52 protein-coding genes and 1 riboswitch (1 of these 53 only partly in view) are annotated in these 54,762 nt (G+C 68.9%); of the genes, 21 read left to right on the top strand and 31 right to left on the bottom strand.

Going from position 1 to position 54,762, the window contains the following annotated elements:
- Positions 1–371 carry the 3' portion of an EamA family transporter gene (locus AC1Q5A_RS10785; protein WP_492700713.1) on the top strand. It extends 61 nt beyond the left edge of the window, so only the last 371 of its 432 coding nucleotides appear in the window; its start codon lies beyond the left edge, outside the window; its stop codon occupies positions 369–371.
- A gap of 6 nt (positions 372–377) precedes the next feature.
- Here AC1Q5A_RS10785 and AC1Q5A_RS10780 read toward each other — a convergent pair whose 3' ends face one another.
- The 12 genes from AC1Q5A_RS10780 to cutA form a co-directional block, all read right to left on the bottom strand.
- The gene (locus AC1Q5A_RS10780; protein WP_492700712.1) at positions 378–1,088 is read right to left on the bottom strand and encodes a glutathione S-transferase; all 711 of its coding nucleotides are present in this window, start codon (positions 1,086–1,088) and stop codon (positions 378–380) included.
- A gap of 83 nt (positions 1,089–1,171) precedes the next feature.
- Positions 1,172–2,782 (bottom strand): bifunctional phosphoribosylaminoimidazolecarboxamide formyltransferase/IMP cyclohydrolase, encoded by a 1,611-nt coding sequence (purH, locus tag AC1Q5A_RS10775; RefSeq protein ID WP_492700711.1) that lies wholly within the window; start codon positions 2,780–2,782, stop codon positions 1,172–1,174.
- A 69-nt stretch (positions 2,783–2,851) separates the two neighbouring features.
- Positions 2,852–3,175: a helix-turn-helix domain-containing protein gene (locus tag AC1Q5A_RS10770; RefSeq protein WP_492700710.1), complete on the bottom strand. Its 324-nt coding sequence runs from the start codon at positions 3,173–3,175 to the stop codon at positions 2,852–2,854.
- 143 nt (positions 3,176–3,318) lie between these two features.
- On the bottom strand, positions 3,319–4,176 hold the full coding sequence (locus AC1Q5A_RS10765; RefSeq protein WP_492700709.1) for a zinc-ribbon and DUF3426 domain-containing protein: 858 nt from the start codon (positions 4,174–4,176) through the stop codon (positions 3,319–3,321).
- Positions 4,177–4,238: 62 nt separating this feature from the next.
- Complete coding sequence (gene prmA, locus AC1Q5A_RS10760; RefSeq protein ID WP_492700708.1) at positions 4,239–5,234, bottom strand: 50S ribosomal protein L11 methyltransferase; 996 nt, start codon at positions 5,232–5,234, stop codon at positions 4,239–4,241.
- A 158-nt stretch (positions 5,235–5,392) separates the two neighbouring features.
- Positions 5,393–6,763, bottom strand: a complete 1,371-nt coding sequence (accC, locus tag AC1Q5A_RS10755) for an acetyl-CoA carboxylase biotin carboxylase subunit (protein ID WP_492700707.1) — start codon at positions 6,761–6,763, stop codon at positions 5,393–5,395.
- 10 nt (positions 6,764–6,773) lie between these two features.
- Positions 6,774–7,244 (bottom strand): acetyl-CoA carboxylase biotin carboxyl carrier protein, encoded by a 471-nt coding sequence (gene accB / locus AC1Q5A_RS10750; protein WP_492700706.1) that lies wholly within the window; start codon positions 7,242–7,244, stop codon positions 6,774–6,776.
- 76 nt (positions 7,245–7,320) lie between these two features.
- On the bottom strand, positions 7,321–7,773 hold the full coding sequence (gene aroQ / locus AC1Q5A_RS10745; RefSeq protein ID WP_492700705.1) for a type II 3-dehydroquinate dehydratase: 453 nt from the start codon (positions 7,771–7,773) through the stop codon (positions 7,321–7,323).
- 132 nt (positions 7,774–7,905) lie between these two features.
- On the bottom strand, positions 7,906–8,445 hold the full coding sequence (locus tag AC1Q5A_RS10740) for a TlpA family protein disulfide reductase (RefSeq protein WP_492700704.1): 540 nt from the start codon (positions 8,443–8,445) through the stop codon (positions 7,906–7,908).
- A complete protein-coding gene (locus AC1Q5A_RS10735; protein ID WP_492700703.1) occupies positions 8,445–10,628 on the bottom strand; it encodes a protein-disulfide reductase DsbD family protein in 2,184 nt (727 codons plus the stop codon). Before AC1Q5A_RS10735 ends, AC1Q5A_RS10740 begins: the two co-directional genes overlap by 1 nt.
- A gap of 72 nt (positions 10,629–10,700) precedes the next feature.
- Complete coding sequence (locus AC1Q5A_RS10730; protein ID WP_492700702.1) at positions 10,701–11,597, bottom strand: DMT family transporter; 897 nt, start codon at positions 11,595–11,597, stop codon at positions 10,701–10,703.
- 59 nt (positions 11,598–11,656) lie between these two features.
- Entirely contained in the window at positions 11,657–12,007 is a 351-nt protein-coding gene (gene cutA, locus AC1Q5A_RS10725) for a divalent-cation tolerance protein CutA (RefSeq protein WP_492700701.1), read from the bottom strand.
- A gap of 219 nt (positions 12,008–12,226) precedes the next feature.
- On the opposite strand from cutA, the gene AC1Q5A_RS10720 reads away from it, so the two are divergent.
- Positions 12,227–12,520 (top strand): co-chaperone GroES, encoded by a 294-nt coding sequence (locus AC1Q5A_RS10720; protein ID WP_007514157.1) that lies wholly within the window; start codon positions 12,227–12,229, stop codon positions 12,518–12,520.
- Positions 12,521–12,639: 119 nt separating this feature from the next.
- Positions 12,640–14,292 carry a chaperonin GroEL gene (groL, locus tag AC1Q5A_RS10715; protein WP_492700700.1) on the top strand — a complete coding sequence of 551 codons (1,653 nt, stop codon included), beginning with the start codon at positions 12,640–12,642 and terminating at the stop codon, positions 14,290–14,292.
- Between the two features lie 98 nt (positions 14,293–14,390).
- Here groL and AC1Q5A_RS10710 read toward each other — a convergent pair whose 3' ends face one another.
- Both AC1Q5A_RS10710 and AC1Q5A_RS10705 read right to left on the bottom strand, forming a co-directional pair.
- Positions 14,391–14,930 (bottom strand): hypothetical protein, encoded by a 540-nt coding sequence (locus AC1Q5A_RS10710; protein ID WP_492700699.1) that lies wholly within the window; start codon positions 14,928–14,930, stop codon positions 14,391–14,393.
- 116 nt (positions 14,931–15,046) lie between these two features.
- A complete protein-coding gene (locus AC1Q5A_RS10705) occupies positions 15,047–16,996 on the bottom strand; it encodes an LTA synthase family protein (RefSeq protein ID WP_492700698.1) in 1,950 nt (649 codons plus the stop codon).
- Positions 16,997–17,177: 181 nt separating this feature from the next.
- Between AC1Q5A_RS10705 and glnE the strand changes: the two genes are divergently transcribed.
- Positions 17,178–20,051 (top strand): bifunctional [glutamate--ammonia ligase]-adenylyl-L-tyrosine phosphorylase/[glutamate--ammonia-ligase] adenylyltransferase, encoded by a 2,874-nt coding sequence (gene glnE / locus AC1Q5A_RS10700; protein ID WP_492700697.1) that lies wholly within the window; start codon positions 17,178–17,180, stop codon positions 20,049–20,051.
- 345 nt (positions 20,052–20,396) lie between these two features.
- Here the strand turns inward: glnE and AC1Q5A_RS10695 are convergent, their stop codons facing one another.
- A complete protein-coding gene (locus tag AC1Q5A_RS10695; protein WP_492700696.1) occupies positions 20,397–21,377 on the bottom strand; it encodes a mitochondrial fission ELM1 family protein in 981 nt (326 codons plus the stop codon).
- Positions 21,378–21,505: 128 nt separating this feature from the next.
- Between AC1Q5A_RS10695 and AC1Q5A_RS10690 the strand changes: the two genes are divergently transcribed.
- On the top strand, positions 21,506–22,099 hold the full coding sequence (locus AC1Q5A_RS10690; RefSeq protein WP_492700695.1) for a malonic semialdehyde reductase: 594 nt from the start codon (positions 21,506–21,508) through the stop codon (positions 22,097–22,099).
- Between the two features lie 38 nt (positions 22,100–22,137).
- Entirely contained in the window at positions 22,138–22,731 is a 594-nt protein-coding gene (locus AC1Q5A_RS10685; RefSeq protein WP_492700694.1) for a YceI family protein, read from the top strand.
- 86 nt (positions 22,732–22,817) lie between these two features.
- Here AC1Q5A_RS10685 and AC1Q5A_RS10680 read toward each other — a convergent pair whose 3' ends face one another.
- On the bottom strand, positions 22,818–23,000 hold the full coding sequence (locus tag AC1Q5A_RS10680; RefSeq protein WP_492700693.1) for a hypothetical protein: 183 nt from the start codon (positions 22,998–23,000) through the stop codon (positions 22,818–22,820).
- 203 nt (positions 23,001–23,203) lie between these two features.
- On the opposite strand from AC1Q5A_RS10680, the gene AC1Q5A_RS10675 reads away from it, so the two are divergent.
- The 4 genes from AC1Q5A_RS10675 (at position 23,204) to AC1Q5A_RS10660 (ending at position 26,688) form a co-directional block, all read left to right on the top strand.
- Complete coding sequence (locus AC1Q5A_RS10675) at positions 23,204–23,413, top strand: zinc-finger domain-containing protein (RefSeq protein ID WP_492700692.1); 210 nt, start codon at positions 23,204–23,206, stop codon at positions 23,411–23,413.
- A 79-nt stretch (positions 23,414–23,492) separates the two neighbouring features.
- Complete coding sequence (locus AC1Q5A_RS10670) at positions 23,493–24,620, top strand: glycosyltransferase (RefSeq protein ID WP_492700691.1); 1,128 nt, start codon at positions 23,493–23,495, stop codon at positions 24,618–24,620.
- 60 nt (positions 24,621–24,680) lie between these two features.
- Positions 24,681–25,943: an O-antigen ligase family protein gene (locus AC1Q5A_RS10665; RefSeq protein WP_492700690.1), complete on the top strand. Its 1,263-nt coding sequence runs from the start codon at positions 24,681–24,683 to the stop codon at positions 25,941–25,943.
- Positions 25,933–26,688 carry a glycosyltransferase family 2 protein gene (locus AC1Q5A_RS10660; RefSeq protein ID WP_492700689.1) on the top strand — a complete coding sequence of 252 codons (756 nt, stop codon included), beginning with the start codon at positions 25,933–25,935 and terminating at the stop codon, positions 26,686–26,688. Before AC1Q5A_RS10665 ends, AC1Q5A_RS10660 begins: the two co-directional genes overlap by 11 nt.
- 13 nt (positions 26,689–26,701) lie before the next feature.
- Here the strand turns inward: AC1Q5A_RS10660 and AC1Q5A_RS10655 are convergent, their stop codons facing one another.
- From AC1Q5A_RS10655 to lpxL, 3 genes are all read right to left on the bottom strand, one after another.
- Positions 26,702–27,781, bottom strand: coding sequence for a glycosyltransferase family 4 protein (locus AC1Q5A_RS10655; protein ID WP_492700688.1), 1,080 nt, complete (start codon positions 27,779–27,781; stop codon positions 26,702–26,704).
- Complete coding sequence (locus AC1Q5A_RS10650) at positions 27,778–28,524, bottom strand: polysaccharide deacetylase family protein (RefSeq protein ID WP_492700687.1); 747 nt, start codon at positions 28,522–28,524, stop codon at positions 27,778–27,780. Before AC1Q5A_RS10650 ends, AC1Q5A_RS10655 begins: the two co-directional genes overlap by 4 nt.
- A gap of 203 nt (positions 28,525–28,727) precedes the next feature.
- Positions 28,728–29,645: an LpxL/LpxP family Kdo(2)-lipid IV(A) lauroyl/palmitoleoyl acyltransferase gene (gene lpxL / locus AC1Q5A_RS10645; RefSeq protein WP_492700686.1), complete on the bottom strand. Its 918-nt coding sequence runs from the start codon at positions 29,643–29,645 to the stop codon at positions 28,728–28,730.
- Positions 29,646–29,787: 142 nt separating this feature from the next.
- Here lpxL and waaA point away from each other — a divergent pair, with 142 nt between their 5' ends.
- Positions 29,788–31,053, top strand: coding sequence for a lipid IV(A) 3-deoxy-D-manno-octulosonic acid transferase (gene waaA, locus AC1Q5A_RS10640; protein WP_492700860.1), 1,266 nt, complete (start codon positions 29,788–29,790; stop codon positions 31,051–31,053).
- A gap of 58 nt (positions 31,054–31,111) precedes the next feature.
- On the opposite strand, the gene AC1Q5A_RS10635 is transcribed toward waaA, so the two are convergent.
- Both AC1Q5A_RS10635 and AC1Q5A_RS10630 read right to left on the bottom strand, forming a co-directional pair.
- Entirely contained in the window at positions 31,112–32,413 is a 1,302-nt protein-coding gene (locus tag AC1Q5A_RS10635) for a TolC family outer membrane protein (RefSeq protein ID WP_492700685.1), read from the bottom strand.
- Between the two features lie 31 nt (positions 32,414–32,444).
- Positions 32,445–33,104, bottom strand: a complete 660-nt coding sequence (locus tag AC1Q5A_RS10630; RefSeq protein WP_492700684.1) for a protein-L-isoaspartate O-methyltransferase family protein — start codon at positions 33,102–33,104, stop codon at positions 32,445–32,447.
- A gap of 264 nt (positions 33,105–33,368) precedes the next feature.
- Here AC1Q5A_RS10630 and AC1Q5A_RS10625 point away from each other — a divergent pair, with 264 nt between their 5' ends.
- From AC1Q5A_RS10625 to AC1Q5A_RS10615, 3 genes are all read left to right on the top strand, one after another.
- On the top strand, positions 33,369–34,019 hold the full coding sequence (locus tag AC1Q5A_RS10625; protein WP_492700683.1) for a TetR/AcrR family transcriptional regulator: 651 nt from the start codon (positions 33,369–33,371) through the stop codon (positions 34,017–34,019).
- Positions 34,020–34,098: 79 nt separating this feature from the next.
- Positions 34,099–34,193, top strand: a riboswitch (TPP riboswitch).
- Positions 34,194–34,325: 132 nt separating this feature from the next.
- The gene (thiC, locus tag AC1Q5A_RS10620) at positions 34,326–36,203 is read left to right on the top strand and encodes a phosphomethylpyrimidine synthase ThiC (protein ID WP_492700682.1); all 1,878 of its coding nucleotides are present in this window, start codon (positions 34,326–34,328) and stop codon (positions 36,201–36,203) included.
- 109 nt (positions 36,204–36,312) lie between these two features.
- Positions 36,313–36,909 (top strand): ferritin-like domain-containing protein, encoded by a 597-nt coding sequence (locus AC1Q5A_RS10615; RefSeq protein ID WP_492700681.1) that lies wholly within the window; start codon positions 36,313–36,315, stop codon positions 36,907–36,909.
- 37 nt (positions 36,910–36,946) lie between these two features.
- Here the strand turns inward: AC1Q5A_RS10615 and AC1Q5A_RS10610 are convergent, their stop codons facing one another.
- The 7 genes from AC1Q5A_RS10610 to AC1Q5A_RS10580 all read right to left on the bottom strand — a co-directional run bounded on the left by AC1Q5A_RS10610 (position 36,947) and on the right by AC1Q5A_RS10580 (position 46,064).
- Complete coding sequence (locus tag AC1Q5A_RS10610) at positions 36,947–37,963, bottom strand: zinc-binding alcohol dehydrogenase family protein (RefSeq protein ID WP_492700680.1); 1,017 nt, start codon at positions 37,961–37,963, stop codon at positions 36,947–36,949.
- Positions 37,964–38,260: 297 nt separating this feature from the next.
- Entirely contained in the window at positions 38,261–38,800 is a 540-nt protein-coding gene (ppa, locus tag AC1Q5A_RS10605; RefSeq protein ID WP_008438143.1) for an inorganic diphosphatase, read from the bottom strand.
- Between the two features lie 95 nt (positions 38,801–38,895).
- Positions 38,896–39,750, bottom strand: coding sequence for a 2OG-Fe(II) oxygenase (locus tag AC1Q5A_RS10600; RefSeq protein ID WP_492700679.1), 855 nt, complete (start codon positions 39,748–39,750; stop codon positions 38,896–38,898).
- Positions 39,751–39,760: 10 nt separating this feature from the next.
- Positions 39,761–41,899 carry a prolyl oligopeptidase family serine peptidase gene (locus AC1Q5A_RS10595; RefSeq protein ID WP_492700678.1) on the bottom strand — a complete coding sequence of 713 codons (2,139 nt, stop codon included), beginning with the start codon at positions 41,897–41,899 and terminating at the stop codon, positions 39,761–39,763.
- 166 nt (positions 41,900–42,065) lie between these two features.
- Positions 42,066–44,093: a sodium-translocating pyrophosphatase gene (locus AC1Q5A_RS10590; protein ID WP_492700677.1), complete on the bottom strand. Its 2,028-nt coding sequence runs from the start codon at positions 44,091–44,093 to the stop codon at positions 42,066–42,068.
- Positions 44,094–44,230: 137 nt separating this feature from the next.
- Positions 44,231–44,632, bottom strand: a complete 402-nt coding sequence (locus AC1Q5A_RS10585) for an RcnB family protein (protein ID WP_492700676.1) — start codon at positions 44,630–44,632, stop codon at positions 44,231–44,233.
- A 154-nt stretch (positions 44,633–44,786) separates the two neighbouring features.
- Entirely contained in the window at positions 44,787–46,064 is a 1,278-nt protein-coding gene (locus AC1Q5A_RS10580) for a 6-phosphofructokinase (protein WP_492700675.1), read from the bottom strand.
- A gap of 190 nt (positions 46,065–46,254) precedes the next feature.
- Here AC1Q5A_RS10580 and AC1Q5A_RS10575 point away from each other — a divergent pair, with 190 nt between their 5' ends.
- The 6 genes from AC1Q5A_RS10575 (at position 46,255) to AC1Q5A_RS10550 (ending at position 51,593) form a co-directional block, all read left to right on the top strand.
- Positions 46,255–46,839, top strand: a complete 585-nt coding sequence (locus AC1Q5A_RS10575) for an adenylate kinase (RefSeq protein ID WP_492700674.1) — start codon at positions 46,255–46,257, stop codon at positions 46,837–46,839.
- Positions 46,840–46,875: 36 nt separating this feature from the next.
- Positions 46,876–48,315 (top strand): UDP-N-acetylmuramate:L-alanyl-gamma-D-glutamyl-meso-diaminopimelate ligase, encoded by a 1,440-nt coding sequence (gene mpl / locus AC1Q5A_RS10570; protein ID WP_492700673.1) that lies wholly within the window; start codon positions 46,876–46,878, stop codon positions 48,313–48,315.
- A 47-nt stretch (positions 48,316–48,362) separates the two neighbouring features.
- On the top strand, positions 48,363–48,971 hold the full coding sequence (locus AC1Q5A_RS10565) for an LON peptidase substrate-binding domain-containing protein (protein WP_492700672.1): 609 nt from the start codon (positions 48,363–48,365) through the stop codon (positions 48,969–48,971).
- A gap of 47 nt (positions 48,972–49,018) precedes the next feature.
- Positions 49,019–49,837 (top strand): SDR family oxidoreductase, encoded by an 819-nt coding sequence (locus AC1Q5A_RS10560; protein WP_492700671.1) that lies wholly within the window; start codon positions 49,019–49,021, stop codon positions 49,835–49,837.
- A gap of 76 nt (positions 49,838–49,913) precedes the next feature.
- The gene (locus AC1Q5A_RS10555) at positions 49,914–51,149 is read left to right on the top strand and encodes an acetylornithine transaminase (RefSeq protein ID WP_492700670.1); all 1,236 of its coding nucleotides are present in this window, start codon (positions 49,914–49,916) and stop codon (positions 51,147–51,149) included.
- A gap of 24 nt (positions 51,150–51,173) precedes the next feature.
- On the top strand, positions 51,174–51,593 hold the full coding sequence (locus tag AC1Q5A_RS10550) for a VOC family protein (RefSeq protein WP_492700669.1): 420 nt from the start codon (positions 51,174–51,176) through the stop codon (positions 51,591–51,593).
- Between the two features lies 1 nt (position 51,594).
- On the opposite strand, the gene hemL is transcribed toward AC1Q5A_RS10550, so the two are convergent.
- The gene (gene hemL, locus AC1Q5A_RS10545; protein WP_492700668.1) at positions 51,595–52,875 is read right to left on the bottom strand and encodes a glutamate-1-semialdehyde 2,1-aminomutase; all 1,281 of its coding nucleotides are present in this window, start codon (positions 52,873–52,875) and stop codon (positions 51,595–51,597) included.
- On the bottom strand, positions 52,872–53,510 hold the full coding sequence (gene thiE, locus AC1Q5A_RS10540) for a thiamine phosphate synthase (RefSeq protein ID WP_492700859.1): 639 nt from the start codon (positions 53,508–53,510) through the stop codon (positions 52,872–52,874). The genes hemL and thiE overlap by 4 nt, the downstream gene beginning before the upstream one ends.
- Before the next feature lie 115 nt (positions 53,511–53,625).
- Between thiE and AC1Q5A_RS10535 the strand changes: the two genes are divergently transcribed.
- Positions 53,626–53,823, top strand: a complete 198-nt coding sequence (locus AC1Q5A_RS10535; RefSeq protein WP_114343884.1) for a rubredoxin — start codon at positions 53,626–53,628, stop codon at positions 53,821–53,823.
- Between the two features lie 220 nt (positions 53,824–54,043).
- On the opposite strand, the gene AC1Q5A_RS10530 is transcribed toward AC1Q5A_RS10535, so the two are convergent.
- Positions 54,044–54,496, bottom strand: coding sequence for a DUF192 domain-containing protein (locus AC1Q5A_RS10530; RefSeq protein ID WP_492700667.1), 453 nt, complete (start codon positions 54,494–54,496; stop codon positions 54,044–54,046).
- Positions 54,497–54,762: the final 266 nt, after the last annotated feature.

Genomic DNA, 54,762 nt, shown 5'->3' with positions numbered 1-54,762 from the left:
CCGCGTTGTTCGGCAAGCTCGGCGTGGCCGGCATCAATTCCAACCTCGCCACCTTCATCCGCACCGTGGTGATCCTGTTCGTCACCGCCGGCATTCTCAGCCTGCGCCAGGAATGGGCCAGGCCAAGCGGGCTGCCGCTGCGCAGCTGGGTGTTCCTGGCGCTGTCGGGCGTCGCCACCGGGCTGTCGTGGCTGTGCTACTACCGCGCGCTGCAACTGGGCCCGGTCAGCAAGGTGGCGCCGATCGACAAGCTCAGCGTGGCGATCGCGATCGTGCTGGCGCTGGTTTTCCTGGGCGAGAAGCCGAGCCTGTCGCTGCTGGTCGGCGGCGGCCTGATCGTGGCCGGCGCGATGGTGATCGCGCTGGCCTGAGCGGGTCTACGCGGGATCGTCCAGCTCCGGGTAGTGGCGGAAGATACCGCTCTCGTTGAACGGCAGCCGCCGCGGCGATGCCAGGTAGGCGGCGAGGCGTGGCCGCTGCGCCACACGCAGCTTCAGCGCCTGCAGCTGCGGCAGGCTGCTGCCGAGGCGGCGCATCGCCCGCGGAAACGCGTACTCCAGCCCGCTCGTCAGCTGGAACAGCGAGAGGTCGACATACGAATGTTCGTGCAGCGCGTGGTGGCCGCCACCGCGCTCCAGCACCTGTTCGAAGTAGTCCAGATACTTGGGCAACCGCGTCTCGCGCAGGTCGGCGGCGCGGCGACGCGCCTCGCCGAGCTGGTCCTCGTAGTACAGGCTGGCGGCGATCGGGTGATGGGAGTCGTGCACCTCGGCGACCAGGTCGGCGATGGTCAGCTGCAGCTGGTGCGCATACAGCCGCCGACCCTCGCCCTCCGGCACCAGCCCGAGCAGCGGGGCCAGGTATTGCAGTATGTTCGCGGTCTGCGCGATCAGCAGCCGGCCGGCCTTGAGGAACGGCGGCGCGAACGGCAGCGCGCCCTCGTGCACGCCGTCGAGGTAGCGCACGATGGCGTCGTCGCCCTGTTCGCGGGCCACGTCGACGTAGCTGGCGCCGGCATCCTCCAGCGCCAGCCGCACGAATTCGCCGCGTCCCTGGATGCCGGTCCAGTAGTAGAGCTCGTAGTGCATGGCCATTTTCCCGGACTCGCTGCCGATCCTGGCAGGCGCGACTTCTACGGGACGTGAGTGCGCCGCTGCCGGCGCAGTCCGGTTCAGTGGCGGAAGTGGCGCATCCCGGTGAACACCATCGCCATGTCGTGCTCGTCGGCTGCGGCGATCACCTCGGCGTCGCGCATCGAGCCGCCGGGCTGGATCACCGCGCTGATGCCGGCTGCGGCAGCAGCGTCGATACCGTCGCGGAACGGGAAGAACGCGTCGCTCGCCATCACCGAACCGCGCACCTCCAGCTTCTCGTCGGCCGCCTTGATGCCGGCGATCCTCGCGCTGTACACGCGGCTCATCTGGCCGGCGCCGATGCCGATGGTCTGACGGTCGCGGGCGTAGACGATGGCGTTGGACTTGACGAACTTGGCCACCTTCCAGGCGAAGATCAGGTCGTGGATCTGCGCCTCGGTGGGCGCGCGGCGGGTGACCACCTTCAGGTCGGCGGCGGTGATCATGCCGGTGTCGGCGCTCTGGATCAGCAACCCCGAGCCCACGCGCTTGGAGCTGTTGCCGGGGTGGGCGCCGAGCAGGTTGCCGTCACCCGGCAGCGGAATCTCCAGCACGCGCACGTTGCCCTTCTTCCGGAAGGCGGCCAGCGCCTCGTCCGCATAAGCCGGCGCCAGCACCACCTCGACGAACTGGCGTTCGACGATCGCGCGCGCGGTGGCGCCGTCGACTTCGCGATTGAACGCGATGATGCCGCCGAACGCCGAGGTAGGGTCGGTCTGGAAGGCGAGGTCGTACGCCTTGCCGATGCCGTCCAGGCTCACCGCCACGCCGCACGGGTTGGCGTGCTTGACGATCACGCAGGCCGGCTTGACGAAGCCGCGCACGCATTCCCACGCCGCGTCGGCGTCGGCGATGTTGTTGAACGACAGTTCCTTGCCCTGCAACTGGCGGAAGGTGGCCAGCGTGCCCGGCGCCGGATACAGGTCGCGATAGAACGCGGCCTGCTGGTGCGGGTTCTCGCCGTAGCGCAGGTCCATCAGCTTCACGAAGCGGCCGTTGACCTGGCCTGGGAACGCGGCATGGCCGGCGATCGCGTCCTGCGTGTCGTTGAGTTCCAGTCCGGACAGGTAGTCGCTGATCGCGCCGTCGTAGCTGGACACGTTGTTGAACGCGGCCACCGCGAGCTTGAAGCGGGTGGCGCGGGCAAGGCCGCCCTGGCTTTCGATCTCGACGAGTGCGCCTTCGTACTGCTCCGGCGAGGTCAGCACGCCTACGTCGTTCCAGTTCTTCGCCGCCGAGCGCAGCATCGCCGGGCCACCGATGTCGATGTTCTCGATCGCCTGTTCCAGCGTGCAGCCGGGCTTGGCTACGGTGGCTTCGAACGGGTACAGGTTCAGCACCAGCAGGTCGATCGGCGCGATGCCCAGCTCGGCCATCACCCTGTCGTCGGTGCCGCGGCGGCCGAGCAGGCCCCCATGCACCTTCGGGTGCAGCGTCTTCACGCGGCCGTCCATGATCTCGGGGAAGCCGGTGAGGTCGCTGACCTCGGTGACCGCGATGCCCGCTTCGCGCAGCGCCTTCGCGCTGCCGCCGGTGGAGAGCAGCTCGATGCCTTTCGCGGCGAGACGCCGGCCCAGGTCGATCAGGCCGGTCTTGTCGGAAACACTGAGCAGGGCGCGACGGACCGGGACGAGCTGGGGGGCGGACATGGGCGGGGTTCCTTGGCGGGAAAGCCGCTCATTATAGCCGTCCCGCGCAGGGGCGGCCGGATGGGGGGATTACAGCAGGCCGTGCGCGGCCAGCTTCTTGCGCAAGGTGGCGCGGTTGATGCCCAGCGCGGTGGCGGCGCGGCTCTGGTTGCCGTCGTGAAAGGCCAGCACCTCGCGCAACAGCGGCAGTTCGACCTCGCGCAGGACCAGCGCATGCAGGCCCTCGGTGCATTCGGTGTCGCCGATGTCGGCGAGGTAGCGGCGTACCGTGCGGGTGACGCATTCGCTCAATGCGCTCTGCCCCTGGGAGCTGACGCCTGGCGAACCTGCGTTCTGCGACGAGGTCTGTTTCGCGGCCTCGACGGCAGGCAGTCTTACGGCATTCACGGACATCTTCCCTCAGGTGCGAGGCGGCGGCTGCATGGGCCGCTGCGTTATGGTCATGGCTGTCGCGGCAGATCGCGGGGTGTCGAGTACCGGCTTGGCGATCTGCGCAGAGGGTCGAGTCTACCCGCGTGTGCCGATAATTTTAAGTGCTATTCGAAACCAAGTTCGAACCCCACCGCCTTGTCGCCGGGGTCCTCCACTTCCAGCAGCAGCACCGCGGCTGCACCCGGCGCCAGCCCACGCTGCAGGGTGGCCTCGTCGTCGAGATACTCGTGCGGCTGCAGCCGGCGCATCGCGATGCGCTGCCCCCGCGCGTCGGACAGGGTGATCGTCAGCACCGGATAGGGTTGGGCGAATGCGGCGTCGTTGCGCACGCTGGCGCTGATCATCAACGCGCCGGCAACGCTGGGATGGGCCTGCACGTTGCTGGCCAGCAGATGCAGCTGCTGCGGCGCGGCGACCAGCGGCAGGCGGCAGGCGAGCAGGGCGCAGCTGCTGCGCAGCCAGTCGCCGGTAAGCGGATTGCGGATCAGCTCATCGCGCTTGGCCCAGGCCAGCTGGGCGCCGAGCAGGAGCGCCAGCGTCAGGCACGCCAGCACCCACGGCCAGCGCCGTTCGGTGGACAGCCTCCCAGGCCGATGCCGCGCGCGCCGGCCCGATCGTCCGGACGGGCGGGCTTGCGGCTCGCGCGCAAAGCGCGGTGCGAACACCAGCTGCGAAAAATCCTCGATCGCCGCTGCGCCTCCCCTAGCCGCATGGTCGCCGGCCACCACCACCGGCGGTTCCGGGCGCGGCCGGTAGACCACCAGGTCGAGGCACGGCGGCTCGAACGCGGATTCGTTGACCGGCAGCTCGACGAAGGGCTCCGGCGGCAACTGCCCGGTGAGCGTGGCAAGGCTGTCGAAGCTGGCATGGCAGTGTCCGCACACGGCGTGGCCGTGCGCCTTCGCGAGTGTCTGCGCATCCAGCGAAAACACGGACAGGCATTCGGGACATTGGGTGTACATGCGAGCCGCTTCGATCGAACCGCGGCAAGCTTAGCAGGGAGTCGCCGGCGGCCGTCGCCCGCTCAGCGGCGGCGGCCGCTGATGCGCACCCAGTCCTCGCGGGTATCCACGCGCAGTTCATCGAACCATTCGGCGTAACGCTGCAGCAACTCGTCCTGCTGGCCGGCTAGGATGCCGGAGATCGCGAACGGTGCACCGGGTTTCGCCGCGGCGGCGAAGGTAGGCGCCAGTTCGCCGAGTGGGCCGGCGAGGATGTTTGCGATGAAGACATCAGCGGGCGATGTGCATGGATGCACAAGTGCCGCGGGCGCAGGCGACGGCATGGATGCCGGAGGTAGAGCAATGCAGGGAGCAATTGCCGAATGCGCAGGAGCGGCCTCCGCCTCGACGTCCTCCGGCAGAAACAGCGCGAGCCGGTCGGCTACACCGTTGCGTTCAGCGTTGTCGCGCGAGGCGGTGAGCGCCTGCGGATCGTTGTCGACGCCGACCGCGGCGGCCGCGCCGAGTTTCAGCGCGGCGATGGCCAGAATGCCGGAGCCGCAGCCGTAGTCGGTGATCGTCTTGCCGACCAGGTCGAGGCCGTCCAGCCACTCCAGGCACAACGCGGTGGTGGGATGGGTGCCGCTGCCGAAGGCCAGGCCGGGGTCCAGCCTTACGACGACCAGTCCATCGCCCGGCGGCGGCTCGATGTTCCACGGATAGATCCACAGCCGCCGGCCGAACGGCATCGGCTTGAACTGGTCCATCCAGGCGCGCTCCCACTCTTGGTCGGCGACCTCGGTGAAATTCAGCTGGTCGGGTTCGAGCCAAGGCAGCAGTTCGCCCAGCGCGGCGGCGAGGCCACGCCGGTCGGCGTGCTGGTCGAACAGGGCGTCGAGCGTGATCGTGGGCCACAGCGGCAGCTCGCCCACGCCCGGCTCGAAGATCGCCTGTTCGTCCGGCGTCTCGGCATCGGCGTCGCGCAGCGTGATCGACAAGGCGCCGAGGTCGTCCAGCGCCTCTTCCGCGCGGGGCTGCTGTTCGGTGCGGACGACCAGGGAGAGTTCGAGGAAAGGCATCAGGCGGGGAGTGAGAGGAGAGGAATGGAAGAAGAGCCGATGGCTGGAAAAGTTGTCGGAGAGAGGATCTTTCGGTGTGGCGGCGTGGGCGAGGCCGATTCAGGGGGCGCGCTGCGTGCGTGCCCCCTCTCGTTCCTCACCCATCTCCACATCACCGCTTACTCTTCGCCGGCCGCCTTGTGTTCCTTCTGCTCGGCCATCCGCTTCTCGAGGTAGTGGATGTTCTGGCCGCCATGGTGGAAGCCGGCGTCGGCCATGATCCGCTGCTGCAGCGGGATATTGCACTTGACACCCTCGATCACCGTCTCGGCCAGCGCCAAGCGCATGCGCGCGATCGCCGTCTCGCGGTCGGGGCCGTGCACGATGAGTTTGCCGATCATCGAGTCGTAGTTCGGCGGGATGCGGTAGCCATCGTACAGGTGGGTGTCCACGCGCACGCCGGGGCCGCCGGGCGCCTCGAAACGCTTCACCGTGCCGGGGCTGGGCATGAACGTGTCCGGATCCTCGGCGTTGATGCGGCACTCGATCGCGTGGCCGGTGATCTTGACGTCCTCCTGGCGGATCGACAGCTTCTCGCCGCCGGCGATCAGCAACTGCTCGCGCACCAGGTCGATGCCCGTGATGAATTCGGTCACCGGGTGCTCGACCTGGATGCGCGTGTTCATCTCGATGAAGTAGAAGCGGCCGTTCTCGAACAGGAACTCGAACGTACCGGCGCCGCGGTAGCCGATGCGCAGGCAGGCATCGACGCAGACCTTGCCGATCGCCGCGCGCTGCTCCGGCGTGATGCCCGGGGCCGGGGCTTCTTCCACGACTTTCTGGTGGCGGCGCTGCATCGAGCAGTCGCGCTCGCCCAGGTGGATCGCGTTGCCCTGGCCGTCGGCGAGCACCTGGATCTCCACGTGGCGCGGATTCTCCAGGAATTTCTCCATGTACACCTGTTCGTTGCCGAACGCGGCCTTGGCTTCGGCCTTGGTCATGGTGATCGCGTTGCCCAGGTGCGCCTCGGTGCGCACCACGCGCATGCCGCGGCCGCCACCGCCGCCGGCGGCCTTGATGATCACCGGGTAGCCGATCTCGCGGGCGATCTTGACGTTGGTGTCCACGTCCTCGCCGAGCGGGCCGCCGGAGCCGGGCACGCACGGCACGCCGGCCGACTTCATCGCGCGGATCGCCTCGACCTTGTCGCCCATCAGGCGGATCACTTCGGCGGTCGGGCCGATGAAGACGAAGCCGGACTGCTCCACCTGCTCGGCGAAGTCCGCGCGCTCGGACAGGAAGCCGTAGCCGGGGTGGATCGCCTGGGCGTCGGTGATCTCCGCCGCGGCGATGATGCGCGGGATGTTGAGGTAGCTGTCGACCGACGGCCCTGGGCCGATGCAGATCGACTCGTCGGCGAGGCCGACGTGCTTCAGGTTGCGGTCCACGGTGGAGTGCACCGCCACGGTCTTGATGCCCAGACTGTGGCAGGCGCGCAGCACGCGCAGGGCGATTTCGCCGCGGTTGGCGATGACGACCTTCTCGAGCATCCGGGCGGCCTCAGGCAATCACGAACATGGGTTCGTCGAATTCCACCGGCTGGCCGTTCTCGATCAGGATCGCCTGCACGGTGCCGGCCACGTCGGCCTCGATCTGGTTGAACATCTTCATCGCCTCGATGATGCCCAGCGTCTCGCCGGCCTTGACCTGCTGGCCGACCTTGACGAAGGCCGGCGTGCCCGGCGTGGCCGAGGCGTAGAACGTGCCGACCATCGGTGCCTTCACCACGTGGCCGGCGGGCAGCGCGTTCGCGATCGCAGCCTCGGCGGATGGCGCCGCGGGAGTCGCGGCGACCGGGGCGGGCGCGGCGGCCATCACGACCGGCGCAGCCGGTACGGCGGCCGGGGCGGGTGCGGCGCTCTTCGGCACGCGCGACAGGCGGACGACTTCCTCGCCCTCCTTGATTTCCAGTTCGGCGAGGTTGGATTCCTCGAGCAGGTCGATCAGTTTCTTGATTTTGCGCAAATCCATCGGATCAGCCTTTGGTCAGTCATGCCACCGGGGTGGCTGGATAGTGGATGGGGCGGGCCATACGACGGCACTCCGGTCAGGGCGCGGCCGGCGCCTGCAATCGCTGCAGCGCCGCGTCCAGCGCCAGCCGGTAGCTGTCGCCGCCGAAGCCGCAGATCACGCCGAGCGCGAGGTCGGACAGGTACGAGTGGTGGCGGAACGACTCGCGGGCGAACACGTTCGACAGGTGCACCTCGATGAACGGGATCGCCACTGCGGCGAACGCGTCGCGCAGCGCGATGCTGGTATGGGTGAACGCACCGGCATTGCACAGGATCATCGCGGTGCGGTCGTCGCGGCTCTGGTGGACGCGCCCGACCAGCTCGTGCTCGGCGTTGGACTGGAACCAGGCCAGCTCGTGCCCGGCCGCGTGCGCGCGCTCGGCCAGTTGCCGGTTGATGTCGGCCAGCGTCTCGCGGCCATAGATGTGCGGCTCGCGTGCACCCAGCAGGTTGAGGTTGGGTCCGTGCAGGACCAGGATTTTCGCCACGAAACCGCCCCGCCAGCGTCCGGAGGCCCCGGAACCCGGCGCAGTGTGCGCGCAGTCGGGAATCTTGTCCAGTTCGCTGCAGATCGGCGATGTTTGACGGAGAAGCGTCGGGTTTCCGTGCGTGACCGTATGTCAGCGTCTGGCTTTCGCCGGTGCCAGCCAGCGCGCCAGCTGCGCGGCGGAGAGCGGGCCGGCATGTGTGGCCAGGATGCGCCCATCGGCGCCGATCAGCACGCTATAAGGCAATACCTGGCGCGTATTGCCTAGTTTAAGCGAGCTGCTTGGTGGCCCCATCTCCCCGATCAGGATTGGATAATCCACCGGATGTGCGGCCAAAAAGGCGCGAACGTGTGCGGGCTCATCCATCGCAATTCCTACCACGATCGCTCCCTGTTCGCCGAACTTGGCCTGGGCCTCGGCCAGCGCCGGCATCTCCCGCAGGCACGGCTCGCACCAGCTGGCCCAGAAATTCAGCAGCACGCGGCGCCCGTGGTAATCGTCCAATCGATGGGGTTTGCCCTCGAGGTCGGGCAGCACGAGTGGCGGCGGCAGCTGGCTGAGCAGCCTTGGCGGCGGCGTCTCGACGGCCCGCTGGCGGTGTTGCAGGTAGCCCCCCAGCGTGGCGGCCAGCACGGCCAGGCCGAGGATCAGCCAGTTGCTGCGGCTGAGCATCAGCGTGCCGCTTCGGTCAGCGCCTGCTCGACCATCGAGCGGGTCAGTACCGTGGACAACTGTTTGCCGGGACCGCTGTTTTTCGGGAACACCACATACAGCGGCACGCCGGGCGAGTGGTACTGCTGCAGGAACGCGCTGATGGTCGGGTTGACGTCGGTCCAGTCGCCCTTCATGTAGACCGCGCCGGTACGCTGGAGCAGGTCGCGGAACGCTTGCGTGCCCAGCACGGCGTGTTCGTTCGCCTTGCAGGTGACGCACCAGTCGGCGGTCATGTCGACGAACACCGGCGTACCGGCCGCGCGCAACGCAGCCAGTTTCTGCGGGCTGTAGGCGACCACGCCTTCCTCGGCCACCGCCGCAGCCGACGGCGGCGGCACCTGGGCCAGCAGGTACAGCGGTACCAGGGTGGCGAGCGCCAGCACCGCCACCATCAACTTGCCGCGCGCCCCGCGCGAGCGGCTGCGTTCGAACCACCACAGCGTCATCGCCAGCAGCACCATCGCCACCAGCACCAGGCCGACCGCGTCGGCGCCGCGCTGGTTGGCCAGCACCCACACCAGCCAGGCGGCGGTGAGGTACATCGGGAAGGCCAGCACCTGCTTCAGCGTTTCCATCCAGCGCCCCGGCTTCGGCAGCAGGCGCGCCAGCGCCGGCACGAAGCCGACCGCCAGGAACGGCAGCGCGAGGCCGAGGCCCAGCGCCAGGAACACCAGCAGCGCGGACAGCATCGGCGCAGCGAACGCGTACGCCAGCGCGCTGCCCATGAACGGCGCGGTGCACGGACTGGCCACCACCACCGCCAGCACGCCGGTGAAGAAGTCGCCGGCCGGGCCGGAGCGGGTGGCCAGGTTCGCCCCGGTATTGCCCAGCGACGCGCCGAACTGCACCACGCCTGACATCGACAGGCCCACCGCCAGCATCACGCAGGCCAGTGCGCCGACCAGCAGCGGCTGCTGCAGCTGCGAGCCCCAGCCCATCGCGTGGCCGGCCGCGCGCAGGGTGAGGATGCCCAGCCCCAGCGCGGCAAAGCTGCACAGCACGCCGGCGGTGTAGAACAGCGCATGCCGGCGCGCGGTGGCGCGGTTCTCGCCGCTTTCCAGCACGCTGACCGCCTTGATCGACAGCACCGGCAGCACGCACGGCATCAGGTTCAGTACCAGTCCGCCGCCCAGCGCCAGCAGCAGCGCTGCGAGCAGGCTGACCTGCAGTGGGCCGCCGGCGAGATCGGCCGGGGGCAGCTCCGGCGCCGGTGTGCCGGACGTTGCCGCACCGCTGTTCAGGTCGATCTCCAGCGTGCGCGTCATCAGCGGATAGCACAGGCCGCCGTCCTGGCAGCCCTGGAAACTTGCCTGCAGCGCGAGTCGCGTGCGGCCGGCCAGGTCGCCGTCCACCGTCACCGGCAGCTCGACCTGGTCGAAGTACACGATGACCTCGCCGTAGTGTTCGTCGTGATGTGCGGTGCCGGCCGGCCACGCGGGATGCAGCGTTAGGCCGGCGGCATCGGCGAGCTTCAGCGTGGTCTGGTCGCGGTACAGGTAATAGCCCTTCGGCATCGTCCAGCGCAGCAACAGTTGTCCGGGGCCCTGCGCCAGCGCCTCGAAACGGAACGCCTGCTCGGCCGGCAGCGGCGCGCTGGTCGTGGCGCCGCCTGCGTTGCTGCCGAGCCGGTTCAGCGCCGCGCCCAGCGCGTTGCCGGCCGCCGGCGTCGCCGTGACATCGGTAGTGGCCGGCAGCGGCAGGTCCAGCTTCTCGGTATGCGGCGGATAGCAGATCTTCGGCTCGACCTCGTGGCAGCCCTGGTATTGCACGCTCAGGGTGAGTCGCGGGGTGCCGGCGGCGACCGTGTAAGGGATGCTGGCGTCGACGCCGTGGTGGTAGGTCTCCACGTCGCCGAGGTATTCGTCGTGGTGCTTCTCGCCGTCGGGCAGCTGCGCTTCGCCGAGGGTGACGCCGTCGCCGCCCTTGAACTTCATGCGGCCGCGGTAGAGGTAGTAGTCCGGCGCGATCGTCCAGTGCAGCTTCAGCACGCCGGGCGTGGCGGCGTCGGCGCTCAGCTTGTACGCCTCGGTCACCGGCAGCAGGTTGTCCGTGTCCTGCGCCGGCGCAGCGCTCGGCAGGCCGAGCAGCAGGAAAGCCAGGACGGGCAGGCAGGCGGCCAGGCGGCCGGTGATCAGGCGCATCGCGATTCCAGTGGCACAACGGCAGGGAAGCCATTATGGACCATGCTGGTCGTGCCCCCGTTCATTGCGGCCTCATGTCTCCTCGACCGCCAGCGAGGGCGCCGTTCGGCGCGTGCGCACCAGCCCGGTGGTGAGCGCCGTACCCAGCAGGATCACCGCGCAGCCGCCGAGCATGCGGGCGCTCACCGGCTCATCGAGCAGCAGCGCGCCCCACAGCACGCCGAACGCCGGGATCAGGTAGGGGATCACCATGATGCGCGTCGCGCCAACCCGCGCCAGCACCCAGAAGAACATCACGTACGCAAGCGCCGTGCACAGTACGGCCAGCCCTGCGGCCGCCAACCATGCCTGCAGCGCCGGCGCCTGCGCCGGCCACGCCAGCAGCGTCGTCGGCAGCAGCAGGAGCGCGGCGACCATGTGGCTGCCGACCGTCACCGCCAGCGGCGTCACGCCGGCCAGGCGCAGGTGGGTGTAATGCACCGCGTAGCCGTACAGTACGGTGGCGGCGACGCAGGCGAGCAGCGCCAGGCCGGCGCCCGGTCCCAGCGCGAGGCTGCCCTCGGCCAGCCAGACCACGCCGGCGAAACCGATCGCCAGCCCGGCGCCGCGCCACGCATCCAGCCGCTGGCCCAGCCACAGCCAGCCGATCAGCGCGGCGAACATCGGCGTCATGCCGTCGATGATCGAGGCCAGGCCCGCCGGCAGGCTGCGCGTGGCGAAGGTGAACAGCACGAACGGCAGCGCCGAGTTGGTCAGCCCGACCACGGCGATCGGCCACCAGTGCGCGCGCCATTCGGCCCGGCGCCGGCGCGAGGCCAGCAGCGGCAGGAAGCACAGCGCGGCACCGATCGCCCGCAGGCCGGCCAGCGGCAGCGCACCGAAGGCGCCCGCGCCCATCCGCATGAACAGGAACGAGCCGCCCCACAGGGCGCCCAGCGACAGCAGCACGGCGTAGTCGATCTTCTTCATCTCGGGGACGGCAGGAATGGGGGAAGCCAAGTCTGCCGGGGTGCCCCTGACAAGAGTTGTCAGCAGTCTGGCGGCACCTCGCCGGTCGCGGCGCGCACCCAGTCCAGGTAGGCTGCGTGGCCGCACTTTACCGGCACCGCGATCAGCTCGGGCAGCTCGTAGGGGTGCAAGGTGAGCAGGCGGGCTTTCAACGCGTCGAGGCGGGCGGCGGTGGTCTTGATCAGCAGCAGTTCCTCGCTGTCGTGGGTCACGGTGCCCTGCCAGCGATAGGTGGATTGGACGGCCGGCAGGCGGTTGACGCAGGCGGCCAGCCGCTCGCCGACCAGCGCCTCGGCGATGGCACCGGCGCTGGCGGCATCGGGGCAGCTGCAATAGCAGAGCAGTACGGTGGCGGGGTCGGTCAGGGTCATGGCCGAAGCGTACCGCGGGTCGCGGAACGATTTCGCCGGCGGCCCTTGAAAGCGGTACCCGTCCGCCCAATTAGCTGTGGCATCCCCCGGTTCAAAGTTCTTGCAGCGGGGTCGTATACCCGTAAAATTGGCACTCACCAACTTTGAGTGCTAACAGGGCCGCCGTTCCGGGCCTTGAAAGCCTTGTCCATCAACCACTCAAGTCAGCTGGAGTCATCCATGAGCACACTGCGTCCCCTGCACGATCGCGTCATCGTCAAGCGTCTCGAAGAAGAGCGCGTCTCCGCCGGCGGCATCGTCATCCCCGACAGCGCCACCGAGAAGCCGACCCGCGGCAAGGTCGTCGCCGCCGGCACCGGCCTGATCATGAGCGACGGCAAGGTGCGCCCGATGTCGCTGAAGGCCGGCGACGTGGTGCTGTTCGGCAAGTACGCCGGCCAGGAAATCAAGATCGACGGCGAAGAGCTGGTCTTCCTGAAGGAAGACGACATCGTGGCGGTGATCGAGGGCTGATCCACGGTTGATTGGCCGAGCGCGAAACAAGCGCGCACGCCAGTCGCCTTCGGCTCCTTCCCGCACCACGTCCGCAAGATTGCCCGTACCTATTTCAAAATTTTTCAAGGAAAAATTTTATGTCCGCTAAAGAAGTCCGTTTCGGCGAAGACGCCCGCTCGCGCATCCTCAAGGGCGTGAACACGCTCGCCAATGCCGTCAAGGTCACGCTCGGCCCGAAGGGCCGCAACGTCGTGCTCGAGAAGAGCTTCGGCGCCCCCACGATCACCAAGGACGGCGTGTCCGTCGCCAAAGAGATCGAGCTGGCCGACAAGTACGAGAACCTCGGCGCGCAGATCGTCAAGGAAGCCGCCTCCAAGACCTCCGACGTCGCCGGTGACGGCACCACCACCGCCACCGTGCTGGCGCAGGCGTTCATCCAGGAAGGCCTCAAGGCCGTCGCCGCAGGCATCAACCCGATGGATCTGAAGCGCGGCATCGACAAGGCCGTCGTGGCCGCCGTGGGCGAGCTGAAGAAGCTCTCCAACCCCACCGCGAACGACAAGGAAATCGCCCAGGTCGGCACCATCTCGGCCAACTCCGACACCAACATCGGCGACATCATCGCCACCGCGATGAAGAAGGTCGGCAAGGAAGGCGTGATCACCGTCGAGGAAGGCTCGGGCCTGGACAACGAGCTCGACGTGGTCGAGGGCATGCAGTTCGACCGCGGCTACCTGTCGCCGTACTTCATCAACAACCAGCAGAGCCAGCAGGTCGAGCTGGACGACCCGTACATCCTGATCCACGACAAGAAGGTCTCCAACGTCCGCGAGCTGCTGCCGGTGCTGGAAGCGGTCGCCAAGGCCGGCAAGCCGCTGCTGATCGTGGCCGAGGAAGTCGAGGGCGAGGCGCTGGCCACGCTGGTGGTCAACACCATCCGCGGCATCGTCAAGGTCGCCGCCGTCAAGGCGCCGGGCTTCGGTGACCGCCGCAAGGCGATCCTGGAAGACATCGCGATCCTCACCAATGGCCAGGTCGTGTCCGAGGAAGTCGGCCTGTCGCTGGAGAAGACCACCATCGGTGACCTGGGCCGCGCCAAGCGCGTGGTGATCACCAAGGAAAACACCACCATCATCGACGGCGCCGGCGAAGCCGCGCGCATCCAGTCGCGCATCGGCCAGATCAAGGCGCAGATCGAGGAGACCTCCTCCGACTACGACCGCGAGAAGCTGCAGGAGCGCGTGGCCAAGCTGGCCGGCGGCGTGGCCGTCATCAAGGTCGGCGCGGCGACGGAAGTCGAGATGAAGGAAAAGAAGGCCCGTGTCGAAGACGCCCTGCACGCGACCCGTGCGGCCGTCGAAGAAGGCGTGGTGCCGGGCGGCGGCGTCGCGCTGATCCGCGCGCTGAAGGCGGTCGAAGGCCTGAAGGGCGACAACACCGACCAGGACCTGGGCATCGCGATCACCCGCCGCGCGCTGGAAGCGCCGCTGCGCGCGATCGTCGCCAACGCCGGCGAAGAGCCGTCCGTGATCCTCAACAAGGTGAAGGAAGGCAAGGGCAACTACGGCTACAACGCCGCCAGCGGCGAGTTCGGCGACATGGTCGAGATGGGCATCCTGGACCCGACCAAGGTGACCCGCACGGCGCTGCAGCACGCCGCGTCGGTCGCCGGCCTGGCGATCACCACCGAGGCGATCGTCGCCGAGCTGCCGAAGAAGGACGAAGGCCACAGCCACGGCGGTGGCGGCATGGGCGGCGGCATGGGTGGCATGGGCGGCATGGATTTCTAGGCCCGCATCCAAGGCACGACCAGAGAAAACCCCGCCTCGGCGGGGTTTTCTTTTTGCGCTGCCGGCCCGGGCGGTAGGCCCGGACGGTGGTGGCCGGCTCAGTGCCCGTGGGCGTTGGCGTTGGCATTCCCGCTGGCGCCGACGTTGCCGCTGGCGTTGATGCCCTTCACCGCGTTGCCGACCGAGCCGGCCGTGCGATCGGTGGACTGGATCGCCGAGTGTGCGGCGTCGCGCACCTCGCCGCCCACGCCCTGGCCCATGTCGCCGGCCTTGCCGGCGGTGGCGGCGGTATCGAGGCCTTCGCCGGCATCGACATCCGCGTTGGCGTTGGCATGCGAATCGCCGGCGTCCGCCCCGACCGTGCCGTTGGCATTCACGTTGGCGTCGTCATTGACGGTCGACGCGGTCTTGTCGGTGGCTTTGTGGGCAACGTGTTTCAGATGGGAGTTGGCGCGATGCAGGGTCTGCTCGGTCTGGGCCGTGGCCTGGCCGGCCGTGTGCATGGCGCTCGGCACGGCCGCGCCCGCATGGACGCCGGCGTCGACCTGGGCGGCACCGCCGAGGTTGGCCTGGGCGAAGGCGGATGCGGTGAAAACGCTGGCACCGATAACGAGGGCTGAGAGCATGGTCTTGCGCATGGGGTTGACCTCCAGTGTGGGGGGATGCCGCGAGCCATGGCGTGCCACGGCTCTGCAGACGCCGCCAACCGTAGGTGCCGCCGCCAGACTCCCGTCTGAACAGGGCGCGGCGGCCTTCAGTCGGCGGACAGCTCGCTGAACAGTGACCGATGGCCGCGCCAGTCCGCTGCATCGAACAGCATCGCGCCCGCGGGCGGCGAAGCCGACGGCTCGTCGTTGTGGGCGACGTTGGCGGGAGAGGGCTCGGGCGGTTGCGGCAGCAGGCGGTCCAGCTTGCCGCGCATGCGCAGCTGGCCGACGCTGGCCATCGCCGCGTCGAGTTGGCGTTGATCGTCGCCCTCGGGCGGCGGGCGCGCGCCGGGGGCTTCGGTGAGTGCGGCCAGCTGCGGGCCGACCAGTTCGGTCAGCGCGAAATAGGCATCGTCGTGGATGCCGACATGCGCCAGCAGCTTGCCGGGTAGCAGCCATGCAGCGGTGTCCACCTGCGCGCGCTGGCCCGGATGTTTCGGATCGACCAGCAGCCAGACGCCGGCCTGGTTCAGCATGTCACCGCCGTCGACGAAACCGGTGGTGCGGTAGCTGTCGCTGAGCGCGGGCAGGTGGTCGCCGTAGAACAGCACCACGCTGGGCCGCTGGCGCTGGGCCAACAGCTCCACCAGCCGGCCGAGTTCGGCGTCGGCGTGCTGCAGATGGTAGAGGTAGGTCTGCAGTTCCAGCTTGTCGCGGCTCTCGATGCCATCGGGCACCGGGATCGCGTCGCGCTCGGCAGCGCGGGCGGGTTCGACGTCGTACGGGCCGTGCGCCTCGATGCTGATGGCGAAGATGAACTGCGGCGGCCCGTGGTCCTTCAGCTGCGCCATGATCTCCTCGGTCATCGCGCTGTCGGCCATGTACTTGCCGTCGTTGGGCGCGTCGTGCGGGAACGACGACTGCGACACGAAGCGGTCGAAGCCGAGCATCTTGAACGCGGCGGTGCGGTTCCAGAACGCCGGGTCGTTGCCGTGCAGCGCCAGCGTCGAGTAACCGTGTCGGCCCAGCGCGCGCACCAGTCCCGGCAGCAGCTTGTGGCCCATCTGCAGGTAGGGGAACTGCAGGTTGTCGAAATAGCGCAGCGACAGCCCGGTAAGCACCTCGAACTCGGTGCGGATGGTGCCGCCGCCGAAGGTGGGCACGTGCAGCGCGCCGCTGGTGCCGTTGGCGGCGAGCCGGCGCAGGTTCGGCGTGAAGTCGCTGTGCTCGTAGCCGCGCATGATGGTGGGGTCGAAGAATGACTCGCTCTGCACCACCACGATGTCGGGCAATTCGCTGCCCGCTGGCGGCGCCTGCATGGACTGCAGCAGGGCCGGTGTGGACTGTTCGATCAGCTGCGTGGCCGCGGCGCGATCCGGCTTGCGCTCGCCCTTGTTATATTCCAGGTGGAACAGCATCAGCGAGCTGACCAGCCCGGAGTGGGCGGCGGTGGAAATCGCCGACCACGGCTCCAGCCACAGCGTATTGGCGTTGTAGACCCGGCTCCACACCGGCCGCCCGGCCAGCAGGCTGGCCAGCGCCAGTGCCAGCACGGTGCCGCCGAGCAGGCGCAGGCCGCGCGTGCGCCGCGGGAACAGGGGCGGCTCCAGCCGCCACGCCGCGACGATCAGCGCCACCGCGGCGAGTGCACCGAGATAGGGCCACGGACTGTGCGGCAGGTAGCCGGACAGGATATGCAGGCCGCCCTTGCGCAACTGCCCGACGATGCGGAAATCCTCCGGCAGCAGCGGCGTGCCCAGATTCGCCTTCTTCAGCACGTTGGCCGCGTACAGCAGTCCCTGCAGCAGGAACGCGAGGGCGAACGACAACACGGCGCGACGGCTGGCGACCAGCAGCACCAGGGCCAGCAGCAGCCCCGGCCACGCATTGGCCAGCGGATAGCGGGCCTGGTCGAACATGCGCGGCGGACTCACGCCCACGCCGCCATCCAGCAGGCCGGTCAGCAGCACGAAGGCCAGCGCCAGCAACAGCACCAGCGCGACGCGCGGAGCGACGCTGCGCCAGCGTGCAGGCAGGTGGGCAGGGGTCAGGGGCATGGCAGTCCTGCGCTTGCTGTCATGTTTCGGACACTCAACTGTAATCAGGCGCAGATGAACCGAGTGTGGCGGGGAAACGCCGGGTCCGGGACCGGCGCAGGTGGTCCAACGCTCCAGACGCAAGCCTGGTGTACTGGCTCGCGGGGCGGCGTCGGTTGCCGCACTGCGGCACAATACGCGTATGGTTATCCCCGAGTCCCCCGCGCTGCGTGCGCTGATCGACGACCGCTACGCCGACCTGGCCGCCCATTGCCGCGCCGCTGGCGTGCCGCTGTACGACGACGCCGGCGTGGCCGAGCGGATCCGGCGCACCCTGCTGGCCAGCGATTTCGCCTTCGACGTGTGGTGCCGCCAGCCGCAGCTGCTGGCGCCGGCCGGGCTGGAGCGGCTGCGCTCGGGCAGCGACGCCGGCGCGCGCATCGAGGCGCTGAAGCTGCCCGACGACGAGGCCGCCTGCATGGCGACGTTGCGCCGCTTTCGCCATGCCGAGGCGCTGCGGCTGGTGTTCCGCGACGTCAACGCCCTCGACGAACTGCCGGAAACGCTGTCCGCCACCAGCGTGCTGTACGAGGCGCTGCTGGAGGCCGCGCTGGGCTGGTCCGAACGCGCGCTGGCCACGCGCTACGGCCACGGCCGCGATGCCGACGGCGCGCTGCAGCGGCTGCTGGTGGTCGGCTTCGGCAAGCTCGGCGGCAGCGAACTGAACTTCTCCTCCGACATCGACCTGGTGTTTGCCTACCCGCATGGCGGCCACAGCGACGGCGCGCGGGCACTCGACAACAGCGAATATTTCGTGCGGCTCGGCCGCCAGCTGGTGCGCCTGCTCAACGAGCCGACCATGGACGGCATCTGCGCCCGGGTCGACCTGCGCCTGCGCCCGTTCGGCAATGCCGGCCGGCTGGCGCTGTCGTTCGCCGCGATGGAGCAGTACTACCAGAACGAGGGTCGCGACTGGGAACGCTACGCCTGGATCAAGGCGCGCCCGGTGGCCGGTGACCGCGCTGCGGGCAAGCAGCTGCAGGAGCTGCTGCGCCCGTTCGTCTACCGCAAGTATCTCGACTACACCGCGTTCGCCGGGCTGCGCGAGATGAAGGCGCTGATCGATGCCGAAGTGGCGCGCAAGGATCTGGCCGACAACCTCAAGCTCGGCCCCGGCGGCATCCGCGAGATCGAGTTTATCGTGCAGCTGACCCAGCTGATCCGCGGCGGCCGCGAACCGTCCCTGCGCGTGCGCGGCCTGCTGGGTGCGCTGACCGCCTGCGAGGCGCGCGGCCACATCGGCGCGGCGCGCGCGCGCATGCTGCGCGAGGCCTACGTGCTGCTGCGCCGGGTCGAGAACCGCGTGCAGATGCTGCGCGACGCGCAGACCCACGACATCCCCGCCGACGCGCTGAGCCGCGAGCGCATCGCCCGCGGCCTCGACTATCCCGACTGGGACAGCCTGCACGCGGCGCTGGCGAAGCAGCGCGCGGTGGTCAGCGAGGAATTCGCCGCGGTGCTGATGCCGCAGGGCGGTCGCGCAGCCAGCGTGCCGGCCGCCGACAAGCTGCTGTGGCAGCGTGCCTGCGACGAATCGCTGGATGCCGCCACGCTGGAAGCCTCCGGTTTCGCGCCCGGCGCCGAGCTGGCGGATGCCCTGCTGAAATTGCCGCAGGCCGCGGCGGTGCGCGCGATGTCGCCGCACTCGCGCGAGCGGCTCGACCACCTGATGCCGCAGCTGTTCGACGCCGCGCGCAGCACCGCGGCGCCGGTGGCCAGCCTGCTGCGGCTGTGCCGGCTGATGCAGGCGGTGGCGCGGCGCTCGTCCTACCTCGCGCTGCTGGAAGAGCAGCCGGCGGCGCGGCGCCGGCTGGTGCGGCTGTTCGCCGACAGTGCGTTCCTGGCCGAGCGCGTCATCGCGCAGCCGTTGCTGCTGGACGACGTGCTCGATCCGCGCATCGACCAATTACCGCTGAAGCGCGCCGACATCACGGCCGAGATCGCCCGCGTGCTGGGCACGCTGGAGGAGCGCGAGGCCGAAGCGGAGCTGGAGCGGATCAACGAGTTCAAGGCCTCCACCGCGTTCCGGCTCGGGCTGGCGTTCAACGACGGCCGCGCCGACGCGGTGGCCACCGCGCGCCGGCTGGCCGCGCTGGCCGAGTCGGTGGTCGCTGCGGTGCTGGCGCTGGCCGAGCGCGAGCTGGTCGCCCAGCATGGCCGCCTGCCGGGAAGCGAGCGGCAGCCGGGCTCCGGCTTCTCCGTGCTGGGCTACGGCAGCCTCGGCGGCGAGGAGCTCGGCTTCGCCTCCGATCTCGATCTGGTGTTCGTCTATGACGGTCGCCGCGCGCAGGTGCTGAGCGACGGCGCGCGACCGATCGAGGGCTCGCGCTGGTACCAGCGCTTGGCCCAGCGGGTGATGAACTGGCTCACCGTGCTGACCCGCGGCGGGCGCCTGTATGAAGTCGATACCCGCCTGCGCCCGGATGGCTCCAAGGGCCTGCTGGTCGGCAGCCTGGACGCCTTCGTGGCCTACCAGCAAAGCCGCGCATGGACTTGGGAACACCAGGCGTTGCTGCGCGCGCGGCCGGTGGCCGGCGATGGAGCGCTGAACGCCGAGCTGGCCCGGGTGCGTCGCGCGATCCTGGCGGTGCCGCGCGAGCGCACCACGGTGCTGGGCGAGGTCGGAAGCATGCGCCAGCGCTGGCGCGCCGAGCGCGACCGCTCCGACGAGCGCCAGTTCGATCTCAAGCAGGGCCACGGCGGCCTGCTCGACATCGAGTTCGCGCTGCAGGGACTGGTGCTCGCGCATGCGGCCGGGCAGCCGGCCCTGCTCGGCGTCACCGCGAACGCCGGGCTGATCGAGGCATGCCGCGTCGCCGGCCTGCTCGACGACAACCAGGCGGCGATCCTCGCCGTGGCCCACGCCGACCTGCTGCAGCGCGCGCTGGCCTGCACGCTCGACCTGCGCCCGCGCATCGCCCCGCGCGACGCGGAACTCGGGCAGATATGCGCCGGCGTGCGCGAGGTCACCGCCGCGCTCGGCTTCGCCTTTGGCGGATCCGGCAGCCCGCCGTAGCTTCGCCGGTCCGCCTGTGACCGGCGCGGGCGGGCTTGTCGGGCGCCTCGCGGACAGGGGAAGATCGGGCCGGCGGCGCGGTGTCATCCAGGAAGTGCCGGCCTTGCCGCAGGGGAATCATGGCAAGGCTGTCGCGCACCATCCTGTTCACGGCAGTGATCTGCATATCCGGTATGCGGGCGGCCTTGGGCATGGATCCGCAGGTTCCATTCCACGCCTTCGTGCTCGACCAGCGTCGGCCTGGTCGCCGGCACGCCGCTGCCGCCGGACGTCCTGTGCAACGCGTTCGGGCCGCAGCTCGACGCGCTGCTCGCCGCCGATTGGCTGTGCTGGGTGCGTGAGGTGTCATGAATCGCGCGGACGGGCGAGAATGCGCTCACGCAAGGCTGCCGCGATCGCCGCGGTCTCGCGCAGCGGCGGGGCGGGCGTCGTGCCGGCGTCGGCGCCCATGTCGTGCAGCAGGCCGGCCGCGCGCAAGGCCTGATGGAAGCGTTCGAGCTTGGCCGGGAGCGGCCCGGTGACGAGGGTCGACACCGGGCAGCCGACCGCGCAGGCCTCGCTCAGCATGTTCACCGAATCGGGCGTGACCACCAGCCGGTCGGCCCAGCCGAGCACGCCCGGGTAAGGGTTGCGGCCGTCGTCGGGGCCGGCCCAGACCAGGCCGGGCACGCCTTTCAATTCGCGTCGGAAGATGTCGACCAGCGTGGTCGGGGTGCGCCGTGAGCCCAGCACCAGCAGGCTGCCGCCTTCATGGCGGCGGCGTTCGCGCAGGCGCGCGACCAGTTGCAGGGTGTATTCGGTATCCAGCGCGATGCCCCGGCGCGGTCCGCCCAGCAGCACGCCCACGCGCGGCTGCTGCAGTTCGGCGAAGCCGGGACACGCTTCGCGGCCGTCGGCCAGCCACTCGTCGTCCACCGTGTTCAGCGAACCGAGCGGGTGCAGCACGTTGGGACCGTCAAGCCGGTCGTGGCGGGGCGCGATCACCGTGTCCCAGTGCGCGGGGTCGAGGCGCGGGTTCAGGATTTGCACGGTGTAGCACTGGTCGTCCGACAGCCGGCGCAGCAGGCGGGTGAACAGCGCGGCGGCGCGGCCGCAGCCGATCGCCACGGCCGGCCACGGTGGTGCGAACAGGCGACGCTGGCCGGCGGACAGGGCGAGCCGGCCGCCCAGCGTCAACCGCGGTGCCAGCCATGACCATGGCGCCCGCGGCTGCAGCACCAGGTGGCGCAGCGGCAGCTGCAGATGTTCGGCCAGCGCCAGTGCCTGGCGCTGGTTGCCGGCGGCGCTGTCGGTGATCACCCAGCATTCGCCCTGCAACCTCGGCATGGGCATCGCGTCACTGTTTCCCAAATGAGTACTCTATGTTCTAACGACGGTTGGACTGTTCGTCGGCCAACACTTATACACTGGTGGAATGGCGTCACCGCTGACGCGTCTTTCCACGGAGGATACCGATGAGTGAGTTGCTTTCCGAGGCCAGTCTCGACCAGTTGTTCCGCAGCGCCCGCACGTTCAACGCGTGGCTGCCGAAAGAGGTGAGCGACGACCAGCTGCGCCAGCTCTACGAGCTGGCCAAGTTCGGTCCGACCAGCGCGAATGCCTCGCCGATGCGCGTGGTGTTCGTGAAGTCGAAGGCGGCGAAGGCGCAGCTGGAGCCGTTCCTGTCCGAGGGCAACCGCGCCAAGACGATGGAAGCGCCGGTCACCGCGATCATCGCCACCGACCACGAGTTCTACGAGCAGTTGCCGAAGCTGTTCCCGCACGCCGACGCGAAGAGCTGGTTCGTCGGCAACCAGCCGCTGATCGACACCACCGCATTCCGCAATGCCACGTTGCAGGGCGCCTACCTGCTGCTTGCGGCGCGCGCGGTCGGGCTGGACTGCGGCCCGATGTCCGGCTTCGACAACGCCGGCGTGGATGCGGCGTTCTTCGCCGGCACCGCGATCAGGTCGAATTTCCTGATCAGCATCGGTTACGGCGACGCCAGCCGCAACCTGTTCCCGCGCAGCCCACGCCTGACCTTCGACGAAGCCTGCACGATCGCCTGAAGCCCACCTTCCGTTCCCACTTTCCAAGGAGTTTTTCCATGCGTGCTCTGAAGTATTTCGTTCTCGCCGGCCTGCTCGGCGCCGCCATGTCGGCCCAGGCCGCCCCGGTCACCTACAAGCTCGACCCGGCCCACACGATGGTGCTGTTCAGCTGGAACCACTTCGGCTACTCCAACCCCACCGCCAATCTGGGCCTGGGCGAAGGCACCCTGGTGTTCGACGAGCAGCACCCGGCCAAGTCCAGCGTGGAAGTGGCCCTGCCGCTGGCCCAGCTCGATACCCACGTGCCGGCGCTGGACGAGCACCTGAAGGAGCCGGATTTCCTCGACGCCGCCAAGTACCCGGTGGTGACCTTCAAGAGCACCGAAGTGCAGCCGCTGGGCGGCAACAAGTTCAAGGTCACCGGCAACCTCACCGTGCACGGCGTGACCCGGCCGGTGGTGCTGGACGCGACGCTGAACAAGGTCGGCCCGCATCCGATGACCAAGGCGCCGTCGATCGGCTTCGACGCCACCGCCAGCATCAAGCGTTCGGATTTCGGCGTCGGCGCCTACGTGCCGAACGTCAGCGACGAGCTCACCATCCGCATCACCACCGAAGCCTCGGTGCCGAAGAAGGCCGCAGCCAAGTAAGCCTTCGTGGCACAAAAACCGCGCCGTCACCGGCGCGGTTTTTTTGTGCGCGGATGAACCCGGCTCAGTTCGATTGCACGCCGGCTTCATTCGGCGCTGCCGATGATCAGGCTGCCCTTGATGGAGCTGGCGATGATCGGCAGGGCGGCGGCGATCGCGATGTAGCCGCTGTAGAGGCCGTTCACCGAGGTCGCCTCGGCGGCGGGCCACTCCGTCCTCGGCGTGGTCAGGATGGCCTTGATTCGGTCGATGATCTTTCCGAAGTCCATGGTCGGTTCCCCCAGGCTGGTGTCAGTGAAGCCGACCCGAGGCGGCGGACCGGGGCTGGTGTGCTCGCTTCGCGACGATCGTTGCGGCAACCTGGCGGCGGTTCCGCCACGGCTGCATCCCCGCTTTCCCCATGTCTGTCCCTCCGACAGAAGGCTGCGGCCTGCTACCATTTGCGGCCTGCCGTCCAGTCCGGAGCCCTCCGATGCCATCCTCTCATTCCCCGACGGCGCCGCTGGTGCCGGCAAATGCCGAAAATCGTTACGAAGTGACGCGCGCGGACCTGCCGCTGTCCTGCCCGATGCCCGGCATGGCGCTGTGGAATTCGCACCCGAAGGTGTACCTGCCGATTGTCGATGACGGCGGCGAGTCAGTCTGTGCCTATTGCGGCGCGCGCTACGTGCTGCGCGACTGATCCGTCGGCCGGTACCCACGCTCCTGGCGGCATTGTTTTTGCTTGTCTCCAGGGAATGAAGGCATCCAGCCCCGAACTCATGTCCAGCATCGCCGTGCCTGCCAAGCTGCTGACGGTGGTCCAACTGATCCCTGCGCTGCATTCCGGCGGCGCGGAGCGCTCGGCGCTGGAGATTGCGCGTGCGCTGGTGCAGGCCGGCCACCGTTCGGTGGTGATCTCGGCTGGAGGGCGCCTGGTCGAGCAGCTGCAGGCCGAGGGTAGCGAACATGTCACGCTGGATCTGGGCCGCAAGTCACTGTTCACGCTGGCGCGGCTCGGTGCGCTGCGGCGGGTGCTGCGCGAGCTGAAGCCGGACATCGTGCATGCCCGTTCGCGCTTGCCTGCCTGGATGGGCTGGTGGGCGTTGAAGGGCATGTCGCCACGGCCGCATTTCGTCACCACCGTGCACGGGCTCAACTCGCCGGGCCGCTACAGCGCGATCCTGCTGCGCGGCGAGCGCGTGGTGGCGGTCTCGCAGACTCTTCGCGACTACGTGCTGAGCCATTATCGCTGGCTGGAACCGGGGCGGGTGCGGGTGATCCCGCGCGGCATCGATCCGCAGGCGTTTCCCTACGGCCATCGGCCGGACGAGACCTGGCGCAAGGCGTTTTTCGCCGAGTTCCCTGTGCTCGCCGAGGCGCCGCTGCTGACCTTGCCGGGGCGCGGCACGCGGCTGAAGGGCCATCACGACGCGATCGAGCTGCTGGCCGACCTCAAGCGCCGCGGCATCGAGGCACGCTTGCTGCTGCTGGGCGTGGTCGAGCCCGGTCGCGAGGCCTACGTGGCCGAGTTGCAGGAGCTGATCCAGCTGCGCGGGATGGCCTCGCAGGTGGTGATGACGCCGCCGCGTCACGACGTGCGCGACATCTATGCGGTCTCGGCGCTGGTGCTGCAACTGTCGAACCGGCCGGAGTCGTTCGGGCGCACGGTGATCGAGGCGTTGTCGCTGTGCCGGCCGGTGCTCGGCTACGCGCACGGCGGCGTCGGCGAATTGCTGGCCGAACTGTACCCGGCTGGCCGGGTACCGCCGGGCGACCGCGAGCGGCTGGTGGAACGGGCCGCCGAATTGCTGCGGGTAGCGCCACCGATCCCGCCGCTGCAGGGCTACCGCCTGAGCGACATGCAGCAGGCCACGCTGGCGCTGTACGACGAGGTGGCCGCCGGCTGAGGCGGCAGCGATCGCGTCCGCGCGCCTACAATGCGTGATCGTCTCCGTACCGGTCCGCGCATGAATTCCCTCGCTACCTCGCTCAAGGCCGCGCTGCGTTCCCCGCTGTTGCCGTTCTGGCTGGTGATCGCGCTGCTGCCGTTCGGGCGCAGCTCCGAACTGGGCACCGCGCTGTGCCTGCTCGGCGTGATCATGCTGTTCGTGCGCGACCCGCAGGCCTTGCGCGGGCATCCGGGGGCGCGCCTGCTGCTGTGGCTGCTGGCCGCCTACGTGGGCGCGGCGCTGCTGTCCGCCGTCGATGCGATCCGGCCGGGCAAGAGCTGGGGCACCGTGGCCGCGCTGCTGCGCTATGCGCCGCTGGGCCTGTACGCCTGCTTTGCGATCCGCCGTGAGCAGAAGCTGCAGGCGCTGTACGTGGCGGTGGCGTGGGTGCTGGCGCTGTGGTGCGCCGACGCCTGGCTGCAGGCGCTGACCGGCTGGAGCCTGGGCGGGCACGCCGAGGCCCAGCGCGTCTCCGGCATCTTCGGCGCGGACAACCTCAAGCTGGGCCCGACCCTGGCGGTGCTGTCGCCGTTTGCGCTGTGGGCGGCGAGGCGGCGCTGGGGCTTGCCGGGCCTGTTGTTCGCCTTCGTGCTGGTGCTCGGCCCGGTGCTGCTGGCCGGCTCGCGCGCGGCCTGGCTGTGCTACGCGCTGGTGGCGCTTGGGTTCGCCTGGCGCGAGGCCAAGTCGCCGCTGCGCTTCGCGGGGTTGTGCGCGATCGCGGCGGTGCTGCTGGCACTGGCCGGCGGCCTCGCCTGGAAGACTTCGACGCGCTTCCACGAGCGGATGGATCGCACCCTGCTGGCGCTGCACGGCACCGACCAGTCGGTCGACGCCGCGTTGAGTGGCCGGCTCGACATCTGGCACGCCAGCCTCGGCATGTTCGCGGCGCATCCGGTCAACGGCGTCGGCGTGCGCGGTTTCCGTTATGCCTACCCGCAGTACGCGCCGGCGAACGATCATTTCGTGGCCAGCAGCGAGGCCTGCGGGGTGGGCGAAGGCGCCTGCCATGCGCATCAACTGGTGCTGGAAATTCTCACCGAGACCGGCACGCTCGGCCTGCTGCTGTGGCTGGCCGCACTGGTGCTGGCGCTGCGCGCATGGCGCCGGGTCGGCGCGGTGGCGCGGGCGCGGGCGTTTCCGGCCACGCTGGCGCTGGGCGTGATGCTGTTCCCGCTGAACACCCACCTGGCGTTCTATTCGGCGTGGTGGGGGCTGCTGTTCGCCTGGCTGCTCGGTTTATGGTGTGCGGGGTTGTACGTGGTGGGCGACGATGGCGAGTGAACAGCTGTCGGTGGTGGTGACCACGTTCAACAGCGCCGGCACGCTTGATGCCTGCCTGCGCTCGGTGGCATGGGCCGACGAGATCGTGGTGCTGGACTCGGGCTCGACCGACGCCACCGCGGCGATCGCCGCGCACCACGGCGCGCGCATCCACACCCAGCCATTCGCCGGCTACAGCGCGCAGAAGCAGGCAGCGATCGACCTGGCCAGCCATCGCTGGGTGCTGCTGCTGGATTCCGACGAGTCGCTGGATGCGGACGCCGCGGTGCCGCTGCAGCAGGCGCTGCATGCACCGGCGCAGGCGGGCTACCAGCTGTGGCGTCGCGAGTGGCAGTTCTGGCGCTGGCAGTCACGGCGAGGCCGGCTCAACCATTACGTGCGCCTGTTCGACCGCCAGCGGGCGCGGATGAGCGGACACGAGGTGCACGAGTCGGTGCTGGTGGATGGCCCGGTGGGCGTGCTCGACGTGGTCATCGACCACTACGGCGAACCGGACATCGCCGGCCGTGTGGCCAAGGCGAACCGTTACTCCAGCCTGCAACTGGCCGACCTGGCCGGGCGACGGGTGAGCTGGCTGCGCTTGCGCATGGTGGCGTATCCGACCGTGGCGTTCCTGCGTTACTACGTGCTGCGCGGACACTGGCGCTCAGGTTGGGCCGGTTTCATCGCGGCGCGCATCCACGCGTTCTATGCCTTCCTGAAGTACGCGAAGCTGTACGAGCAGCGGCGCCGGCAGCAGGGCTGATCCGGCGCGCGGATCAGCGGTCGGTGGTCAGGATCCGCACGAACTCGTCGGCGATCACGGCGGTGCTGAAATGGGACTGCACGAACGCGTGCGCGGCCACGCCCATCGGCATGCGCACGGAGGGATCGCACAGGGCGAGGATGGCGTCCCGCCATGCGGCCACGTCCCCCGGCGGCAGCAGCAGGCCGCTCACCCCCGCATCCAGCGTCTCCGGAATCCCGCCGATGTCGCTGCCTAGCACCGGTACGCCGGCGGCCTGCGCCTCGATCGAGACGCGGCCGAAGGTTTCCGTCGCGATCGACGGGAAGGCCAGCATGGACATCACGCTGTAATAAGGATGGACATCGCCGATCCAGCCCAGGAAGTGGTGCCTAGCGGCCAGTGGATGGGCAGCGGCGCGTTCGCGCAGCACCTGTGAATCCGGGCCGTCGCCCAGCCACAGGCAGTGCAGCCGCGGCTGTTCCGCCATGGCCGCGCTGGCAGCCTCGAACAGCGGGAAGATGCCCTTGCCATTGTGCATGCGGCCGCTGTAGCCGAGCACGATCGCGCCGTCATCGAGGCCGAGCGAGCGCAGGATCTCGCCGCGCCGCTGCGGATCGGGCCGGCACAGCTCCATGTTCACCGGGTTGTACAGCACCTGCACCAGCCGGCCCGGGATGCCGCGGTCGAGATAGGCCTGGCGGGCGTGGCGGGAGACGGCCAGGAAGCGTTGCGCGAGGCGCGGGACCAGCCAGGCCGAGAGGCGTTTCATCGGCGGTGTGCGGTGCCGGAACAGCGCGACCGGTACGCGCAACAGCCGCCCGGCCAGGATCAGCGGCCAGTACTCCTTGCCGAAATTGCCGACCAGCCAGTCGGGGCGCAGCTGCCGCGCCGCTGCGAAGACGGCGGCATAGCCGCGCAGGTCGAACACGTTGCGGAACTTCGCCTTGGTCAGGCGGACACGGGATGTTGACAGTCCCTGCCAGATCAGGCCGTCGGGATAGGCCACCACGCCGACGTCGTGCCCGGCCTCGGCCATGGCCTGCACCAGCGCGACGAAATGGCTGGCGGCGCCGGTGTTCTCCGGATTGGTGCCGACGAAGAGCAGTTTCACGCGCGCCGATCCTCGTAGCCGGTCAGGGTCCGCATGGCGAACTGCGGCAGCAGGTGGTGACGCGCGATCTGGATCCGCGGCAGTTGCCACGGGTCCATGCCGGCGCGCGCCCGGCCGCGCCGGGTCGTGGTGGCGGCGGCGTAGCCGGCCTCGCGCGCCACGCCGGCCACGCGGTCGTCGGCGTCGCCGTAGGGATAGCAGAATTGCGTGACTGGCGCGCCGAGGCGGTCCTCCAGCGTCGCCTTGCAGCCGTGGATTTCGTCGCGCAGCTGCGCGTCGCTGCATTGCGTCAGCCGCGGGTGGCTCTGGGTGTGCGCGCCGACTTCCATTCCGCCGCGATGCCATTCGCGCAGCTGCTCCGTCGACATCAGCGGCTTGCGCAGGCCCAGCCGTTCGGCGTCCCACTGGTTGTAGCGCCCGATGCTGCCGCTGACGACGTAGCAGGTGGCACTGAAGCCATGACGCTGCAGTACCGGCAGCGCCGCGTCCAGGTTGTCCGCGTAGCCGTCGTCGAGGGTGATGACGACGACGCGACCGGTACGCTCGCCGCGCAGGTAGGGCATCGCCGCGGACATCGACAGGCCGGTGTAGCCGAGCCGGTGCAGCAGCCACATCTGCCGCGCGAACGCGGCCGGGCTCACGAACAGGCTGCGGTACACGCGCAGGTCGCGCGGCGCCTGCGCGATGTTGTGATACATGAGGATCGGCAGGGCATGCGTTCCCTGCGATCTGACCTGGCCCATGCCGACTCCTCCGCCGACGGTGTGGTGAAGAGACGGCCATGATACGCAACGCCACGACGCCTGCGCGACTTGGCGGGCGGGCATCGGGAGCTCCCTGCGCGAGGCCGGCACCCGGCGCGGGGGCGGTTCGACGTGGTCGGCGCCCGGTCGCGGAAACGGCGCCATTTCAGCGGGCCGGGCTTTCGCCCAGCTGTCGCACGGCGTCAGTAGACCGCGGGCGCGCCGGCGGGTCGCGTCTTGAAGCGCTTGTGCACCCACAGATACTGCTCGGGCGCCTCGCGCACCATCTGCTCGATGCAGACGTTGATGCGCGCGGTGTCGTCCAGCACGTCCGCGCCGGGAAAGCCGTCCAGCGGCGCGCCGAGGCGCAGCGCGTAGCCATCGCCGCCGGGCAGGCGGCGATGGAAGAACGGCACCACCAGCGCGCCGGACATCCGCGCCAGGTGATGGGTGGCGGTGATGGTGGCCGCCGGCACGCCGAAGAACGGCACGAACACGCTGTCCTTGCTGCGCATGTCCTGGTCCGGCGCGTACCACAGCGTGCCGCCGCCGCGCAGGTATTTCACGGTGCCGCGGATGTCGTCCTTCTCGAACATCGCATCGGCGTAGTCCAGCCGCGCGCGCAGCACCGCCCACTCGAACACCGCCGAATCCATCCGCCGGTACATCCCGGCGATGCGGAGGCGCTGCGAGACCAGTCGCGCGCACAGCTCCAGGTGCGAGAAGTGGCCGCCCACCAGCAGCACGCCCTTGCCCTGCGCGCGCGCCGCCGCGAGGTGTTCCAGCCCTTCGATCCGGGTGGGGATGGCGGCCATGCGGCGGTCGCTGCCCATCCAGCCCAGCGCGAACTCCACCAGCATCAGGCCGATGTCGCGCAGGTTCGTCTCGACGAGTGCCTCCTGCGCCGCGGCATCCAATTCGGGAAAGCACAGCGCGATGTTCGCCGCGGCGATATGCCGACGCTCGGAAGGGATCCGCGGCACCAGTGCGCCCAGCCGGCGCCCCAGCCCCATCAATGTACGCTGCGGCAGCCGCGCGATCAGCCAGATCGCGGCCACGCCCAGCCAGGCCGGCCAGTGGCGCGGCGCAAGCAGCGAGCGGGTGAAGGTGGGGCGGGGCATGCCGGGCATCGTGCGCATTGTAGTGGAGGCGGCAACCGGCAACGGACCGCGGGGCGACAGCGTGTCGCAGGCCCTGGTCATGGCGCCGGTTCGCGATTCCGCGGTCCCGTATACTGCCGCGCTGGACTGATGGGCCGTGACGTTGCGCTATCTCTATACCCTCGCGATGTTCCTGGTGACGCCGCTGCTGGTGCTGCGGCTGCTGGCGCGGGGGGTGCGCTCGCGGCCCTATCACCGGCGCTGGCCGGAGCGCTTCGGCTTCTTCGATCCGCCCGGCTTCAGCGGCAGTCTGTGGGTGCACGCGGTGTCGGTGGGCGAGGTGAATGCGGCCGAGCCGCTGATCAAGGCGCTGCGCCGCGATTACCCGAATGCACCGCTGGTGGTCACCACGGTCACGCCGACCGGCACGGCGCGCGTGCAGCAGTTGTTCGGCGACAGCGTGTTCCACGTCTACCTGCCGTACGACCTGCCGTACTCGGTGAGCCGCTTCCTGAAGAAGATCCGGCCGCGGCTGGCGCTGATCGTGGAAACCGAGATCTGGCCGAACCTGTATTTCGCCTGCCGCCAGCGCGGCATTCCGCTGATGATCGTCAATGCGCGGCTGTCCGAACGCTCGCTGCGCGGCTATGCGCCGCTGCGCGGGCTGGCGCGCTCGGCATTGCGTTGCGTGCGGCTGATCGCGGCGCAGTCGCGCACCGACGCCGCGCGCTACCGGCTGCTCGGCGCCGCCCCGGAGCAGGTGCTGGTCATCGGCAACATGAAGTTCGACATGCCGATCCCGGACGGAGCGGTGGCCGCTGGTGCGGAGATGCGCGAGCACTGGGGCCGGCGGCGGCCGGTATGGATGGCGGCCAGCACGCACGAGGGCGAGGAGCTGGCGGCGCTGGAAGCGCACCTGCAGGTGCTGAAGCGGCTGCCGGATGCGCTGCTGCTGCTGGCGCCACGCCATCCGGAGCGTTTCAAGCTGGCCGAGAATGCAGTGCGCAGCCTGGGCTTCTCGGTCGCCACGCGCAGTGGCGAGGGCGTGCCGTCGGTGTCGCACCAGGTGTTTGTGATCGACGCCATGGGCCAGCTGATGCCGTTCTTCGCGGCGTCCGACGTGGCCTTCGTCGGCGGCAGCCTGGTGCCGATCGGTGGCCACAACGTGCTCGAGCCAGCGGCCTTGTCGGTGCCGGTGCTGGTGGGGCCGCACACGTTCAACTTCGAGGAGATCACCCACAGCCTGATCGAGCATGGTGGCGCCGAACGCGTGGCGGATGCTGGGCGGCTGGGGTCCGGCGTGCTGGCATTGTTGCGCGACGCCACCAGGCGCGAGCGGATGGGGCAGGCGGCGCAGCAGGTGTTCCAGCGCGAGCGCGGCGCGGTGCAGCGGGTGATGCGGCTGATCGACGCGCTGCTGCAGGAGTGATTCCGCAGAGAGCAAAACGGCCGGGGTGAACCCGGCCGTCTGGCGCGTGCGCAGCGGCTTACTGCAGCAGCGCGTTGATGGTCTCGATGTCCTTGAGGTCGGCGGTGCCGACGGTCTGCTTCAGCAGCAGCTTGTTCAGGATGAACTGGTGGCGGGCCTGCGAGTAGCTGCTCTCCGAGGAGGTCAGGACCTGGATCGCCAGCAGCACGTTGGTCATCGTCTGGGTGCCGACCTCGAAGCCCGCGCGGGTCGCCTCGAGCGCCTTGCGGCCGGATTCCACCGAGGCCTTCGCCGACTCCACCTGGGCGATGCCGGCGATCACCGAGCGGTAGTAGTTGAGCGTGTCGCGCACGATCTGGCGGCGCTGCGCCTCCATCGCGTCGGCGGCGGCGTCGCGCTGGTAGATCGACTGGCGCACGCGCGACTGGGTCGCGCCGCCGGAGAAGATCGGCACGTTGAGGGTCAGCCCGATCGTGGTCGAGGCCGGATCGTGGTAGCGCGCGGAGGCGTTGGTGTCGGACCAGCCGGCATCCTTGCCGTAGCTGACGCCGGCGGTGATCGTGGGCAGGTGGCCGGCGCGTGCGGCGCTGATGTTGTGCTCGGCCGTCTGCACGTTGCTCTTTTGCGCGAGCAGGCTCGGGCTGGTCTGCAGCGCCTGCTTCACCCAGCTGTCCTGGTCGGCCGGCGCCGGCGGCTGCATCGGCAGGTCGTCGCGCAGTTTCTTCAGGTCGCCGGTGGGCTTGCCGGTGATCTGGGCGAGCGCCTCGCGGGCGTCGTTCACCGCGTTCTGCGCAGCGATGGTCTGCGACTTGGCCGCCTCGTAGTAGGCCTTGGCCTGATAAACATCGGTGACCGCCGAGAGGCCGACCTTGAAGCGCTGGTCGGACTGCTCGTACTGCTGCCGGAACGCATCCTCGTTGGCCTTGGCGTAGGTCAGCTCGTCCTCGCTGGTCAGCACGCCGAAGTAGGCGGAGGCAACGCGCACGTACAGCTGCTGCGCGGCAGCCTGGTACAGCTCGTCCTGCGCCTCCGACGCCGAGTGCGCGGCCTTGAGGTTGGCGTACTTACTGAAGTCGAGCACGGTCTGGCTGAGCGTGCCCTTGAGCGAGCGCGAACGGGCATGGCCGATCAGGTTGCCGCCGTGGGTCTGGTCCAGGCTCAGGCTGGCGTTGACCTGCGGGAGCAGCAGCGCGCGCGCCTGGTCCACCCCTTCGCCGGTGGCCAGACGGGAGGCGTCGGCCTGCGACAGCACCGGGTCGTTGGCACGCGCCTCGCGGTAGGCATCGAGCAGATCCTCGCCGTGGCTGGGCAGCGAAATGGCGGCCAGGGCCAGTGCAAGGGTAAGCAGCTTCAAGCGCATGGGATGCCTCGTGGGGATGGTTCGGGAGAGGTCAGAACACGAACCGTTGCGGCGGCTCGGCGTGGGTCAGGTAGGGCAGGTCGGTTTCGAACAGGGTTTCTTCGCGACAGCGGCCGGCACCCTCGTGGGTCAGCAAGGTGGCCTGCTGCACCGGCGACTGGCCGCGGATGACCAGCGCGCGTGCGCCGGGCTTGAGCCAGGCCAGCCAGCGCGGCGGGATCGCATGCACCGCGCCGGTCACCACCAGCGCATCGAACAGGCCGTCGGGCTGCCATTCGTTGACCGCCTCGCCGGTGGCGAGGCTGGCATTGGCGATGCCGGCATCCTGCAGGCGCCGGAAGGCGGCCGCGGTGAAATCGGCATGGATGTCGACGCTGCTCACCCGGGCCGCCAGGCTGGCCAGGCAGGCAGTGAGGAAGCCCGAACCGGTACCGATTTCCAGCACGCTGTCGGTGGGCAGCAGTTCCAGCGCCTGCAGCACGCGGCCCTCCACCACCGGCTTCATCATCACCTCGCCGTGGCCCAGCGGCAGGCACAGGTCGGCGAAGGCAAGCTGGCGGTGCTCGGCAGCGACGAAATTCTCGCGGCGTACGCGACCGAGTACATCCAGCACGCGGCCGTCCAGCACTTCCCAGGGGCGCACCTGGTTTTCCACCATGTTGAGCCGCGCCTGCTCGATGTTCATCGCCATCTGCTCATGTCCCGTACGGATCGAAAAAGGTCAAAAAGGATAAGCGCTGGCGCCCGGCCCTACAATGACACCTTCGACGCAGGCAAGCCTGCCGGTTGCCGGCGGCCCTACGAAGTGCCGGAAGTCATCGCGGCCGGCCGAGGGCCCGCCGCTTGATGCGGATGCCGGCGCGGCAGACGCCGGGCCATGAGAGGCACCCTTCTGGAAAATAATTGAACCGATGCGTATAATAAAGCTTGAACATCCGTTTGTGAAGGTGGAGGCATGAGCAGCAGCACGCAAATCAAATCCCAGGGACCCGGTCGCCCGAAGGACATGGAAAAGCGTGCGGCGATCCTGGCGGCAGCCAAGGCGCTGTTCATCCGCAATGCCTTTGCCGGCACCAGCATGGATGCCATCGCCGCGGATGCCGGCGTGTCCAAGCTCACCGTGTACAGCCATTTCGGCGACAAGGACAACCTGTTCCGCGAAGTGATCCGTTCGCGCATCCAGGACCTGCTGCCGGAGGAGACCTACTCCTTCGATCCGAAGGCGGACATCCGCGAAGTGCTGATGCGGGTGGCGCTGACCCATGCCCACCTGGACTGCAACGCCGAGACCGTGGGCACGTTCCGCGCCATCCTCAGCGATTGCCGCCAGGGCAACCCGCGCTACGGCAAGCTGATGTGGGAGGAAGGCGCGATGCGGACGCATGGCCTGATGGAACGCCTGCTGAAGCAGGCGGTTGATGCCGGCCGGCTGGACATCGACGACGTTCCGCGCGCCAGCGTGCAGTTCCTCACCCTGATCAAGGGCAACCTGATGATGCGCCAGATGTTCGGTTGCACCGGCTGCACCGACAACTACATCGAGGAAATCGAGGCGACGGCACGCGCCGGCGTGGAGACATTCCTGCGCGCCTACCTGCCGCGCTAGGAGCCCGGAGGGGTTTCTTGCCACCCGCGCGCCTGGGTGGTGCTCGCCTGCACCCCCCGCTTCGTGCTTGAATGGTGCCGTTCTGAAGCGGGGGTGCCGACCACAGTCGGCTGAGAGAGTCCCTTCGAACCTGATCCGGCTCGTACCGGTGTAGGGAGCTTCGTCGCACGACATCCACCTTCGTGCGTCCGGCATCGCCGCTTTGTTGCTGTATGCGAATTCCTCGCAAGGGTCCGCACGTCTTTGCGCGGACCCCCAACAAAGCGCGTCCCCGCGGGGACGCGGGTGAATGCCGGAGCCACGCCGATGAATGCCCAGCCCTTCGACCTTGCGCGCGCCGCGCAGGAACTTTCCGAGTCCGTCGTGCGGCCGATCCCCGGTTCGCGCAAGATCCACCTGCCGGGCAGCCGGCCCGACCTGCGCGTGCCGCTGCGCGAGATCGTCCAGGCCGATACGCCGGCGATGTTCGGCGTGGAGAAGAATCCGCCGGTCACCGTTTACGACACGTCCGGCCCGTATACCGATCCGGACCATCGCGTCGACCTGGTCGCCGGCCTGCCGCCGCTGCGCGCCGCGTGGATCGCCGAACGCGGTGACAGCGAGGCGCTCGGTGGCCGGAGTTCCGAATTCGGCCGCCGCCACGCCGCCGCGCCGGAACTGGCGGCGATCCGCTTTCCGCGCCTGCCCACGCCGCGCCGCGCCAAGGCTGGCGCCAACGTCACCCAGATGCACTATGCGCGCCGCGGCATCGTGACGCCGGAGATGGAGTACATCGCGATCCGCGAGAACCAGCGCATCGAGGCGCTGGGCGACAGTGCGCTGCGCGTGCAGCATCCAGGCCAGTCGTTCGGCGCCGCGCTGCCGCGACTGATCACGCCGGAGTTCGTGCGCGACGAAGTGGCGCGCGGCCGCGCCATCATTCCCGCCAACATCAACCACCCGGAAAGCGAGCCGATGATCATCGGCCGCAACTTCCTCACCAAGATCAACGCGAACATCGGCAACAGCGCGGTGACCTCGTCGATCGCCGAGGAGGTCGAGAAGATGGTGTGGTCGATCCGCTGGGGCGGCGACACGGTGATGGACCTTTCCACCGGCAAGCACATCCACGAGACGCGCGAGTGGATCCTGCGCAACGCGCCGGTGCCGATCGGCACGGTGCCGATCTACCAGGCGCTGGAAAAGGTGGGCGGCGTGGCCGAGGAGCTCACCTGGGAGCTGTTCCGCGACACGCTGGTCGAACAGGCCGAGCAGGGGGTCGATTACTTCACCATCCACGCCGGCGTGCTGCTGCGCTTCGTGCCGCTCACCGCCGGGCGCGTCACCGGCATCGTCTCGCGCGGCGGCTCGATCATGGCCAAGTGGTGCCTCGCGCATCACAAGGAGAACTTCCTCTACACGCACTTCGAGGACATCTGCGAGATCATGAAGGCCTACGACGTGTCCTTCAGCCTCGGCGACGGCCTGCGCCCCGGTTGCATCGCGGACGCCAACGACGCGGCGCAGTTCGGCGAGCTGGACACGCTGGGCGAGCTTACCCAGCTCGCCTGGAAGCACGACGTGCAGACCATGATCGAAGGCCCCGGCCACGTGCCGATGCAGCTGATCAAGGAGAACATGGACCGCCAGCTGGAGAAGTGCGGCGAGGCGCCGTTCTACACGCTGGGGCCGCTCACCACCGACATCGCGCCGGGCTACGACCACATCACCAGCGCGATCGGCGCGGCGATGATCGGTTGGTTCGGCACCGCGATGCTCTGCTACGTGACGCCGAAGGAACACCTGGGCCTGCCGAACAAGCAGGACGTGCGCGACGGCATCATCGCCTACAAGATCGCCGCGCACGCGGCGGACCTCGCCAAGGGCCATCCAGGCGCCCAGGTGCGCGACAACGCGCTGAGCAAGGCGCGCTTCGAGTTCCGCTGGGACGACCAGTTCAACCTCGGCCTCGATCCGGAGAAGGCGAAGGAGTTCCACGACGAGACGCTGCCGAAGGATGCGCACAAGTCGGCGCACTTCTGCTCGATGTGCGGACCGAAGTTCTGCTCGATGAAGATCACCCAGGACGTGCGCGACTACGCCGCCGAACATGGCGTGGAGGCGTTCGCGGCGATCGACGAGGGCATGGCGGAGAAGGCCGCCGAGTTCCGCGCGCGGGGCGCCGAGGTCTATCGCCGCACCTGAGCGGACGCGTGGAGCAGCGTTGTCGACGAAGCCGGGTGAAGCCCTCTTCACCCGGCTTTTTCGTGTGCCTGCCTAGGCTGGAAAGCCACGTCACCCAGAGGAGCACGCCATGGCCAAGAACAAACCCTTCGTCAGCGACATCGAGAACATCCGCAAACGCGCGCGCAAGGATATCGACAAGGGCGCGATGACGGCCGGCTACGGCGCCGACCGCGCCACCGTGGTCAAGCTGCTCAACCATGCGCTGGCGACCGAGATCGTCTGCGTGCTGCGCTACAAGTACCACTACTACATGGCGTCGGGCATCAACTCGCAGGCGATCAAGGGCGAGTTCCTGCAGCATGCGAACGAGGAGCAGGGCCACGCCGACCTGATCGCCGAACGGATCACCCAGCTCGACGGCAAGCCGAACCTGTCGCCGGAAGGCCTGCTCAGCCGCAGCCATGCCGACTACGCTGAAGGCGACGACCTGGTCGACATGATCAAGGAGGATCTGGTGGCCGAGCGCATCGCGATCGACAGCTACCGCGAGGTGATCGATTACATCGGCAGCGACGATCCCACCACCCGCCGCATGCTGGAGGGCATCCTGGCGATGGAGGAGGAGCACGCCGAGGACATGAACACGCTGCTGGAGCAGCTCGGCAAGAAGGGCGAGCCGGCCAAGCCGTCGCCCGCCAGGAAGGCCGTGGGCAAGCGGAGTTGATTGTCCCAGGCGACACTGGCGCATGCCGCCGGTGCCGTCACCAGCCGGCCAGCACCAGCTTGCCGATCGTGCGACCCGATTCCAGCCGGCGGTGTGCCTCGCGCAGGTTCGCCGCGTTGATCGGCGCCAGCGTTTCGGTGCGCGTGCAGCGCAGTTCGCCGGCGTCGATCAGCCGGGCGACCCGCTCGAGGATGCGGCCCTGTTCGGCCATGTCGGCGGTGCCAAAGCGCGGTCGCGCGAACATGAATTCCCAGTGGATGCCGATGCATTTGGCCTTGTACGGATCGCCGATCTTCAGCGCGCCGGCCGGTTCCACGATCAGGCCGACGTGGCCCTGCGGCGCCAGCAATTGGCCGACCGCCTCCCAGTAGTGGTCGGTATCGGCGAGGTTGAGCACGGCGTCCACCTGGCCGAAACCCAGCGCCTCCAACTGCGGCGCCAGCGCGTGGCGGTGGTCGAGCACGTGATGCGCACCCATCGTGCGGCACCAGTCGATGGTTTCGACGCGCGAGGCGGTGGCGATCACCGTGAAGCCCGCGCGCCGTGCCAGCTGGATCGCGATCGAGCCCACGCCGCCGGCGCCGCCGATCACCAGCAGCGACTTGCCTTCACCGCCGTGCTCGCTGTCGAACGGCATGCGCTGGAACAGCAGTTCCCACGCGGTCACCGCGGTCAGCGGCAAGGCCGCCGCCTCCGCCAGCTCCAGCGACCGCGGCGCATGGCCGGCCAGCCGTGCGTCGACCAGCTGGAATTGCGCGTTGCTGCCAGCGCGAGTGACGTCGCCGGCGTAGTACACACGGTTGCCAGGCTGGAAACCGCCGACCGAATCGCCGACCGCCTCCACCACGCCGGCGGCGTCGTAGCCGAGCACCTTGGGCTGCGCCTCGATCTGCGGCTTGGGCGAACGGATCTTGGTGTCGACCGGATTCACCGACACCGCTTCGACGCGCACCAGCAGGTCGTGCGCGCCGGGTACGGGCGTGGGCAGTTCGACGTCGAGCAATGACTGCGGGTCGTCGATCGGCAGGTAGCGGGTGAGGGCGACGGCTTTCATGGGGCATCTCCGGCAGCAGACCGGGAGGGCTGGTGCCGGCAGCGGAGTGCGTTCGGCGAATGGTCGGCTCCCGTGGAGCGACAAGGATACGGCGGCAAGCCGCCCGTCGCCGGGATCCGGCCGGCGGCATCGAAGTGCCGATAGCCGTGGCACGCAGCGGATGGAAGCTGACGGGTGGTCCCGCACGGGCCCCGCGTCCGGCTCGGCCGCGGTTGGCCAAAACGCACAAACCCCGCCGAAACGGGGTTTGTGCGTGGTGCAACCACATGTTCCGCAGGGAGCCCGCGCCCGACAGGCTCAGCCGCTGATGGCGTCCTGGTAACGCTGGAATCCGGCCAGGATCTCGGCCTTCGCCTCGTCGGCGCCGACCCAGCCGTCCACCTTCACCCACTTGCCCTTCTCAAGGTCCTTGTAGTGCTCGAAGAAGTGGCCGATGCGCTCCAGCCAGTGCGGCGAGACGCCCTTCATGTCGTTGATGTGCGCGTAGCCCGGGAACACCTTGGGCGAGGGGATCACCACCAGCTTCTCGTCGCTGCCGGCCTCGTCGGTCATCTTCAGCATGCCGACCGGATGGCAGCGGATCACCGAACCGACCGCCAGCGGCAGCGGCAGGATCACCACCGCGTCCAGCGGGTCGCCGTCGCCGCCCAGCGTGCGCGGCACGTAGCCGTAGTTGCACGGGTAGCGCATCGGGGTGGACAGGATGCGGTCCACGAAGATCGCGCCCGACTCCTTCTCCACCTCGTACTTGACCGGCTCGGCATCCTTGGGGATTTCGATGATGACGTTGATTTCTTCCGGCACGTTGCGGCCGGCGGAGACGAGGTGCAGACCCATGGACTGTCCTTGGCGATAAAGGGGAAAAATGAGGTTCGCAAGGATACGCCAAACGCTGCTGCGATGCAGCAGCAACGGGGTGCCGCACTGCCCGGTCAGGCTTTTGCCGGCTTCTTGTAAGGCTGTTCACGCAGCCACTTGGTGGCGATCCACTTCTCGCCCTCCAGCACCGGCAGCCCGGCATGCAGCGAGCTGCGGTCGCCGCCCTCGTAGGCGAAATACACCGCCGCACCGCGCCGCGCGGTGACGGTGAGGCCCGGTTCGGGGAACGCCGTACCGCCGCCCCGGGCGGGCGTGTTCAGGTACATCACCACGCTGGCGATGCGCTGCCCACCGACGGCGGTGATCGCCTCGTAGCCCGGTTGTCCCGGGTCGAACCAGTCGAAGTGCGGCTCGTACGCCTGGCCCGGCAGGTAATGCAGGATCTGCAGCCCTTCGCCGTGGCTCGCCGGCACGCCGAGCAGGGCGGCCAGGCGCCGCTCGATGCGGCCGACCAGCGGCACTTCGTTCAGGGTGAAGAACATGCCTTCGCTGGTGCGCCGCCGGTCCACCTGCTGGCGGCCCTCGCTGTCCACGGTGAGCGCACGCTGCAGGCGCGGCCGTGCCAGCGCGATCAGTTCGTCGCATTCCTGTGCGCCGAGGACGTTCTCCAGCACCCGCAGCGCCGGCGCGTCGACGCTGAGCGAGACGCCGATGGCGTGCCCCTCCACACGGACTTCCGGCGCCTCGGGGTGCTTCGTGCGCAGGCCCGGCGACGCCCCCTTGGCGTTGCCGGCAAGCAGCGCCGCCAGCGGCAGCTTCAGCACCTCGGCGACGATGCTGCGGCTCTGCCGCGGGTCGTAGCCGTGCTCCTTCATCAGCTTCAGCACCTCCGGCACGCCGTGGCCGGCGCGCGTGGTGGCGAGGATCCATTCGCGCAGTCCGGGGTTGATCGTGGTGTGTGGATGCATGGGATCGGGATTACTTCAGCTGGTCCCACAGGAAGTCGTAGGCCATCGCGTGCATGTGGGCGGATTGCTGGTTGTCCGCGCCGGCGCCGTGGCCGCCTTCGAGGTTCTCGTAGAACCACACATCCTTGTGGCCCTGCGCCTGCATCCTCGCGGCCATCTTGCGCGCCTGCACCGGGCCGACGCGATCATCGCTGGTGGCGGTGTAGAACAGCACCGGCGGGTAACGGCCGTCCCTCTTCACGTTCTGGTACGGCGAGAAGGTCTTGATGAAGGCCCAGTCGGCGCTGTCGGGGTTGCCGTATTCGGCCATCCACGAGGCACCGGCGGACAGGTGGATGTAGCGCTTCATGTCCAGCAGCGGCACCTCGCAGGCGATCGCACCGAACAGCTGCGGGTACGTGGTCAGCATGTTGCCCATCAGCAGGCCGCCGTTGCTGCCGCCTTCGGCGCCAAGATGCTTCGCCGAGGTGACGCCGCGCTTCACCAGATCCTCGGCCACCGCAGCGAAATCCTCATACGCGCGCGGGCGGTTCGCCTTCAGCGCGGCCTGGTGCCACTGCGGGCCGTACTCGCCGCCGCCGCGGATGTTGGCGATCACGTACACGCCGCCGCGTTGCAACCAGGCGCGGCCGACGCTGCCACTGTACTGCGGCTGCAGCGAGACCTCGAAGCCGCCGTAGCCGTACAGCAGGGTGCGGTTGTTGCCGTCCAGCTTGATGCCCTTCGGGGCGATCACGAAGTACGGCACGCGGGTGCCGTCCTTCGATTGCACGAAGTGCTGGCTGACCGTGAACTTCGCGGCGTCGAAAAATGCCGGCGCCTGCTTGATCGTCTCGGCCGCCGTGCTGTCCAGCACACCATGCTGCAGCGACGACGGCGCCAGGAACCCGGTGACGTCGAGCCAGTACTCGTCGCTGTGGTCGGGGTCGGTGTCGAGCACGCGGATCGTGTTCATTGCGGGCGCGCCGGGCATGGCCTCGCGCTTCCAGTTGTCGTCGGGCGCAGCCGTCTGTGGCGGAGTCAGCACCTCCAGCCGGCTCTTGACGTCGTCCATCAGGTTGAGGATCAGGTGGTCCTTGGTCCAGGCGTACGAGTCCAGCGAGGTGTGCGCATCCGGTGCGAACAGCACGACGAACCGGCGCTTGCCGGCCATGAAATCGTCGAACTTCGTCGCCAGCAGGGCGCCGCCCGGGTAGTGGTCGGCGCCGATCGTCCACGGCGAACGCGTCTGCACCAGCAGCCATTCGCGATGGGCGTCGGCGTTCGCATCGGTCGGCACCTCGACGCGCTTCAGCTGGTCGCCGATGCGCTGGTACAGCTCGCTGTGGAAGAAATCCTTGGCGACGGAGACGAAGTCGCGCTCGTAACCCGGCGTGCGGTCGTGCGATGCGCCAACCGCGAGATCGGTCGGCTTGCCCTCGTGCACGGTGCTGGCCGCCGCCAGCGGCGTGCCGCGCTTCCACTCCTTGGCGATGCGCGGGTAGCTCGATTCGGTCATCGAGCCGGGGCCAAAATCGGTGCCGACGTAGAGGGTGTTTTCATCGATCCAGCCGACCTGGCTTTTCGCCACCGGCAGCTCGAAGCCATCCTTCACGAACGCCTTGTGCGGAATGCTGAACTCACGCACGGCCACCGCGTCGCCGCCGTCCGGCGACAGCGAGACCAGGCAGCGCTCGAACGCCGGCTTCAGGCATTCCACGCCCTTGAACACCCAGCGCCTGTTCTCGGCCCGGTTCAGCGCGTCGACGTCCAGCAGCACTTCCCATGCCGGCTCGGCCTTGCGGTACTCGGCCAGCGTGGTGCGCCGCCAGATGCCGCGCGGGTGCGCCTTGTCGCGCCAGAAGTTGTACAGGTAGCTGCCCATCCGGTTGACGTAGGGAATGCGCGCCTGCGAGTCGAGCACCTCGAGGATGCTGTCGCGGGTACGCGCGAACTCGGCGTTGTCGACGAACTGCTTCGCGGTCGCCGCGTTCTGCTGCTTCACCCAGTCCAGCGCGCGGGCGCCGTGGATGTCCTCCAGCCACAGGAATGGATCGTCGCCGGCCGGCGCGGCCTCGGGCGTGGGGCGGGGTGTCGTGTCGCGGGCGTGGGTGTCATTCATGCCCGCCAGTGTGACGCCGAGTGCCAGCATCAGCCAGACCGATTTCATCGTGTGCTCCCAGGTGCGCGAGTGGACGTGATGGACGGGGCACGCCCGCCGCCGGCCGAGCGTAACGCCGCGGTCGCGGGGCCGCCCGTGGCTAAAGTCAGGCGCGCGGGCCGGAAACGAAGATCCCGCCACGCGGGCGGGATCTTCGCGAGCATGGAGGCGCCGCTTACAGCAACGGAACCAGCAGCAGCGCCACGATGTTGATGATCTTGATCAGCGGGTTCACCGCGGGGCCGGCGGTGTCCTTGTACGGATCGCCCACGGTGTCGCCGGTGACCGCGGCCTTATGCGCCTCGGAACCCTTGCCGCCGTGATGGCCGTCCTCGATGTACTTCTTGGCGTTGTCCCACGCGCCACCGCCAGTGGTCATCGAGATCGCCACGAACAGCCCGGTGACGATGGTGCCGATCAGCACGCCGCCGAGCGCCCTCGGCCCCAGCAGCAGGCCGACCACGATCGGCACCGCGACCGGCAGCAGCGACGGCGCGATCATCTCGCGGATCGCCGAGCGGGTCAGCATGTCCACCGCGCGCGAATACTCCGGCTTGGCGGTGCCCTGCATGATGCCCGGGATGTCGCGGAACTGCCGGCGCACTTCCTCCACCACCGCGCCGGCGGCGCGGCCCACCGCCTCCATCGCCATCGCGCCGAACAGGTAGGGGACCAGACCGCCGATCAGCAGGCCGATGATCACCATGTGGTCGGACAGGTCGAAGGTGAACACGTCACCGGGGTGCGCCGCCTGCAGGTTGTGCGTGTAGTCGGCGAACAGCACCAGCGCGGCCAGCGCGGCCGAGCCGATCGCGTAACCCTTGGTCACCGCCTTGGTGGTGTTGCCCACCGCGTCGAGCGGATCGGTGACGCCGCGCACTTCCGGCGGCAGGTCGGCCATCTCGGCGATGCCGCCGGCGTTGTCGGTGATCGGGCCGTAGGCGTCCAGCGCCACCACCATGCCGGCCATCGACAGCATCGCGGTGGCGGCGATCGCGATGCCGTACAGGCCACCGAGGCCGTACGCGCCCCAGATCGCCGCGCAGATCACCACCACCGGCATCGCGGTGGATTTCATCGACACGCCCAGGCCGGCGATGATGTTGGTGCCGTGGCCGGTGGTGGACGCCGCGGCGATGTGCTGCACCGGGCTGTACTGCGTGCCGGTGTAGAACTCGGTGATCCATACGATCGCGCCGGTCAGCGCCAAGCCGATCAGCGAGCACACCCACAGGTTCATCGCGCCGTGGCCGAAGCCGGGCATCAGCTGCATGGTGATCGGCAGGAACGCGGCGCCGGCGAGCACTGCCGAGACGAACACGCCCTTGTACAGCGCACCCATGATCGAGCCGTCTTCCTTCGCCTTGACGAACAGCGTGCCGATGATCGAGGCGACGATCGATATGCCGCCCAGCAGCAGCGGGTACAGCACCGCGTTGGGGCCCACCTCGCCGGCCATCAGGCCGCCCAGCAGCATGGTGGCGATCACCGTCACCGCGTAGGTCTCGAACAGGTCGGCGGCCATGCCGGCGCAGTCGCCCACGTTGTCGCCCACGTTGTCGGCGATCACCGCCGGGTTGCGCGGATCGTCCTCGGGGATGCCGGCCTCGACCTTGCCGACCAGGTCGGCGCCGACGTCGGCGCCCTTGGTGAAGATGCCGCCGCCCAGGCGCGCGAAGATCGAGATCAGCGAGCTGCCGAACGCCAGGCCGACCAGCGCATGCAACGCCGTCTCGCCGCCGATGCCCATGCGATCGAGTATCAGCCAGTAGCCGGCGACGCCGAGCAGGGCCAGCCCCACCACCAGCATGCCGGTGATCGCGCCGCCGCGGAACGCCACGTCCATCGCCGCGCGAAGGCCGCGTCGCGCCGCCTCGGCGGTACGCACGTTGGCGCGCACCGACACGTTCATGCCGATGTAGCCGGCCGCGCCGGACAGGATCGCGCCGATCAGGAAGCCGACCGCGGTCGCCCAGGTGAGGAAGAAGCCGATCAGCAGCAACAGCACCAGGCCGACCAGGCCGATGGTGGTGTACTGGCGATTGAGGTAGGCGCGTGCGCCTTCCTGGATGGCGGCGGCAATTTCCTGCATCCGCTCGTTGCCCGGCGACTGCGCCAGAATCCAGCGCGTGGAGAACGCGCCATACAGAACCGCCACCACCGCACACGCAACGACGATCCACCAGCCATACTGCTGCAGCATCGGAGCCTCCCCATGGGTTGTATGTGGCCGTCCGGAACGGGCGGTCCCGGGGAGTATAGGCAGACGTGGCGGCGCAAGCCGTTGTGCGGCGCAACGCCGCGGCCCACAACGATAAAAGGGCCGCTTCGTGCCGCAGCTCAGCGCAGCGCCACGTCCAGGATGATGCCGGTGGCGATCGCGACCAGCAGGTAGTCGTTGTCGGCGCGCACCCAGCGGTAGCCGCGCGGCGGCGGACGCAGGTGGTAATGGCCGTAGTCGCGCACCACGTAGGTCGGGCCGCGATAGCGGTGGCCGCGTTCCCAGCGATGGTGGCGCACCGGGCAGTAGCGCGGGCCGGCATGGCGGTGGTCATGGTGGTGACCGCGGTAGCGGTCGCCGTGGCGTCGATGGCCGCGGCGCCCGTCGTCATGGCGGCGATCGTGGCCGCGGTCGTGGCCATGCCGGCCGTGGTCGCCCGGGCCGGGGCCCGGCGCGGCCAGTGCCGGGCTGCCGGCAGCGAGCAGGGCCAGCGCGATGAACAGGCGGGGGATGAGTTTCATTGGCAGGTCTCCTCCGAGGAGGGCCGTGGCCGCAGCATGCGACGATCGACCCGGGCAGGTCGATCGTAAGAACATGCGGCTGAACGCAAACCGGTACGACACGCCGTTTTCAGGGGCGCTCACGCGGTGAAACTCATCACGCCATCGCTGCGGTTCAGCGCTGGAATGCCGCCAGACGCTTCGCCACGGCCGTGTTTTTCAGCCGCACGTAACGCGGCAGGCCGTTCTTGCCATAGGGCAGCGGGGCTTCGCCGAGGATCAGCGGTGCGAGGTAACGGCGTGCGGCGGTGGTAATGCCGAAACCGTCGCGGGTGATGAAGTTCTTCGGCATCTTCTTTTCGCGGTTGGCGATCTTCGCCAGCGCGGCTGGTTCGATCTTCCAGCGGTACGGCATATTCGATGCGCGCACGATCACCGGCATCACCGCGTTCATCCCGGCCAGCGCGTAGTCGACCGCGGCACGGCCCACCGCGTAGGCCTGCTCCGCGTCGACCTTTGAGGCGGCATGTCGCGCCGAGCGCTGCAGGTAGTCGGGCAGCGCCCAGTGGTACTTGTAGCCGAGCTTCTCCTTCACCAGCGCCGCCAGCACCGGCGCCACGCCGCCCAGCTGGGCGTGGCCGAACGCGTCGCGGGTGCCGGCCTCGGCGAGGAACTGCCCGGCCGCGTTGCGCACGCCCTCGGAAGCGACCACGGTGCACCAGCCTACCCGCTCGACGGTGGCTTTCACTTTCGCCAGGAACGCCGCCTCGTCGAACGTGTTCTCGGGAAACAGGATGATGTGCGGCGGCGCGTCGGCACCCTCGCCGGCCAGCCCCGCGGCCGCGGCGATCCAGCCGGCGTGGCGGCCCATCACTTCGAGGATGAACACCTTGGTCGAGGTCTCCGCCATCGAGGCCACGTCGAGGCTGGCTTCCAGCGCGGAGATCGCGGTGTATTTCGCCACCGAGCCGAAGCCCGGGCAGCAGTCGGTGACGGCGAGGTCGTTGTCCACCGTTTTCGGCACGCCGATGCAGCGGATGTCGTAGCCGAGTGCCTTGCCGATCTGCGACAGCTTCAGCGCGGTGTCGGCCGAGTCGTTGCCGCCGTTGTAGAGGAACCAGCGGATGTCGTGGGCGCGGAACACGTCGATCAGCCGCTCGTACTCGGCGCGGTTCTCGTCCAGCGACTTCAGCTTGTAGCGGCACGAGCCGAACGCGCCGCCGGGCGTGTGGCGCAGCGCGGCGATCGCGGCGGCCGGTTCCTTCGAGGTGTCGATCAACTCCTCGCGCAGCGCGCCGAGGATGCCGTTGCGCGCGGCATACACCTTCACGCCCTTGCCGCGCGCGGCTTCGATCACGCCGGCGGCGGTGGCGTTGATCACGGCGGTGACGCCGCCGGATTGGGCGTACAGCAGGTTGCCGGTGATGGCGGGCGAACGGCGGCTCGGGCTCATGGGATCCTCGATCGGGCGATGGAAGCGTGGCGATGGTGCCGGCAAATCTTTTTCCGCAACAGACACTTGGCCGGTTACGACGAATGTCTCTGTTTGACGACACCCGGTGCAGCGGCTAATTTGACGCACAATTCCGTGCATCGGGCGGGTTGTTGCAGTGTGCGGCGGCCCGCCGAACTTGTGGAGCATTATGCGACTCGTCCTACTTGGTGCGCCCGGCTCGGGCAAAGGTACGCAGGCGGCCCGGCTGAAGGCGGCGCTGGGCGTTCCGCACATCTCGACCGGCGACATGCTGCGCGCCGCCGTCGCCGCCGGTACCGCGATGGGGCTCAAGGCCAAGGCGGTGATGGACGCCGGCCAGCTGGTTTCCGACGACATCCTGCTCGGCATGCTGGAGGAGCGCCTGGCCCAGGCCGACGCGAAGGCCGGCTTCATCCTCGACGGCTACCCGCGCAACCTGGCCCAGGCCGACGCGCTCGACCACCTGCTGGCCAAGCTCGGCCAGCCGCTGGATGCGGTGGTGAAGTTGGAGGTGCCGAACGAGGCGATCATCGGGCGCTGCGAAATCCGCTTCAAGGCGGAAGGCCGCGCCGACGACAACCCGGATACCGTGCGCAAGCGCCTGGGCGTCTACGCCGAGCAGACCGCGCCGGTGGCGGATTTCTACGCCAGCCGCGGCAAGCTGCAGGTGGTGGACGGCGTCGGCGAGCTGGCCGAGGTCACCGCACGGATCGAGCGCGCGCTGCAGAACGAAGCCGCCGCCGCGAACGGCTGAGCACACTTCCCGCTCCCAGCAAGGGAATCGCTCGCCATGCGTCTGCACATCCTCGGCATCTGCGGCACCTTCATGGGCGGGGTCGCCGCGCTCGCGCGCGAGCTGGGCCACGCGGTCGAAGGTTCCGACGCCAACGTCTATCCGCCGATGAGCACCCAGCTGGAGGCGCTCGGCATCGGCCTGATGAGCGGCTACACCGCCGAGCATCTGCAGCCGGCCCCCGATCTCGTCGTGGTCGGCAACGCGATGACCCGTGGCAACCCGGCCATCGAGTACATGCTCGATGCGCGTCTGCGCTACATCTCCGGCCCGCAGTGGCTGGGCGAGACCGTGCTGGCCGACCGCGACGTGCTGGCCGTGGCCGGCACCCACGGCAAGACCACCACCACCAGCCTGTTGGCGCATCTGCTGGAGCGCGCGGGGATGGCACCGGGCTTCCTGGTTGGCGGGGTGCCGGGCAATTTTGGAGTGTCGGCGCGGTTGGGGCATCGCGGCGCGCAGAGTCCCCCTTCCGGCGCTGCGCGCCTCCCTCCCCCGCGGGCGGGGGACGTGAAGGTGGAGCAGTCTTCGACTGCGCCTTTCGTCATCGAAGCGGACGAATACGACACCGCGTTCTTCGACAAGCGCTCGAAATTCGTGCACTACCGCCCGCGCATCGCGATCCTCAACAACCTCGAGTACGACCACGCAGACATCTTCCCCGACGTGGCGGCGATCCAGCGCCAGTTCCATCACCTGGTGCGCATCGTGCCGGGCAACGGCCGGCTGATCGTCAACGCGCATGACGAGCGCCTGGCCGAGGTGCTGGCGATGGGCTGCTGGACGCCGGTGGAAAGCTTCGGCATCGGAACCGGTGACTGGCAGGCGGAACTGATCGAGGCCGACGGCAGCGCGTTCAGGGTGACGCGCCGCGGCGAAGACGTGGGCGAGGTGCGCTGGTCGCTGCTCGGCCAGCACAGCGTGATGAACGCGCTCGCCGCGCTCGCTGCGGCAGCCGCCGCCGGCGCCGATCCGCAGGCGCTGCTGCCGGCGTTCGCCAGCTTCGAGAGCGTGAAGCGGCGGATGGAACTGGTCGGCGAGGTGGCTGGCGTGCGCGTGTACGACGACTTCGCCCACCACCCCACCGCGATCGCCACTACCCTGGCCGGGCTGCGCGCGAAGGTGGGCAAGGCGCGCATCCTGGTGGCGCTGGAGCCGCGTTCCAACTCGATGCGCCAGGGCGCGCACGCCGCCGCGCTGGCGCCGTCCCTGGCCGACGCCGATGCGGTGGTGTTCCTGCATCGCCCCGAACTGCCGTGGGACGCCGGCCGCGTCACCGCGGCGCTGGGCGGGCGCGGCACCACGGCGCCGACGGTCGATGCACTGATCGGCGCGTTGCGCGCGCAGGCGCGCGCGGGCGACCAGGTGATCTTCATGTCCAACGGCGGCTTCGAGGCGGCGCCGCGCCGTTTCGTGGAGAGCTTGCGGCAGGCCTGAACCGGCCGCTGCAGACCCGGGATGCCGGCTCTGGGTACACTCGTCGCATGGTTGTCCTGTCCCAATCGCCGCTCGTCGAGATGCCGCTGTTCCCGCTGGCATCCGTGCTGTTTCCCGGTGGCCGGTTGCAGTTGCGCATCTTCGAACCGCGCTATCTCGACCTGGTGCGCGAATGCACGCGTCACGGTACCGGCTTCGGCGTGTGCCTGATCCTGCAGGGCCAGGAAACGGGCGAGCCGGCGGTGCCGGCGGCGATCGGCACGATTGCGCGGATCAGCGATTTCCATCGCGACGACGGCGGCCTGCTCGGCATCGTCGCCGAGGGTGGCTCGCGTTTCCGCGTGGCGCGCAGCCGGGCGCGTTCCGACGGCCTGCTGCGCGGCGACGTGGAGATCCGGCCGGACGAGCCGGAGCAGCCGGTGCCGGTGGAGTTCGCCCTGCTGCAGACCATCCTGGAACGGTTGATCGAGACGATGGCGCCGCAGTGGCGCGATGCGCCGCGCAGTGCCTACGACGAGGCCAGCTGGCTGGGCTTCCGGCTGGCCGAGCTGCTGCCGCTGGATGCCGGCGAGCAGCAGCACATGCTCGAACTGGATGATCCGGTGCAGCGGCTGGCCGAGTTGCGCGACATCCTGCCGCGCTTCCAGAAGCCGTGAGCCCGGCGGGTTCTACACTGGACGCATGATTCGACGGAGCGACGTGCATGGCCGACCTTGCCGGCAAGACCCTGTTCATCAGCGGTGCCTCGCGTGGCATCGGCCTGGCGATTGCGCTGCGCGCCGCGCGCGACGGCGCCAACATCGTGATCGCGGCCAAGAGCGGCGTGCCGAACCCGAAGCTGCCCGGCACCATCCATAGCGCGGCGGCGGCGGTCGAGGCAGCCGGCGGCAAGGCGCTGGCGCTGCAGGTGGACATCCGCGAGGAGGCCCAGGTGGTGGCCGCCGCGGCGCAGGCGGCCGAGCGTTTCGGCGGCATCGACATCGTGGTCAACAACGCCAGCGCGATCTGGCTCGCCGGTACCGAAGGCACGCCGATGAAGCGCTTCGACCTGATGCAGCAGGTCAACACCCGCGGCACCTTCCTGGTCACCCGGGCCTGCGTGCCGTACCTGAAGAAAGCGGCCAATCCGCACGTGCTGATGCTGTCGCCGCCGCCGAACCTCGACCCGAAATGGTTCGCGCCGCACACCGCCTACACCATCGCCAAGATGGGCATGAGCCTGTGCGTGCTGGGGATGAGCCCGGAATTCGCGCCGCTGGGCATCGCGGTGAACGCGCTGTGGCCGCGCACGGTGATCGCCACCGCGGCGATCGGCATGATCGACGGCGTGAAGGCCGAGCATTGCCGCAAGCCGGAGATCGTGGCCGACGCCGCCCATGCCATCCTGATCCGTCCGGCGCACGGCTACACCGGCCATTTCGCGATCGACGAGGAGATCCTGCGCGAGGCCGGCGTGAGCGACTTCGATGGCTATGCCGTGCAGCCGGGCGCGGCCTTGCTGCCGGATCTCTTCCTGGACTGAAATCGGCCGTGCAATTGCCGGGATCAGGCTCTAGCATGCGCGCCACCCGTCCCCTTTCCCGCACGCTGGACCATCGATGACCCGCTCCGATTCCTCCACCGAGGCCTTGACCTCGCTCGGCAAACATTACTGGCTGCCGGTGTACAAGCCGCGCGAGCTGGTGCTCGACCACGGCAGGGGCGCGCGGGTGTGGGATACCGAGGGGCGCGACTACGTGGATTTCGGCGCCGGCATCGCGGTGAACGCGCTCGGCCACCAGGATCCGGACCTGCTTGCCGCGCTGACCGCGCAGGCGCACAAGCTCTGGCACAGCAGCAATGTGTTCTACACCGAGCCGCCGCTGCGGCTGGCGGAAGAGCTGGTGCAGGCTTCGGGTTTCGCCGAGCGGGTGTTCCTGTGCAACTCCGGCGCCGAGGCGAACGAGGCGGCGATCAAGCTGGTGCGCAAGTGGGCGGCGGCGCAGGGCCGGGCGCCGGAACGACGCGTCATCATCACCTTCAAGGGCTCGTTCCACGGCCGCACGCTGGCTACCGTCACCGCCACCGCGCAGCCGAAGTACCAGCAGGGCTACGAGCCGCTGCCGGCGGGTTTCCGCTACCTCGATTTCAACGATACCGCGGCGCTGGAGGCGGCATTCGCCGCCGGTGATGTCGCGGCGGTGATGCTGGAGCCGGTGCAGGGCGAGGGCGGCGTGCTGCCCGCCGCGCCGGGCTTCCTCGGGCGCGTGCGCGAGCTGTGCGACCAGCATGATGCGCTGCTGGTGCTGGACGAGATCCAGTGCGGCATGGGCCGCACCGGTATGCTGTTCGCGCATGCCCACGAGAATGTCAGGCCGGACATCGTGACCCTGGCCAAGGCGCTCGGCGGTGGTTTCCCGATCGGCGCGATGCTGGCCGGCCCCAAGGTGGCCGAGGTGATGCAGTACGGCGCGCACGGCACCACCTTCGGCGGCAACCCGATGGCCGCGGCGGTGGCGCGCGTCGCGCTGGCCAAGCTGTCCTCGCCGGCGGTGCTGATGAACGTGGAACGCCAGGCGAACGACCTGCGCGCGGGACTGGCGCGGATCAACATCGAGCTGAAGCTGTTCGACGAGGTGCGCGGCCGCGGCCTGATGATCGGCGCGGTGCTGGCCGATCCGTACAAGGGCAAGGCCGGCGCGATCCTCGATCATGCCGCCGCGCATGGCTTGCTGCTGTTGCAGGCGGGGCCGGACGTACTGCGCTTCGTGCCGCCGCTGACCATCACCGACGAGGAGCTCGCCGACGGTCTCGGGCGCCTGCACGCGGCGTTGAGCGATTTTGCGGCAGGCTGAAGCCGGACGATCAGGAGCATCCCGATGAAATACCTGCACACCATGGTGCGCGTGCGCGACCTCGACGCTTCGCTGCGTTTCTACGGTGAGGGCCTCGGCCTGCGCGAGGTGCGCCGCAAGGAGGTGCCCGAGGGCAAGTACACGCTGGTGTTCCTGGCCGCGCCGGACAGCCCCGAGGCCGAGATCGAGCTCACCTGGAACTGGGGTTCGACCGAGGACTATGGCAGCGCCCGCAACTTCGGCCACCTCGCGTTCCGCGTCGAGGACATCTACGCCACCTGCGCGCGCCTGCAGGCAATGGGTTGCACCATCCACCGCCCGCCGCGCGACGGCCACATGGCCTTCGTGCGCTCGCCCGACCTGATCTCGATCGAGCTGCTGCAGGAAGGCCACCTGCCACCGCGCGAGCCGTGGGCGTCGATGCCCAGTACCGGCAGCTGGTGAATCAGCCCTTCGCGTCGCGCAGGGCGCCGCGCGCGGCTTCCAGCGTGTCGGCGATATCCTGGTCGCTGTGCGCACTGGACAGAAAACCGGCTTCGAATGCCGAAGGTGCCAGGTACACGCCGCGCTTCAGCATGCCGTGGAAGAAGCGGTTGAACAGCGTCGTGTCCGCCGCCGTGGCCTGCGCGTAGCCCTGCACTTTTTCGGCGCTGAAGAACAGGCCGAACATGCCGCCGACGCGGTTGCTGCTGAACGAGATGCCTTCGCCGTCGGCGACGGACTGGAAGCCGTCGCAGAGCAGGCGCGTGCGGGCGGCCAGTTTGTCGTAAAAGCCGGGCGCCTGGATCAGCTCCAGCATCGCCAGTCCTGCCGCCATCGCCACCGGGTTGCCGGAGAGCGTGCCGGCCTGGTAGACCGGTCCGCTCGGCGCGATCTGCTCCATCAGCTCGCGGCGGCCGCCGTAGGCGCCCACCGGCATGCCGCCGCCGATGATCTTGCCGAAGGTGCTGAGGTCGGGCGTCACGCCGTAATGCGCCTGCGCGCCGCCAAGCGCCACGCGGAAACCGGTCATCACCTCGTCGAAGATCAGCAGCGTGCCCGACTGCGTGCACAGTTCGCGCAGGCCCTGCAGGTAGCCGTCCACCGGCAAGATGCAGTTCATGTTGCCGGCGACCGGCTCGATGATCAGGCCGGCGATCTCATTGCCGTGTTCGGCGAACAGTGCTTGCGCGGCGGCAAGGTCGTTGTAGGGCAGGGTGAGCGTGAGGTCGGCATTCGCCTTCGGCACGCCCGGCGAGGTTGGCACGCCGAAGGTCAGCGCGCCGGAGCCGGCCTTGACCAGGAAGCTGTCGCCGTGGCCGTGGTAGCAGCCCTCGAACTTCACGATCTTGCTGCGGCCGGTGGCGCCGCGCGCAAGGCGGATCGCCGACATGGTGGCTTCGGTGCCGGAGTTCACCATGCGCACCATCTCGACCGAGGGGATCAGCCGGGTGATCGTCTCGGCCATGGCGACTTCGGCCGGACAGGGCGTGCCAAAGGAGAGGCCGTTCTTCACCGCGCGCTCGACCGCTTCGCGCACGGCGGGGTGGTTGTGGCCGACGATCATCGGCCCCCACGAGCCCACGTAGTCGATGTAGCGGGTGCCTTCCACATCCCACAGATACGCGCCGTCCGCCCGCGCGGTGAAGAACGGTTCGCCGCCGACCGATTTGAACGCGCGCACCGGCGAGTTCACGCCGCCGGGCATCAGCTTCTGGGCGCGCTGGAAGAGGTCGTGGTTGCTCATCGTGCGGATTCTCGATCGGAGGGATACAGGTCGGCAAAACGCCGCGCGGCGGCGCGCACATCGGCGCTGGCGAACACGGCGGAAATCACCGCCAGGTAGTCCGCGCCCGCCTCGACCAGCGAGGCGCCATTGTCCGGCGTGATCCCGCCGATCGCCACCCGCGGCACGCCCAGCGCGGCGCTTTGCCTCAGCAGTTCGAGCGGCGCGCGCGGCGCCAGCGGCTTGGTCGGCGAGGGGAAGAACGCGCCGAACGCGACATAGCTTGCGCCGGCGCGGGCCGCCGCCTGCGCTCGCTGCAGCGAGTCGTAGCACGATACGCCGATGATCGCGTGTCCGCCGAGCGCTGCGCGGGCGCTGGCGAGGTCGTCGTCTTCCCGGCCCAGGTGCACCCCGTCCGCGCCCACCGCGCGGGCCAGCGCGATATCGTCGTTGATGATCAGCGGCACGCCGTGGCGGCGACACAGCTGCAGCAACGCGGCCGCCTCGGCGTGGCGTCGTTCCGCGTCAGCGCTCTTGTCGCGATACTGCAGCAGCCGCACGCCGCCGGCCAGCGCTTGCGCGACCGCCGCCAGAAGATCCGCGCGCGGCCCGTCGGTGATCGCATACAGGCCGGGGCCGGGATGGGCGGTGAGCATGTTCAAGGCATGACCTCTGGGGCGGTGTGGGGCGGGCGATGATGTTCCATGCTTTCGCAATGCCTGGCGAGTTGCGAGAATGGGCAATTCCGTTGCGATCCGAAGAAGCCCGACCATGAGCCAGAGTTCCACCGAAACCGCTGCGTTGCGCAAATGGATGTGCGTCGTCTGCGGCTACATCTACGACGAAGCCGCAGGCGTGCCCGACGAGGGGATTCCGGCCGGCACCCGCTGGGCGGACGTGCCCGATACCTGGACCTGTCCGGACTGCGGTGCCACCAAGGCCGATTTCGAGATGATCGAGATCGACTGAACGCCGGTTTCCGCCAGCAAACGGCCCGATCCCGTCAGTGTATTGGCCGGGCCGCCTGTTCTGATGTTCCTGCGCCCCTCCGAGTGGCGCGTCATGCGGGGAACATCGCCATGCAACAGTTCATTCCGTTCGAAGACAACTGGGACGCCCTGGAGACCCTGCGTCCCGAGGACCTGATTCCCTATCGGGTCGGCATGCTGGATGCGGCTAGTGCTTCCGCTCAGTGCACCGCGCCGATTTCTCCGTCGATCTTCAGCTCGTCGCCGTGCCGCGCGCCGATGCGCTGCGCCGTCCCCGCGGACAGCTCCAGCACGTAGCGCGCAGGCCCATCGCTCGGATAGGTCGTGCATGGATCCGCCTTGCATGGTGGCACGTCGGACTGCATCGAGACGAGCCGGCGGTCCGCGTCGAAATACAGGATATCCAGGGGGATCAGCGTGTTCTTCATCCAGAACGCCTGCGGCGCCGTGTAGGGAAACACGAACAGCATGCCGTGGTCGGGCGCCAGCGTGGTGCGCATCATCAGGCCATGCTGGCGACCGGCATCGTCGCTGGCGAGTTCCACCGAGAAACGCTGTCCGTGCAGCACGACAGCCATTCCTGCGTGCTGGGCCGGTGCGCTGGGGGAACATCCGGCCAGCAGCAGAAGCAGCGGGACAAACCATCGTTTCATTGCGGTATGCGTCGCAGTTTTGGAAACGTCGTGCAGTGTAGCGCTGCGATCGGTCGCGCTCTTCACGCGCAGAGCACATTTGCCCCTTCCCAGATGCTTCACTCGGCGCTATGATTCTCGCCCCTTCGACGAGACGCCCTCTCGTGAAGGTTTCCGCCACATCCCTCGCTGAAAAATTTCTTCGCTGCGGGTGTTGACGGACGTAAAAAGCGATGTAGAATGGGCGGCTCACCCGGGACGAAAGGTCACGGGGCGATCACTGAAAA

The sequence above is a fragment of the Rhodanobacter sp. GW835-FHT13D09 genome (assembly GCF_058793995.1).
The sequence above is the reverse complement of the archived record's forward strand: the minus strand, read 5'-3'. Positions and strand labels throughout refer to the sequence as shown.

Excerpts from the sequence above, each read along its gene's own strand:
- AC1Q5A_RS10630 (WP_492700684.1), bottom strand. The coding sequence starts at position 33,104 with ATGGCGATGAACATCGAGCAGGCGCGGCTCAACATGGTGGAAAACCAG.
- AC1Q5A_RS10665 (WP_492700690.1), top strand. The coding sequence starts at position 24,681 with ATGAATTCCCTCGCTACCTCGCTCAAGGCCGCGCTGCGTTCCCCGCTG.
- AC1Q5A_RS10710 (WP_492700699.1), bottom strand. The coding sequence starts at position 14,930 with ATGCGCAAGACCATGCTCTCAGCCCTCGTTATCGGTGCCAGCGTTTTC.
- AC1Q5A_RS10765 (WP_492700709.1), bottom strand. The coding sequence starts at position 4,176 with ATGTACACCCAATGTCCCGAATGCCTGTCCGTGTTTTCGCTGGATGCG.
- cutA (WP_492700701.1), bottom strand. The coding sequence starts at position 12,007 with ATGACCCTGACCGACCCCGCCACCGTACTGCTCTGCTATTGCAGCTGC.
- AC1Q5A_RS10695 (WP_492700696.1), bottom strand. The coding sequence starts at position 21,377 with ATGCCGAGGTTGCAGGGCGAATGCTGGGTGATCACCGACAGCGCCGCC.
- AC1Q5A_RS10675 (WP_492700692.1), top strand. The coding sequence starts at position 23,204 with ATGCCATCCTCTCATTCCCCGACGGCGCCGCTGGTGCCGGCAAATGCC.
- AC1Q5A_RS10690 (WP_492700695.1), top strand. The coding sequence starts at position 21,506 with ATGAGTGAGTTGCTTTCCGAGGCCAGTCTCGACCAGTTGTTCCGCAGC.
- AC1Q5A_RS10580 (WP_492700675.1), bottom strand. The coding sequence starts at position 46,064 with ATGAGCCCGAGCCGCCGTTCGCCCGCCATCACCGGCAACCTGCTGTAC.
- AC1Q5A_RS10590 (WP_492700677.1), bottom strand. The coding sequence starts at position 44,093 with ATGCTGCAGCAGTATGGCTGGTGGATCGTCGTTGCGTGTGCGGTGGTG.
- AC1Q5A_RS10555 (WP_492700670.1), top strand. The coding sequence starts at position 49,914 with ATGACCCGCTCCGATTCCTCCACCGAGGCCTTGACCTCGCTCGGCAAA.
- ppa (WP_008438143.1), bottom strand. The coding sequence starts at position 38,800 with ATGGGTCTGCACCTCGTCTCCGCCGGCCGCAACGTGCCGGAAGAAATC.
- AC1Q5A_RS10565 (WP_492700672.1), top strand. The coding sequence starts at position 48,363 with ATGGTTGTCCTGTCCCAATCGCCGCTCGTCGAGATGCCGCTGTTCCCG.
- thiE (WP_492700859.1), bottom strand. The coding sequence starts at position 53,510 with ATGCTCACCGCCCATCCCGGCCCCGGCCTGTATGCGATCACCGACGGG.
- glnE (WP_492700697.1), top strand. The coding sequence starts at position 17,178 with ATGGTTATCCCCGAGTCCCCCGCGCTGCGTGCGCTGATCGACGACCGC.
- AC1Q5A_RS10705 (WP_492700698.1), bottom strand. The coding sequence starts at position 16,996 with ATGCCCCTGACCCCTGCCCACCTGCCTGCACGCTGGCGCAGCGTCGCT.
- groL (WP_492700700.1), top strand. The coding sequence starts at position 12,640 with ATGTCCGCTAAAGAAGTCCGTTTCGGCGAAGACGCCCGCTCGCGCATC.
- AC1Q5A_RS10600 (WP_492700679.1), bottom strand. The coding sequence starts at position 39,750 with ATGCATCCACACACCACGATCAACCCCGGACTGCGCGAATGGATCCTC.
- AC1Q5A_RS10550 (WP_492700669.1), top strand. The coding sequence starts at position 51,174 with ATGAAATACCTGCACACCATGGTGCGCGTGCGCGACCTCGACGCTTCG.
- AC1Q5A_RS10650 (WP_492700687.1), bottom strand. The coding sequence starts at position 28,524 with ATGGGCCAGGTCAGATCGCAGGGAACGCATGCCCTGCCGATCCTCATG.
- lpxL (WP_492700686.1), bottom strand. The coding sequence starts at position 29,645 with ATGCCCCGCCCCACCTTCACCCGCTCGCTGCTTGCGCCGCGCCACTGG.
- AC1Q5A_RS10625 (WP_492700683.1), top strand. The coding sequence starts at position 33,369 with ATGAGCAGCAGCACGCAAATCAAATCCCAGGGACCCGGTCGCCCGAAG.
- AC1Q5A_RS10530 (WP_492700667.1), bottom strand. The coding sequence starts at position 54,496 with ATGAAACGATGGTTTGTCCCGCTGCTTCTGCTGCTGGCCGGATGTTCC.
- AC1Q5A_RS10730 (WP_492700702.1), bottom strand. The coding sequence starts at position 11,597 with ATGAAGAAGATCGACTACGCCGTGCTGCTGTCGCTGGGCGCCCTGTGG.
- AC1Q5A_RS10595 (WP_492700678.1), bottom strand. The coding sequence starts at position 41,899 with ATGAAATCGGTCTGGCTGATGCTGGCACTCGGCGTCACACTGGCGGGC.
- prmA (WP_492700708.1), bottom strand. The coding sequence starts at position 5,234 with ATGCCTTTCCTCGAACTCTCCCTGGTCGTCCGCACCGAACAGCAGCCC.
- accB (WP_492700706.1), bottom strand. The coding sequence starts at position 7,244 with ATGGATTTGCGCAAAATCAAGAAACTGATCGACCTGCTCGAGGAATCC.
- AC1Q5A_RS10585 (WP_492700676.1), bottom strand. The coding sequence starts at position 44,632 with ATGAAACTCATCCCCCGCCTGTTCATCGCGCTGGCCCTGCTCGCTGCC.
- AC1Q5A_RS10560 (WP_492700671.1), top strand. The coding sequence starts at position 49,019 with ATGGCCGACCTTGCCGGCAAGACCCTGTTCATCAGCGGTGCCTCGCGT.
- AC1Q5A_RS10670 (WP_492700691.1), top strand. The coding sequence starts at position 23,493 with ATGTCCAGCATCGCCGTGCCTGCCAAGCTGCTGACGGTGGTCCAACTG.
- purH (WP_492700711.1), bottom strand. The coding sequence starts at position 2,782 with ATGTCCGCCCCCCAGCTCGTCCCGGTCCGTCGCGCCCTGCTCAGTGTT.
- AC1Q5A_RS10740 (WP_492700704.1), bottom strand. The coding sequence starts at position 8,445 with ATGCTCAGCCGCAGCAACTGGCTGATCCTCGGCCTGGCCGTGCTGGCC.
- accC (WP_492700707.1), bottom strand. The coding sequence starts at position 6,763 with ATGCTCGAGAAGGTCGTCATCGCCAACCGCGGCGAAATCGCCCTGCGC.
- AC1Q5A_RS10735 (WP_492700703.1), bottom strand. The coding sequence starts at position 10,628 with ATGCGCCTGATCACCGGCCGCCTGGCCGCCTGCCTGCCCGTCCTGGCT.
- AC1Q5A_RS10610 (WP_492700680.1), bottom strand. The coding sequence starts at position 37,963 with ATGAAAGCCGTCGCCCTCACCCGCTACCTGCCGATCGACGACCCGCAG.
- AC1Q5A_RS10680 (WP_492700693.1), bottom strand. The coding sequence starts at position 23,000 with ATGGACTTCGGAAAGATCATCGACCGAATCAAGGCCATCCTGACCACG.
- AC1Q5A_RS10720 (WP_007514157.1), top strand. The coding sequence starts at position 12,227 with ATGAGCACACTGCGTCCCCTGCACGATCGCGTCATCGTCAAGCGTCTC.
- thiC (WP_492700682.1), top strand. The coding sequence starts at position 34,326 with ATGAATGCCCAGCCCTTCGACCTTGCGCGCGCCGCGCAGGAACTTTCC.
- AC1Q5A_RS10535 (WP_114343884.1), top strand. The coding sequence starts at position 53,626 with ATGAGCCAGAGTTCCACCGAAACCGCTGCGTTGCGCAAATGGATGTGC.
- AC1Q5A_RS10635 (WP_492700685.1), bottom strand. The coding sequence starts at position 32,413 with ATGCGCTTGAAGCTGCTTACCCTTGCACTGGCCCTGGCCGCCATTTCG.
- mpl (WP_492700673.1), top strand. The coding sequence starts at position 46,876 with ATGCGTCTGCACATCCTCGGCATCTGCGGCACCTTCATGGGCGGGGTC.
- AC1Q5A_RS10770 (WP_492700710.1), bottom strand. The coding sequence starts at position 3,175 with ATGTCCGTGAATGCCGTAAGACTGCCTGCCGTCGAGGCCGCGAAACAG.
- AC1Q5A_RS10615 (WP_492700681.1), top strand. The coding sequence starts at position 36,313 with ATGGCCAAGAACAAACCCTTCGTCAGCGACATCGAGAACATCCGCAAA.
- AC1Q5A_RS10575 (WP_492700674.1), top strand. The coding sequence starts at position 46,255 with ATGCGACTCGTCCTACTTGGTGCGCCCGGCTCGGGCAAAGGTACGCAG.
- hemL (WP_492700668.1), bottom strand. The coding sequence starts at position 52,875 with ATGAGCAACCACGACCTCTTCCAGCGCGCCCAGAAGCTGATGCCCGGC.
- AC1Q5A_RS10685 (WP_492700694.1), top strand. The coding sequence starts at position 22,138 with ATGCGTGCTCTGAAGTATTTCGTTCTCGCCGGCCTGCTCGGCGCCGCC.
- AC1Q5A_RS10660 (WP_492700689.1), top strand. The coding sequence starts at position 25,933 with ATGGCGAGTGAACAGCTGTCGGTGGTGGTGACCACGTTCAACAGCGCC.
- AC1Q5A_RS10780 (WP_492700712.1), bottom strand. The coding sequence starts at position 1,088 with ATGCACTACGAGCTCTACTACTGGACCGGCATCCAGGGACGCGGCGAA.